Here is a 54,125-nt window from a genome sequence, read left to right on the forward strand (position 1 = left end):
TTCATTGCCGCCTGTATTGCCAACGCATTGATTGAAAACGGCGTACCCGTTTTGATGACGAACTTCTCAAAAATTCTGAACCAACTGTCCGCCATGTTCAACGAAGATCGCAACAAATACATCGATAGCATGAACAGCTACAGTCTGCTGATTATCGACGACCTCGGAGTTGAGCGCAATTCTGAATTTGCGCTGGAACAGTTATTCAACGTCATCGACAGCCGCTACCGCAGTAAGAAGCAGTTGATCGTCACAACTAATCTGACACTGGATGAGCTAAAACACCCAAAGAGCTTAGCGCACGCTCGAATCTATGACCGCATTTTGGAGCGCTGCGTGCCGCTCAAGGTGAACAATCAAAACATCAGAAAGCTCAACGCGGCGGATACTTTGAGCACGGCACGCAAACTGCTGACTGCTGAAAAGGAGGATTTATGAATAACAATTTTAACGATAAGGAATTGCTGCAGGCAAAGCATCGACTGGAAGAAGCGCAGGCGCGAAACCGCCAAAAGGAGCGAAAAGCACGGACACGGAGATTGATTCAGGTCGGCGCAATTCTGGAAAGTGTCTTACCCGAAATCAAGCACATGAATCCGGAAGAAATCAAGAATTTTCTGTTACAGCGTTTGTATTTTGGTAACAGGCAGCCGTGATTTATTTCCCGAAGGGCGCACTTACTCACCACCTGTAAAACAGGCGGTGGTACTGCCATCGCGGCAGCCGTGCGCTCTCCGAGGGATTACGGCTTATTGAAAGCCTATTTTGTGAAAGGATTCTAATTATGGCGATTTATCATTTAGAAGCAAAAGCCGTCAGCCGCGGCTCAGGCAGGAGCGCTGTTGCAGCCGCCGCATATATGAGTTGCTCCGAAATCCACAACGAATACGACGGCGTGACACATGACTTTACGCGAAAAAGAGGGCTTGTGTGGCAACAGATTTTTCTGCCGAAAAACGCGCCGCCCGAATGGACGGACAGAAGCGTTTTGTGGAACGCGGTTGAAGCTGCCGAGAAATCCAAAGACAGCCGACTCGCACGCGAATTAGTCGTTGCCCTGCCAATCGAGCTCGACAAAATGCAATGGATAAAACTTCTGATGGAGTATATCCGAAAAAATTTTGTTGCAGACGGAATGTGTGCCGACATCGCCATTCACGACACCGACGGTCACAATCCCCATGCGCACATTCTGCTGACGGTCAGACCTTTGGACGACAAAGGCAAGTGGCAGAACAAGACCGAAAAGGAATATCTCTGTGTCAAAAGCGGCGAAGAAAAAGGCTTCACTTCTTCGGAATTTGTGTCAGCAAAATCGAAAGGATGGGAGAAGCAATATCAATATTTTGTCGGCAAAAAGAAGGTGTACATGCCGCCGTCAGAAGCCGAAAAGCACGGCTATGAACGCGTCAATAAATATCCGAAAAGCACCAGATTCGGGCGACAGAATCCGATCGCCGCCCGTTGGAACAGCGACGAGCAGCTTGTCGTATGGCGCGAGCAGTGGGCGCAGATCACAAACAAACATCTTGATGAAGCAAATCACTCCGACGCGCACATCGACCACCGCAGCCACGCCGACAGAGGACTTGACGAACAGCCGACCATTCACGAGGGTTACGTTGCCCGAACCATTGAGCAAAAAGGTTTTGTCGCCGACCGCTGCGCAATCAACCGTCAAATAAAGGCAGATAACGCCCTTCTCCGCGAGTTAAAGGCTGCCATGAAGAAAATCTCGCAAACCGTCAAAAACACGCTCCCTGCCCTTGCAGAGGCGATGGAAACGCTGCGAGAAAAGATGATTGTCCTGCGTTATCATATTCAAATCGGCAACGCCGTCAGTCGGGAAGGCAAGCGCACTATTCAAGCTGAAAAAGCAACCTTAGCCAGATACACCGCCGTCGGCGAGCAAATCACAGCCAAGAAAAAAGAACGGAAGGAACTTCAAAACAAAAAGAAGTCCACTCCCGTCCTGCGGATAGCAATCCAGCGCGATTTATCCCGGCAAATCGCCGAGCTGACAGAAGAGCTCGAAGAACTGAAATCCGAAAAGCTGCGCCTGCTCAAAGAATTGAAATGCACCGATGATAACGGCGTTCTAAAGGTACAGAGCGAAATCACTAAAATCGAAACCGCCCTCGCCACTTTGGCCAAAGCCGAGAAGAAGAACATCTCCAAGCTCAACAAGGCAATTCAGCGATACAAGGATTTGAAAAAACAATCAGCAGCTTTTGATAAAGGCGAATTTGCCGCCGCGCGTTTAAGAATCCGTCCCGAAAAACAGCTATCCGCTGAGAACAAATTACAATCCGCCTATGGAAAGAATTTCAGTATCAGAAGCTTGTTCACCGCGATTCATGAAACTGATAGAACACTCAACGACTCGATTGATTTAGCCGCCGCGAAAGAATTTGAATATCGTCAGCACGAACAACCGCGTAGTAAAACTTCCGGTCTCACCAAGTAAAATATCACAGAGCAGACAGCAAAAAATTTAGAGCAACAAGCATTTCTGCCTGTTGCTCTTGAAATTATTGTGTTATTATCTCTCCGATCGGATAGGGAATCTCATACTCGGCAAGGAACATCTGTATTGCAGTCGCGTCGGAAATATCCAAAACGCCGTCGCGGTTTGCGTCTGCTGCTAACTCTTGAAGCTCATTAAAGTCTTCCAGTTCAGCAAGATTACGCTGAATAGAGGTTACATCGTTGATATTAACATAGCCGTCGGTGTCCACGTCTCCCAGCTTAAATTCGTCAAGGATCTTGAAAGGAATATTATTGTCCTTGGCGTATTGGTGAGCATATGAGCCGTACCATACGCCGAGGGTGAGGTTAGGGGAGTTATAAAAAGCAATAGTAGATATACTTGTCACGCTTTGGGGTATTACAATGTACTCCAGCATAGGGCAATTTGCGAATGCAAGTCTGTTAATGCTTTCCACCGAATCGTTCAGCGTAACCTTTGAAAGCGAAGCACAGGAATTAAAACACTGTTCCGGTATTGTTTTTGCGCTTGATTGAATATCTATCTCAGGCAAAAACTGACAGTTTTCAAATGCGCGTACACCAATTGTTGTGATAGACGGTGTGAGCGTTACCTTTGACGATAAACCGGAATTGTAAAATGCTTCAACGCTAATCAGCTCAAGGTGAATAGCATTGGAAAAATCAACCGCTGTCATATTTGAATCGTTCTTAAACGCTCTGCCCGAAATAGATGTTACATAACGATTTGCGAATGAATCAGGAACCACAAGCGTATCTGAGCTGTAGTCCCAGGCATAAAGCGAAACAGATGAATTATTAATGATTGTATAAGAATATCCGTTTACTTCATAAATCGTTTCTGCGTTGATTTGAAACACAGACATTATACACAGCATAGCCGCAATGGTGAACGGCAGAACTGTTTTTTTTATTTTATTCATATCAATCACCGTTTTTAGTAGTGCAGGCAGCACAAGATTGTACTGCCTGCGAAAGTTGTATAGGATTAGTCGCCGCCGCCTGCTGCGCCGCCGCCTGCACCGGTAGCCAAACCGCTTAGGCGAATTTGTTCGCCTCCGATGTCATCTCCATCGCCATCCATAATTCTTGAAAAACTTAATTTCACCAAATCAAATGAAGGCTCATCATAGGTTTTTTTCAATTTCACATTCCTCCTTTAGGAAGCCTTAGCTTGCCTGGAACCGTCGGTTATTGTAGCAATGTCGTAAATCGTAAAGTAAACCGGATTGCTGATAATTACTTCTGCTGAATCTCCCGTACCATACTTGATGAACGAATACGCTCTGTAACCAAAGTTTCTGCGGGTTGTTGCTTTAGTGTAAGTATCGTTACCGCGATTTGTTGTTGAGCTGACATTTGCAATACCGTAGTAATACTCAATGCCGTTTCTCGGGTCAAGCTTACTCTTATTGACAAACGAAACCATGTAGCTTCCTGCCGTTGCAGTTCCTGCAGTATCCTCAGTGGTAGCTTTTATTTTAGTTCTCGCTGCTTCTGTACCATCGCCATTTTTAGACTGATAGGTATCAACCCAATCGTCCTCAAGATCGGTGATATCTCCGACATCTAAGGTTTCGATAATTAAGCCGGTGTTAAAGTTGGAATTTATAATCGTATTAATCTGCTTGCCTTCATACTCAAAGCTGAGCATAAAGTCAGTAAAGATTCTGTCGCCGAACTTAGAGTTGCCCCAAAGACCGTTAGCGTCGCCGCCGCCGCCGTAGTTCCACTGGTCACGTGTCGTGCCGAGGAAGGTGATGGACGCGGTCTTATCAGACATTACCTCTTTCTGTTCCTGTGCAGACATTTCCTTCTCTTCTGAATAAACAGGCTTCAAAATGGTGTTCTGATAAATCGCCTGGTTCAGAGTTGAAGAATAGCTCTTCTGATAGCAGACTCCTGGATCGCCGTCAGCATTTTCGGTATAGTACTCCCAATACCTGAACGTGCGTTTCTGATCGGGATTGATCGCCTCGTTATACAGCACATCGGGAACCTTAAGGAGCTCAGGCTGTTTATCCTCTGTCATTTCCGACTGATTATGAACATCATTGAGCGAGAACCAATCAAGGAAGTCCATGTTGATAGTTTGGCGCACAGTAGTAACATCGTCATAATCCTTGTATACTTCTTTGTCGGTGTCATTTTCTTTTGTGACAGCAAAGGTATATTTGTTTGGTGTTGACGTGTCAAGAGTATACTCGAACGGCATCATAAAGCTTACATGAATGGTTGTATCAAGGTCTTGACCGGCCGTAAGATCTTCACAGCTGAATGTAAATGTCTCGGGATCATACGAAATCGTCTGACCTGTAAATGTCCAAGTCAAGTCTTCCATGAAGTTTGTTTCGTAGGGAGATTTCGCAGCGAGGAATTCAGCTGATTTATCAGCCTTGAATACGGGATTATCACCGGTTAAATCAAGATATGTCTTAACCTCTTCATTTGTGAACGAACCCGTCGACCTATAGGATTGATCGCCCCACAAGGTGTCGTTAGACATCTTGCCGTCCTTAATCAGCTTACGTGTGGTGAATTTATAAGTGAAATCGTACTTATATTTGTATTCCAGCTTAGAGTAGAACGGCATTACGCTGACCTTCTGACCCTTGGTCGTACTGTCAAACAGCTTAGAGATCGCGAAAGATATCGTAGCAGTCGGTGCTGTCGGTGTTGATTTATTAACCGTAACGGTTGCATCAAGGTCAAGACCGGTACCGCTTGAATCATTCAGCACGTTCATGGCTGAATAAATTTGCTCGTAGAATTCGCTGAAAACATATGGATCTGTAATACCAGTGGTTGTGAGCGTGATTTCAAGGGTGTAATTGGAATCATTCTTGATATACGTCGGATCGATTGTGATATCGTTAGCCGTTCCGCTTGCCGGATAAGACTCTACAGTATTACCGCCGTTCTTAACCTTAGCTGAAACAGTGCAAGTCGCTGTGCCGGCAGAATCAGGATGCAGGAAGTGCGTGATCTCAAGCTCACTCTTGGTGTTGCGAACGGTAGCGGTAGCATCGGTTGTACCCATTCTGAACTGCTTGCCGTTTAACACGCTGCCACATGTTTCAGCACCGGTAATGGTGATGTCATTAAAGGCATAGTCAGAGGAGCCGGAAATTTTCTCGCTGACCTCAACGATCGCGTTTTCGGGAACCTTCGGAATGATGACCGAATGACCGTGTCTGACTGTAATTTCACCGTTCTCATTCATCTGTTGGTTTTGTCCGTCAACAACGCAGTACAGCTTATACGGCTGGAAGTCATAATTACCGAACTTGAACTTGACGACAAAGGTAAAGGATTCATTGGGGTTACTGTCGTTAACGTTTTTGACCAGCGTCAGGTCATGCGTCTTCATCTGGTTGGTAAAGCGTGCCCTTACTCGTATATCGTCCATACCACCGGTACCGCTCGGCATAGTTACTCTAAACGTCTCTTTTCCGTCAATTTCTCCGACATAATCATGTCCAAGCGACTTTTCTTTACCGTTAGCATCAAGCTGGGCGATGTTTGTATACGAGAACGGATTTTCGAATGTTGTGCCGTCCGGCAATGTATCCCCATATTTGTAGTAATGGTACAAGCTGTCTTCGGGAATGCCTTCCGATACCGTAATCTTTTGCCCGCCGTCATACTGCTGAATGAAATTGGCTCCCTGGTCGTTATACAACTGATAGCTGAACGAATTACCGTTTCCTAAGGTCGGCGTATAATCAGATGAACCTATTGCGTATGTTATTCCCGTATTTCCGGTGTGAATTCCGTCAGAGCTTTGATTAATTGTAAACTGCTCGGTTTTAAGGGTTTCACCCGAAGGTACGGTAACGCCAAGATCTGTGCTGACGTAATCCGCCTGATAGGTGTGCTCAAACTGAGTGATGTCAGCGCCCTGGTCGTTTTTGTAAGCTGTGCTGCTGCTGTTTTTTGCGGTGTTGGCTGTCGTTGTCTCAAAGAAGCCGGAGTTAACGTAGTTGGTTCTGACCTTTTTGTCAACCGTAAGGAGGTTGGGAACGGGGTGGAACGAGAAGCCGAATTGCAGGTTGGAGCTAAACATACCGCGCTCCATGTAATAGATGGTCATCGTGTGGATCACATTGGGCTTGGTTTTGTCAAACCATGTTGTTCCTCCGTCTGTACCGAAAGATGTGGTATTCGGTGTTAATACTGCACCACCTGTACCATTTGCAATGCTTTCAGTTCTGTCGCCTGTTGCCTCCATATCGGCAAAGTCGATTTCACCCGTAGTAGCACTGTGGTCGCCGCCGAGGTCGAGAACGAGGTGACCGTCGATAAATACCCACAGGTCGTCGTCTCCGGAGAATTTAAACTTCTGGTGGTTATCTTCAACATTTGTGCCGCCGTTCGCAACGGTTTTGATAAGACCGCCTTCGTTGATAGTGAAGGGGATTTCGAGCTTCATGCCGAAGCCGAGGTCTTTCGCCAGTCCGCCTGAGTTAGACGCCTGAGCATAGTCAAACGGGAAAAATCCGAATTTATCATTGGCTGATTTAACGAACTTATTACCTGATGCGGCTTTCGCGTAATAATCGATTTCATATTTATTGGTGGTAGCATTTTTGGTGATAAATGCGTTATCGTTACCATCCGTGCTGTCATACTCATAATACTGATACTCGGTACCGTCATACGTTTTATTATGAATATGCATCGGGAAGGATTCGGAACGCAGAATCTCAGCAAGGGTTTCTCCCTGTGTGTTTTCACCGGAGAGGAAGTCCTCGTCAAAATACGCCATCACAGCGCCGTTATCGTTTTCCGCGCCTGCTTGATAATAATGGATATTGTCACCGGCAAGCGTTTTGCCCGTCAAACCGGTAACCGCAGTTACACCTGTTGATCCATCTGAAAGATAACCGGAGTTATTGGCTAAAGTTGTGGTGCTCCAATTTGTATAGCCCGAAATAATTTCACTTTCTTTGGTTTCGCCTGTTCCGACGGGGTTACATTTATCAATAGACAGGGTCCCACCGTCCTTTGAAACCAAATTCAGATTACCGATATACAAAGGATAGGTAACACCGAAATCGGTCGCGTGATCCGACAATGCTTTGTTAAATGTCTTATAAGGGTTCCACTTGAAATCATTACCATTACCTGTACTATAATCGGCTCGTACCGGACCGGTTGAATTGTAATCTTTAATGCCGCTGATCCAATTTTTCGTGCCATCCGAACCATCGAGCTCGTTATCTACATAATAGTCATAGAAGGTCGCTTTAATGGAGCTGTACACGCTGGAGGTAATGGTGGAGCCGTTATAAACCGCATGCTCATTATTACGCGCCTTGTAATTTTTCCATGTACCGTTGGTTGTGGGGCTGGCTTGATTGGAGCCGGCAGTGTACATGGGGTTTGTGTTCTCCCACGGAATGGTGATGTGGTAGTATGCCACACCGCCAACCGTGTCGCTGCTGTTGGTGTTGCCGCCCTTACCGACGAAGATGATGTAAGGCGTTCCCTCGGGAACCTGAACCGACCATGTATTGGTATTGTCGAGCTTGGTCATGGTTTGACCTGACCAGATACCGAGCGGCTCAAGTGTCTTTTCAGTCTGGTCGGGAGTACCGTACCACGCATACGCCGATACCATGGGGTACTTGGAATAGTAGTTATTGAAGTACACCGTTCTCGGCGGCGCCGTCTTCATGGTAATGCTCACTGTAGTATCGCCGGCGGGCATGGTCATGGTGCGCGCGTTTCCGCCGCCCGTGATTGTTGCCGTGCTGCTCGTATCGTAGGTTCCAGTAACGGTATCAATCGTGTAGGGCGTTTTATTGACGATCTCGGGTAAGACGTTAATGGAAACCGATTCGCCGACTAAGATATCCTCAATCGTTTCGCCCTCGTCGATGGTTACGCCGCCATACGAAACGGTAGCGGTTCCGTGGTCGACGTCGTTGAGGGTTACAGACTTGATTTCTGCATCTTTAATCGCCCAAACATCGCCGGTCGCAGGGTCAAAGATAATGTTTGCATCGTCAGTTGAAGAAAATGGCGAATCATCATTAAGAGCAAGAGCTTTAGTGCTCCAATTAGAAGTACTAGACCACTGATCCGAAGCAATAGTCTTAGCTTTATCACGACCGTAACCATTGATTGTTGCTTGTTTCTGAGAATAATTTGAGTCACTTTCCCTGTAAATCTGGAACCAGTTACTCTTTTTCTGCTTTTGGGTGCACATGTAAAGTCCACCCGCAATTTCTACCATCGTGTGATATTTTCCACCACCACTGTTAATGTATAGTTTATATCCCGGGTCGCGGAATTTACCGATGACATTGATCGCCGCGGAATCGACGGTGAGGGTTGTGGGAGTGGTGGTTCCGGACGCGTCGCCCGACCACATATTGAAGTATTTGCCGGTTACGGGAGTTGCTGTAAATTCGACTTCTTGATCTTCATAGACCAAATCGCCGCTGGCAATCGCGACGTCGCCTACTTTGGCAGTAACCGTACCCTTTGTCGCGTCGTTTGTGTCAAAGGTGACGGCATACTTATCCTTCTCAATAAACTCCACCGTAAAGCTCAGTCCGCCCTCGGGATAAGAAGCGGGCATAGTTCTTGTGCTTGTGCTATCTTTTGTTACGTCATCCGTGTAGTTGGTGCCGTTGAAGCCCTCGCTGGTTCTCTTTACCTTTGTGGTATCGGTATCGTCAGGCGTGTGGTTAAACGTCGCGGTGTTGGACGTTCCCGCTTCCACAAACATCTCCGAATGAACCGAAGCCGCACCTTCATCGGGGTTGTTGACGTAGTATTTTATGGGGTAATACACCTTAAACTTTGTATAGTCAACCTCAGTTGCCGTTTCGCTTTGATCATTGTACTTGCCAGTTCCATCCCATGTAACAACATATACTTTGCCCTTGACCATTCCGGTTTGCGCTTTAGATTGATAATTCCAAGAACTACTATCTCTAGAAATAAAACTAGTGGCTGTTGATCCTGTATAAGTATATTCTACAAGGTAATATGTATCGCCATTATACGTAATGGCATTCGCATCAGTCTTTGTGATATTTGTTCCGGTATCAGTAACGCCGCCATAAGCATATGACTGTTTTGAATTTGTTGCAGATTTAACAAGGATTTTTATTTTGTTTTCTTCTGCAATTGCAAATTTAGAAAACCTCGCGAAATAATCACCGGAAGGACCGGTAACGGAATAATCCTGAGAGGTGCTACGCAGCGTGCCTCCTTCTGCCGCGTCATACCAACCGACGAACTTATAGCCGGCAGCCGGTCTTGCGCAGAAGTTGACCGTGGTGGTCTCCAGAACAGGATCGCCGCTGTCAATGGTGTGCTTCATCTCGTCTGACTCAGAGTTATACTGCTCACCGACGGAAACATAGCCAGAATCCTCATCGCTATCGTCTGTTATGCCGTAAGTAATCTTATGGCTGGGTAACGGAGTGGCGGTCGCCGTAACGGTAACAGCCGCCGCAGGCATGGTGAAGCTGAGTGTTTGTGCACCATTGGTCGCATACGTTTCAGTCGCAACAGCGGCACCGCCTGCTGTCGGCGTTACCGTAATGGCTGTGATCTTATAAAGTGAACCGGGCGTCGCGGTGACGGTGACCGGCGTTCCGTATGCTACCGCAGTGTTGTCATCCTGATCGGTCGACAGGGTATAACCCGTACCGTCTGTCAGCGTTACCGCGTAGGTGTCCAACGCGAATACCGCGGTGACTGTCGCTGTGCCGTAAACAGTCGCGGTGGTACTCGCGGAAGTCTGGTTTGCATATTGCAGATTTTCGTTGCTGACCCAATTTACAAAGTGGTAGTTGGTGCTTGGAGTTGCCACAAGGTCAACAGTGGCAGTTCCGTCGGCGGGAAGATCCGTCACGGATGATTTTCCGTCAACCGTCACGGTACCGCCTGTCTGCGTTCCCCTGGTAACGGTGCAGGTGTTGGGCGTGACCCAAACCTTTTTCGAGCTTGTATCAAACCATATTCTGACGGTTTGACCCGCAAAGTTGCTTTCCAAGCCAAAGTAGTTACTTGACCAGCCTTCGGTTGCCTCAACGCCGTTTGCCTGGGAATTATGGCTCGAGGTCAGCTGCGTGCTTGAAGCCGGCTTGTAATGCTTATTACCGTTTGTGTTATAAATTCTGAAACGATCGTTGCCCGAGCTCGGAACCGTGTGAACCGCGTAATAATAGTGTGTTGCGGAATCTTCTGTCAGGGCAGTAAGGTCGGTTGAAGCGGTCGTCCATGACCAGCCGCCAAACTTATCGCCGTACAGATACCAAGCATCGGTACCTGTCGCTCCGGTACCCGTTACGGTGACTTTTGAACCGGATGAGTAAGAAACCGTAACCGTATCGGCGACTGACAGCGAGAAACGGTATGCCTGCTTGCTGTCAAAGCTCTGCGTTCCCTTACTGGACACGGAAAGTCCATCGAAATCCGCACCGGTCAGCCACACTGAACCCGAGCTAATATCCGTCCTCGATGTGCTGATCGCTATATAGTAGTTCTTGCCCTTAGATGCGGAAAAGCTCTGAGGAGAAGCTCCCAGACAGGTATAATTGCTACTGCTGCTGCCACCGTTATCAGACACCCAAATATAATACTTTGTCGCGCCGACTTCTTCGCCGTCAACCCTAGCCGCGTCTGTACCGATCAAGCCGACTGCTATACATGAAACGAGCATGCAAACCGACAGCAAAACCGACACAACCGAACGATAGTGACGTTTTATCTTCGTTTTCATTTGTTTTTACCTCCATTTCTTTTATATATAAGAAATTTTATATACTTATTTATATAAACAAATTCCTGAGAATTTGATAGATGGGAATCATGCCGTTCTGACCAACGGCATATTTGCTGTACTTTGCTGCTCCCGACGGGCTCTCTTGATCGCCGTCGGGCTTGCGCCGTAGTACTTGTTGCACGCCTTTGAGAAGAAGTTGTAATGACAGAAGCCGTTCTTCAACGCCGCTTCGCCCACGGGAATATCGTAGGTGAGGTAATCCTCCAACGCATGCTCGGCACGCACGAAGTTGAGATAATCCGTGAAGCGCTTGCCTGTCAGCTGCTTGAAATAATTTGTGATTTGATTCGGGCTGTAATGAAGCAGCTCCGCCAACTCCGAAATCATGATTTTGCGGCGGAAATTGACTTCGATGTAATTCTTCACCGCGATCGCGTCACTTTCAAGACTTCGCCGCTTGTCATACACAACGGGCGGCTTCTCTCTGCGGCACCGTGTCAGCAGCAGGCGCAGCATTCTTAAAAGTACGGAATACTTTTTCAATGCGCTGTACTCGTCAAAGGTGTTTTGCTCGATCGCCAGCAGCTTTTGCATGAGAAACTGCATTTCTCGCCGCTCCTGCGAGCCTTCCTCCAAAACATAATCAAAGCTTTCAAATGAATTGAAAAATGATTTGACAAATACATAGGAAAAATGCACAGTGAGCGTCCGCGCTTTTTTGCTCTCGAGCGAATGAACCGTATTGGAGCCGATTACAACAACGTCGCCTGTCGTGAATTCGTGCTCCTGATAGTCGATCGTGGCTTGCAGCTTACCGCTGTCAACATAAATCAGCTCAATTTCATTGTGACGGTGCGGCTCACCTGATTCTTCGTCGATCGGCCCGTCCCTCAACCTGATTCGGGCAGGGAGATTCTTGTCATATCTGATTGTTTGCTGTACAATACTCATTTATTTCACCTCCCGTTTTTGCTTTAATAATTGAAAAGGCGTAATGCCGTATACTCTTTTACACTTTGCGATAAATGTGCGTTTGCTGGGAAATCCGCCCGCCTTGGCAGCGTCCTCAATAGACATGTGTTGATTCTCCAGCGCATCCATAGCGTGCTTCAAGCGGACTTTCATCAGATAGTCCGTAAACAACACTCCGGTTGACTCCTTAAAAATTGCTCCAAAATGCACCGGATTGACTCCGAGCGACTTAGCCAAGGATTTCTCTATTATTTCCTCACGATAATTCCGCTCAATGTACTCTATTGCTAATTTGACATGACGCGATTGAATATTACTGTTTTCTTTCAAAGCGTTCGGATTTTCATGCCTGCACTGAACTAAAAGCACATGCATAATCTCCGTAATCAGGGAAAATTGCCGTAAAACCGGTAACTCATTCTCATTCACGGTTTTGGATAACTGCCAGAGATAATTATGTATTTCCTCCTCCGCGCCGCTGCCGGCGACAACCTCAAATATCGAATGATATAATCCGCTGTCGAATTGCTGCGCAAATTCATAAGAAATATCGAGAATCAGGCATTTTGCACTTTCGGCAGTCATGCTGTGATTTTCTGCTGAGTTAATCAGCAAAAAGCTGTCCGAAGCAAGTGAGCGGAACGCACCATTAACATTGATACTCAAATTCCCCTCCAACACATAAATCAATTCTATTTCCTTGTGCCAGTGTATGGGGATATTGATATTACCTTGCTTTTCTTCAATCCGAGCGGGAAGATTGTCTTTATACCGAATTAACTCGAATTCACTGTCCAAAACATCTTCCTCTCCCATTCAAAAAGCGCAAATTCTTCACAGAGTATACTCCTATTCGATAAATAGTATACCATAAGTTCAGTTATTATTCAATATTTTTTGCAAAAGTTTTTATTGATAATTTAGAACAATAAACCGGAATCGCTAATGATTATTCTGCCGGAGAACTATTTCAAGAAATTTATTCTGAACTGAAAGTGTATTATAATATCTATCGCCGTCAAATACATTGTCAAGTACACAGGAGGAATCTATGTCAAGAAAAGGCGAAAACATATATAAAAGAAAGGACGGACGCTGGGAAGGGCGTTACAAAAAGGGTGTTGCGGAAAACGGGCGGACGTGTTACGGTTCGTGCTACGGCAAGACTTATCGGGAGGTTAAAGAGAAGCTTGAAAAATGCAAGCGGCAAATACCGAAGGGCTCGAGTAATAAGCTGTTTGGTACATACTGCGATGAATGGCTTGTTGTCAATCAAAACAATGTTAAGGAATCAACATTTGTAAAATACTCAACCGCGATCAAAAACCATATCAAGCCGTTTTTCGGCGGATATCAGCCTGAAATGATTACAACAGAGCTGACGGCAGAGTTTGTTAATCATTTAATAGAAGTCAAAATCTTATCTACGAAAACAGTTAAGGATTTGACGGTGCTGCTGAAATCAATCTTGAAATATGTTGCGAGTAGCAGAAAAATAGATTTGATTGAGATTGCCACGCCTAAATACACAGCAAAGCAAATCCGGGTTTTGTCGAAAGAGGAACAGCAGCGATTTATTGGATATCTGTCGGCAGATTTGGATTCTCCGAAATTTGGTGTGCTATTCGCATTGATGACAGGTCTGCGTCTTGGCGAGGTCTGCGCATTGAGAGTTAAGGATATTTCCTTGAAAGAAAAAACCGTGACGGTTCGGGAAACGATGCAGAGAATAAAGAATCTGGATAACGATGGCAGAAAAACAAAAATCGTGTTCACCAAACCGAAGAGCAGCACCTCTGCGCGTGTGGTGCCTTTGACCAATATGGCATACGAATTGTGCAAGGAAAGACTAAGAAAATATGCAATGAATGCGTTTTTGCTGACAGGCAGTGAAACCAAAACCATCGAGCCGCGCGTAATGCAGTACCACATAAAAAAATACAGTGCAGCGTGCGGCATTGAGGACATGCACTTTCATGTGTTAAGACATACATTTGCGACGAGATGTGTAGAGGTAGGATTTGAAATCAAATCGCTAAGCGAGGTTTTAGGGCACTCCACACCGAGAATTACACTGGAACGGTATGTTCACTCGTCGCTCGAATTCAAAAGACAAAATATGACAAAGCTGGAAGCTATCGGATTATAGCTTTCAGTTTTTTTACGCCGTCAAAAAAGTGGTCACATTTTCTTGAAAAGCCGCATAAACACTGAGGAAACAAGCGATATCTCATAAAGGAGTATACTCTGCGACAGTAATTTGTACAGTGACTGCGTTTGCAGTTGCTTTTTTTATTTTGTTATTGCTATCCGAAGAACAACTCCGCGCTCCTTCTGCTCAAAAAGTTGAATCAAAAATAAAAAAGGAATGACTTCGCTTTGTGGAAATCATTCCGTTTTTCAATAATATATAACAAATCGCTGTGAACTGTTCATCTCACAGTGATTTGTTTTCCTATTCAATTCATAATCTTATATCATACCAAAATGCTCCAGCGCAGCGCGGATAGCATTTTCCTTATCTTTCGGGCATTGCGAGCTATGCGGATTCTCTTTGTGAGAGTGATTATAATTCTCACGTTCTATGATTCCACACTTGCGTTTTACCTGTGAGATATAGAGAGTTGAAACCTTGAAGCCGTATTCTTTCAGCACATAATCCTTGATTTCCTGATAGGTTGCCTTTGACTCAGCGGAAGTGATGTCCAGCTCATCCAAAGAAAGATCGACCTCTATTTTATCATCGGGCATTTTTCTGGACAAAAGAACAACCGTCTCAACATGAGCTGTTCTCGGGAACATATCGCAGGGCGTTACCTCTCTTGTAACATAGCCGCGCTCTGCAAAATACTTCAAATCGCGCGCGAGAGTCGCGGGGTCGCAGGAAACATAAACCACACGGTCGGGGTTCATTTTGGCGACTGTTCCGACAAGCTCCTCGCCGCAGCCCTTCCTCGGCGGATCGAGAATAACAACGTCGGGCGATACTCCCTCCTGTCTGAGCTGTTCAGCCGCTGCAGGCGCGTCGGCACAGATAAACCTCGCGTTCTTTACTCCGTTGCGTTCGGCGTTTTTCTCCGCGTCGCACACGGCGTCGGGAATGATTTCAACGCCTGTCAGGGTTTTGCAGCCGTCAGCCATAGTCAATCCTATCGTGCCGGTGCCGCAGTAGAGGTCGAGAAGATTTTCTCTTCCGCTGAGGTTCGCGTATTCCAAAGCCTTGGTGTAAAGCTTCTCAGCCTGAGATCGGTTGACCTGCCAGAACGAGAACGGAGAAATGCAAAACCGCTTGCCGCAGAGCTCGTCCTCAATAACGCCCTCTCCATAGGCAACCCGGTTTTTGCTGCCGAGGATCACGTTGGTTTTTTCTCTGTTAGAATTAAAAACAACGGTTTTCAGGTTTGGAAGCGCTTCGCGGAGATTTTTGATAAGTATATCCTCATTTTTCAGTCCGTTGCCGTTGACGACATAGCAGACCATCAGCTCGCCTGTTATTTCGGCACAGCGGAGATAGAGATGCCGCAGTCTGCCCTTGCCTGTACTCTCGTCGTACACGGAAACGCCGTACCTGTCTATGAACTCACGTGTGATCCTTATCACCTCGCCGAACTGTTCAGGCTGGAGTGCGCAGTCGGCACAGTCGACGATTCTGTGGCTGTGAAAAGAGTAAAAGCCGATTTGAACCTTGCCGTTTCTGTCCCTGCCGACGGGAAGCTGCGCCTTGTTGCGGTAGCGGTCTGTCCTTTCACAGGCTATTATCGGCTTTATTTCAGTATTTATTCCGCCTATGCGCTCAACAGCGTCACGCACCTTCTGCTCCTTGATACGGCATTCCTCGCTGTAGCTGACATGACGCCATACGCAGCCGCCGCATTTTGAAAAATTCGGGCAGTCGGGCTCGATTCTCGCGGGTGATGGAGTGAGTATTTCCTCGAGCTTACCGAAGGCGTAAGTCTTTTTTACCTTCAATATTTTCACGCTCAGCTCGTCGCCTGTCGCGGACATCGGCACGAACACCGCCATGCCGTCGGAAGTATGTCCGACTCCGCTTCCCTCGGCGGTCGTTGAGGTTATTTTGAGCTGTACCAAATCGTTCTTTTTCAACATAGGCGGTTTTCCTTTATCAATAGTATACTATATTCTAACATCGCGCGGCGGTTTTGGCAACCGATTTGATGAAATTTGCATTTGGGACTTTATTTTTCGCGTTTTTCGCCTTATAATAAGAGTAGCTAATATAGATATGGGAGTGTTTGGTATGAATTATGATGAGCTTTTGAATCATATAAAAAGAATCCATTTTATCGGAATCGGCGGCAGCGGTATGTGTCCGCTCGCTGAAATTCTCAGGAGCGAGGGCTTTGAGCTTTCCGGCTCCGACATGAACGAGGGCGAAACCCTTGACCGCATTAAGAGCTACGGTATTCCCGTTTACATGGGTCACGCCGAGGAGAATATCAAGGGCGCGGAGCTTGTTGTTTACTCCGCCGCTGTCAAGGAAACAAATCCCGAGAGAAAGGCGGCTGCAGAACAGGGGATCCCCTGTATCGAGCGCAGCGTTATGCTCGGCGTTGTGACAAGGCGCTACAAGAGAAGCATCGCGGTCTCCGGCACTCACGGAAAGACAACGACCACAGCCATGCTCTCGCAGATTCTTATCGGCAGCGGCTTTGACCCCTCCGCTATTATCGGCGGCAAGCTGCCCTTTATCGGCGGCAACAGCTACGTCGGTCAGAGCGATATCATCGTCTGCGAGGCGTGCGAGTACGTGGACACCTTCCTCGAGCTTAATCCCTTTATCTCGATTATTCTTAACATCGACGCTGACCACCTCGATTACTTCAAGAATCTCGACAACATCAAAAAATCATTCAAAAAGTTTGCGGAGCTCACGACGGGTCTGCTCGTTATCAACGGAGACGACGAGAACACCCTCGACGCCGTCAAGGACGTCAAGCTCGACAAAATCACCTTCGGATTCGGCGAGAACTGCGACTACCGCGCTGTAAACCTCAGCGCTGACAAGGGCGTTCACGAGCAGTACGATCTGCTGTACAAGGGCGAGAAGCTCACAAGCATAAAGCTTATCGTCCCCGGCAAGCACAACGTCTACAACTCACTCGCTGCCGCGGCGACGGCTCACTACCTCGGCGCTACTGCGAACGAGATTTCCGAGAACCTGCACAAGTTCGGCGGAGTTCACCGCCGCTTTGAAATTCTCGGCACTCCCGACGGCATCACCGTTGCCGACGACTTCGCACATCACCCCACAGAGCTGACGGCGACACTGAACGCCGCTATGAACATGGGCTTCAACAAGGTATGGGCGGTGTTCCAGCCGCACACCTTCTCGCGCACGGCTATGCTCCTCGACGACTTTGCCGAGGCTCTAAAAATTCCCGACGCTGCGATCATCTCAGAGATTCTGCCCGTCAGAGAGACAAATACCTACAACATCTACTCGCGCGATCTGGGCGCGAAGGTTCCGGGCTCCGTATGCCTCGACACCTTCGAGGAAATCACGGATTACGTCTGCAAGAACGCGCGTGAAGGCGACCTTATCCTCACAATGGGCGGCGGCAACGTATATATGTGCGCGAATATGATTTACAAGAAGCTGCAGTTTATGGCTGAGAACAAGTAATAAAATTCAAATGTAAAACCGCACCACTGATTTCTCGGTGGTGCGGTTCTGTTTAAGGAGAATTATCATAAAAATGTCGTAAGCATTCATTATAGGTGTCCGGCTTCATTACCAGCCGAAGATGCGGTTCCACAGGTCGTCGGTCGAACGGTTCTGTGTAGAGTCGTCGGAATTCCGGCTGCCGCTGTTGTCATTGAGCTTTGCCGAGGGCTTATACTCGGCGAGCGTCAGAGAAATATTCTGAGTCTGACCGTTGCGTTTAACCGTGAGCGTGACCGTATCTCCTACCTTGTTGTCCTCAAGCGCCTTGCTGATGTCAGCCGAGGAAGAAACAGTCGTGCCGTTGACCGCGGTGATAAGGTCGCCGCGCTTGAAGCCCGCGGTTTCAGCGTTGGAGCCTGTGCCGACAGAGAGAACATAGCAGCCGAGCTCGTTAACACCGTAATAGAAGGCGGTGTCGTTGGAATTGATATCTACAAACTCCATGCCCATATCGATTTTGCCGGTCACGTAGCCGTAGTTCTGCAAATCCTTGATGATATCCAGCACGTTGTTTACGGGAATCGCGAAGGCAATACCTTCAACCTCGGTAGCGCTGTCCTTGGCGTTTACAATACCTACAAGCTCGCCGTTGGCGTTGAAAAGACCGCCGCCCGAGTTTCCGGGGCTGATCTGCGCGTTTGTCTGGAGCAGTGTCATGTTCTTGTCCTCAATCGTAACCTCACGGGCAAGAGCGGAGATAATACCGTCGGTCACGGTGCCGCCGAGGGTGCCGAGAGGATTGCCGATAGCGACAACATAGTCGCCTACCGCGAGTGAGGAGCTGTCGCCGAAGGTTGCGGGTGAAAGTCCCTCGGCATCTATCTTAAGAAGCGCGATATCATTGTCCGCGTCGCTGCCGATGAGCGTAGCGTCGTATTTGGTGCCGTCACGGAGCGAAACGCTGATGGTGTTCGCGTTTTCGATTACATGGTGGTTGGTGACGATGTAGCCGTCGGCGGAGATAATTACGCCGGAGCCTGCGCCCTTAGTTACATACTGACGCGCGAAGCTGCCCGTCACCGTGCCCTCTGTCGCGATCTCAACCACGCTGTCGGCTGTCTTTTTGACGATGTCCGAGGTTGTGGTGTTCGAAACAGACGATGTATTTGTAACGCCGCCCGAGCTGACCTGATTGATAGTCACATTGCCCGAGGTCGTCGTGTTCATGTTTTTGGCGAGATATCCGCCGCCGAAGCCGAGAGCCGCCGAAGCGATCACCGTCAGTGAGAGCATTCCCGCGATGAATCCGCGTGATACCGGCTTCTTTTCTTTCTTTTTCTTCTGCTTGGTCTGAACAGCCGCGTGCTGCTGAGGCTGCTGTGCACTGTAGTGAGGATTTGAATATCCGCTGTAAGCAGTCTGCTGATATCCGGGATTGTACTGCGTCTGTGCCTGATGCTGCGGCTGCTGATAGCCGTAGCCCTGACGCGAGGAGTAGGCGTTCTCGTAATTATTGGGATTATGAGGCGCAGAGCTGTTGTTGCCGTTTATATATGAATGACGGTACTCATTTTCTGTGGCGTTCCACTCATAGGAGCTTTCGGGAGACGTTTTTGCTTCCTCTGAGCTGCTGCTGATTTCCTCGTATTCCTGAGCTTCATAACGCTCGGTTTCAATGGTCTCAGCACTCTCAGTTACGTCCGCGCTTTCCTTAGCCGTTAAGCTTTCGTCGGAATCGTTTTCGGGAACCGGAGTGGTGTTCATTTCATTAAAATCATCATAATAGTCTTTCATTGGTTTATCCTCCAAACTATCTGAGCAGCTTTCGCTGTCGTTATCTTTATCGTGACTATATAATAAAACCCGAAAGTGAAAACTGCATGAAATCAGCTTGAAAAAATACTGTGTTTTTTCAAATAAACTCTTTCACTTTTTTTCATTATGTTGTATGATAAAAATGACTACAGAAACGGAGATTGAGCATGGAACCTATCGCGCATATTTTCAACGACTTCCCTACCAAATTCGGACTGCCGCGACAGAGCGGAATGTCGGAAAACCTGATTTCGCGGATAATAATGGAAAAGAAATACCAAAATCCCGACGCCTTCCGCGGCATCGGGGAATTTGAGTACCTGTGGCTTATCTGGCTGTTCGAGCCCATGGGCAGCCGCGACTGGTCGCCTACCGTCCGTCCGCCAAAGCTCGGCGGCAACAAACGCATGGGAGTTTTCGCGACGCGTTCTCCGAACCGCCCGAACCCGATTGGTCTGACAAGAGTAAAGCTGGTTTCCTTCGAGCAGACTTCCGCTGACGGCCCGGTGCTGACGGTTTCCGGAGCCGATCTGATGAGCGGCACGGCAATACTCGACATAAAACCCTACCTGCCGTTTGCAGACAGCGTGCCCACAGCGGCAACGGGCGACTACGGTCCCGACAAACAGCAGCCGCTGAATGTTGTGATACCCGAAGAAGTCGCCGTGCTGTTCACTCAAAATCAGCTCGCCGCTCTAAAAGAAGCTCTTTCCTATGACCCGCGCCCGGGTTATCAGAACGACGAGAACAGAGAATACGGCTTTGCTTACGGCGGATATGATATTCGTTTTAAAGTCAGCTGCGGCACCGCGACCGTCACGGAAGCGGTTAACAAAGGTAATTAATATTCCTAAAAAGAAATAAGCATACGCTTTATTATCGGCGTATGCTTTGTTTTTTATCGATAAAACTACAATCCGGGTCGGGTATGTCGTACCGTCCCGACTTTGCGTAGGCTATGCATTTTGCGCCGCCCGCGCACAGCTTTGAATACGCGCATTCTTCGCACTCCTTCGGAATACCGGCGCTCCTGAGCTTTATCAGCTCCGGGTCGTTCCCGTAAATATCAAGAAGCGAACGCTCGCGCACATTTCCCGATACAATCGGCAGACGGCGGCAAGCCATGACCGAACCGTCGGCAAGAACAGTCAGCAGGCGGTCTCCCGCGGTACAGCGGTAAATGTCCTTCTGCTTGCACGGAATGAACTGTAAAGCACGCGCGCAGGAAACCATACCCTTTGAGTTTAGTCTTGCGGCACGGCGGCTGAGCTTGACGAAATCTTTGGCCGTCAGGGATAAATGTGAAGTATCTTCACTTTTAGGAATGACGACTCGGTCGTACCACAGCTTGTTGACCCCGATATCGCGGCAGAAACGTGCAAGGCGCGGAAGCTCGCCCAGGTTTTCGCGCTGCGCGGTGATGGATACCGTCGTAAATATTCCGGCGTTTCTCAGGGCTTGTATACCGCTGACAGCCCTGCAGAAGTTCCCTTCTCCGCGGATCCTGTCGTGAGCCTTCTCCGTACCGTCAAGACTGACCTGAACATAGTACACTCCGCACGCCTTAAGCATTCGAGCCTCGCGCTTTCCGATCATGGTGCCGTTTGTAAGGACGGCGGTTTTTATCTTCATCTTCGCTGCTTCCTCAAGGAGCCAAAACAGAGAAGGGTGAGTCAAAGGCTCTCCGCCCGTGATATTCAGATAGCCCTTGAAGCTGTATTTTTTGAGCAGTTCTTCGTACTGACGGAGAATTTTTCCGAGCGCTTCCCCGGACTCAAAGGCGGTGTAATCGTCCTGATAGCAGTGCGTACAGCGCAGGTTGCAGCGGTGAGTAATGTGCCATTGCAGGGTAAAGCTTCCGCCGTATGCTTCGATATCCGCCATGTCCCCTCCTCCTTGCCTAAAAAAATCCGCCGTCAGAAAACCGGCGGCGGATAAAATGATATTGTTATGCCGGAATAAACGGCAGCTCGTACTCGTCGGTCGGAAGCTCGGGCAAATCCTCGCTCTTTGATTCCTTGGAGGACGACTGTGACTCACGCTTTTCTGACGCGCTGCTCTTATCGGATCCGCCGGACTTGGACGAATCGCTGTTGCCGCCGCCCTGATTTCCGCCGCCATTGTTGTCATCGTTGTCATCAGAATCAGCCTGTTCGTTTCCGCCGCCGTTCTCCTTCTTCTCGGAGGATGCGCTGCTTTCCTTCTTCTCTGAGTCGGAGCCGCTGCTATCGCTTTTGGAAGCCTCTGACTTTTCCGATTCCTTGGAAGCGGACTTAGTAGTTGTCTGAGTTGCGGACTGAGTCGTCTCAGCGGAGGAGCTGTCCTTGCTCTCCTCTCCGCAGGCTGTGAGCATAAAAGCGCCCGCGGCGAGCATGACTATGAGCATTGCCATTTTCTTTTTCATATCATATCACCTGTCCAATCAAGTATATTATTGTTTCGGTTTTTATGCTATTATAACCGACTGATTTCAGCATGTCAAGACTGCGGGAGCATTTAGTATATATTCCGCCGCAAAAAAGCAGAATAATAAGTTGAATAAACCGCGGTTGTGTGATATAATTTATTCAGACGATTTATTATTTTACTATTCAAAAAAAGGAGCTGATTTTAATGAAAATTGCAATGTCAAACGACCACGCAGGCACCTCGATGAAGTATGAAATCAAGGCTTATCTCGAAGCTCAGGGTCATACTGTCGTCGATTTCGGAGCCTACGACGAGCAGTCCTGTGATTTGTCGGATTTCGTCCTTCCCGCCGCTGTCGCCGTGGCAAAGGGTGAATGCGACAGAGGTATTTTTGTGGACGGAGTCGGCTACGGAAGCGCGATGATCGCAAACAAGGTGAACGGAATTTACGCCTGTGTTTGTCAGGATCCATTCTGCGCTTCTCTCGCGCGTCAGCACAATGACGCGAACGTGCTCTGTCTCGGCGCAAAGATCATCGGCGGTATGATCGCCATGGAAATCGTTAAAACCTTTATGGCGACAGAGCCGCTGACAGCTGAAAAATACGTCCGCCGCGTCAAAAAGGTTCAGAAAATCAACGACGAGCACTGTGTGCCCGTAAAGTAAATCAAACACAAGCAAAGCCCTCCGAGCCGTTTGGACTCAGAGGGCATTTTCTTTTGCTGAAATTATCCCTTCACGCAGGAATTGACCCACGCGATAAAGTTTGAGGTCGGGTCGTCTGTGCGTTCAGCCTCGGTGTGGCTCTGTTCCCAGACGGTCTCGAAGTCTACGCTCTTTACGCCGTCGTAATGATTGAGAGCGAGAGCGAGGTTGACCTCAGTCGTGAGCGAGGTCGTGGGCTGCTCGATTCCCGAGCGGATTCGCCAGTATTTTGCGACGTCAGCCTTTTTGTAACCCTCGCGTGTATCCATGAGGAAATACAGCGGAGAGTACATATCGACGCGCTGCTCAACCGTGTTGCCGAACGAATCGGTCTTTTCGAGGTCGGCGTTATACGCAGCGGCGTACTCGCTGTTCATATCCGTGAGGATATCGGCGAGAATGCGGTCAAAGTGCGAGCCCTTGCCGTCTCCGTAGCCGAAAAGCGTGTTGTTTCCGGGCGGGTTATCGAAGCCGACATAATACGGAAAGGCGTTTTTGCGCGCCTTGACGAAATCCGCAACGCTCGTTATCGAGGCTGTGTGGGTGCTCTTGTCATAGGAAGCCCACTTGGAGTCCGTGTTGAGCGAATCGATATACTCCTGAGCCTTTGTATCGGTGTATTTATTGTCGGAGAGGAAGTTGGTGAGCGACTTCTCGATCACACTCTTGATGTAATCGTAATAGGAGCCTGCCTGATAAATGCCTTCCTTTGATTCCTCTAAGCTGAGAGTCTTTCCGTTCTCGTCGACAAAGCCCGCCTTGTTGAGATAATCCGCAAACGCCTTTGAAAGACGGTCGGTGACCTCCTGCTCCTCTGCTGTTCTGTCCGTACGTGAGCAGCCGAGCATCCATTCGTATTCCGCGTCGGCGGTATCAAGGCTTGTTATCGGACACCAGCTCATTGAGCCCGCGACAGCGTCGGATACGCCCTGTATCGCTCCGATCGCCTTCAGATACGGTTCGTAGAGTTCGCTGTTTCCGCAGGCGCCGAGAATCACCGACTGAGCTCCGCCGCCGCTCATTCCGTATACGAAGATATTCTCCGAATCACCGGGAAGAACGTCGTCGCAGTAGCGGACATAGCGGATCGCCGCCTTGAGGTCGGTGACGCCCGTGGGAGCGCCTTCCTCGACTCCGCGGCAGCCCGCGTGTACAAAGACAAAGCCCTTAGAGGTGTATTCAGATATCATCTCAATCAAGCCCTGATTCTGCCCGAGAAACTCGTCGGTCATCGCCGTCGCTGCGTAGTAGCCCTCTGTTTCGATCGGCATAACTATCGGGGCGTCTGAGGCAGAATAGCCGTTGAGCTTCTTTTCGTTCAGCTCGCAGGTGTAGGTGCCGTCTCCGTTGTCGGAGCCGTCCATGAACGCCGCAGGGACAAACACAGCGAGCTTCTCGTATTTTTCATCGGCGGGTTTTTCGCAGTAGTCTATCTCCGCCTGATAGTACATATTTGTATTTTCATTGAGCTTCCACTTGCCCATATCGAGCTTGGAAAGCTCTGTTACGACGGGCTTTGTTTCAGGCGGCTGTGTTGTCTGATTGGCGGAACTCCCGCTCGGATTGCCGCAGCCTGCCGCCGTTACGCCCGCGATACATACGGTCAGCAACAGCGCTGACAGTTTTTTTATCATGTTATTCTCTCCTTTATTCTGCGGGCGACAGTATCGCCTTTATCGGATAATTATCAACCGCGAAGCTGTCCTTGCCCTTGAGTTTCAGCTCGGGCAGGGCTTTATCCTGTTCCAGCAGATCAGAGCATTGGCTGTACGCCCTGTCGATCAGGTCGTCCTTCATTCCGGACATATCGCTCCATTTGCCGTCTGTATACAGATAGCTCTCGCCCTTGTTGATAACGCCGTGAACCGTCATTCCCTCGTAAAACTCCGTGGAATACGGGAAAAACTCGGTATAGGTCATGCTGCCATCGTCCGATGAATGCTTCACCGTCAGCACAACGGAATACTTATCGCCTTTTTTCAGGGCGTATTCCTCTTTGAGGTCGATGCTGTAAAAGCCCTCGCGGGTATGGCGGTGAATGCCCTTTTCGAGCAGAGTGCCCGAGGACGGATCATCGTCCCCGACGCCCTTGTAAATCTCGTAGGCTACCTCTGTCTTGGGCAGACCCACGGCGTAGGCGATCCGGTAAAGATTCTCGTCCTCCTCGGCGTCAAAAACGTTTGCCATCTTTGTTTCGCTGTCGTAATCGGTGCTGCCGTACCAGTTTGTCATCATCAGATCATACTGGTCGAAATTCGGGTTCTCGTGCTTCGATTTGCCCTCGAACACATAGCTCAGAGGATCCATCAGGCTGTGATCGTAATATGAAATGTACACATAGCCGTCGTCGGGGTCATTTCCGTCGTAGTCAGTAAGACCCCAGCTGTTTTTGATAATCAGCGCTCCGTTTTCCGGCGGAGTGCCGTCCTCACCGTTTTTGCCGTTCGCGTTAATAAACGTGAAATTCTCCTTGGGATAGTCGTCGTCATAACCGACTACCGTAACCGCGTGGTCGGGCTGATCGTCGCCGGTGTAATAAGCCGCGCGGTTAGCTGAATTGAACCCCGGGTGAGATGAACAGAGGGCTATCGAAACGCCGTGACCCTGTGAAAGCTCCGACTTTATCGCGTTGATTCCGTCGGCGTTGAACTCGTACTTTCCGTCACTGCTAACTGACGCGGGATTCGGCAGCCTTTTGCTGCTCCTGATAAGTCCTGCTTCGGGAGCGTTGCGGTACTCGGCGTTCAGCGGAAGAGTCCATTCTCCCTCCCACGAATCGTCGTAGGCGTAGGGGTGCTCTCCCTTGACGGTCACGCTCTCGTCAACGGGACCGAATCCCGCTCCGAAAAAGTTGGAATTATGGATAAAGGGGCCGCCGATAAGATACGAGGAAAGCTTCAGCTTCTTATCCGGCTCGGTGAGGTCAAAGCCCTCTCCGGCCTGAGAAGCGCGAACCTTGCCCTTGACAACGTCATCCTGAGTTATTCCGTGGAAAAGGTACCACGATATGTACTTCTCGGAGAAATTGACCTTGTCGTTGACCTCTCCCGCAGGTACGCCCATATCGTTTTCGAAAAGATATGATATCTCCGCCGCGCCCGCAAGACTGAACGACCAGCAGTCGCCGTACCACTGGTTTTTTACGGGAGTGACGTAGTTCTTGCCTTCAAAATTTCTCAGATCTACCTTTGACGGGAGCTTTGAAGCGTCAATCACCTCAAAGTCCTCCTCTGCGGTCAGCGTTTCGTTTCCGGCGGAACAAGCCGTAAATGAACAGAGCGTCAGCGCCGACAGAATAATTGCCAAAACCTTCTTCATTTAAGAACCCTCTCAATCAGTTTTTCTTTACGCTTAAATTATACACAAAGATAACGGTTGATGCAAGCAACTCTTTCATCAATGAAATCAACTCCTGTTTGATAATTCAAGCGGCAGTTGAGTTTTGCAGAATCACCCTACCGTGACCGTGCACACCTGTCTGAGATTTCCGCAGGTTATTGTCAGCGTTGTCGTGCCGGCGGCTTTTCCGCGCACGGTCAGCGCCATGGTCTTAGTGTCGATATGAACCACCTCAATGACCTCCGGGTCCTCGATTTCGTAGTTTACAAGGCTGAGCTCCTGAATATTTCGCGCGTCTACCTCGAGAACAAACTCTCCGCCGACATTCACGTTCGCTGAGTGGGTTGAGATACTAAGCTCAGGCGGTCCGCTCGGTTCCTCCTGCTTGCCCGTGAGGAACACGACGATATCTCCGCCGCGCTCGAGGAACGAACCCGGCTTTGGACCCTGCGCATACACCTTTCCCTCGGAGAACGGATGGTCGCGGTCAACGAAAACAATCATATTCAGCTCCGCGTCCTGAGCGAGCTTATCCGCGTCCTCTTTTCCAAGTCCTGTCAAATCAGGCACACGCGCTACTCCGCTGACGGCATTGGCGGTAATTATCGCCTGAATACCCTCGGGAACCTCATCGCCTGCCTTGACATTCTGACGCAGGATTTCCTTGTCGGGCTTATTGGGGTCGGTATCGTAGGCGAGATCAAAGGCTATGCCCGCCTTTCTGAGCTGTTCAACAGCGGATTCGGAGTCAATTCCGACAACGTCGGGCATAATTGCAGGCTGCCTGCCCTTGCTGACTGTGACAATGACGGTATCGCCGCTCTTGATTTCGGAGTCCTCGGGCGGGTCGTGAGAAACGACGAGCCCGTATGCTATGGAGTCGCTGTATTCCTCGTTATACTCGGCGACTGCGCCGTAATAGCTCAATATAAATTCAACGACTTCCTTTTTCATCAGGGTGAGGTCGGGCAATATCACGCTGCTGCTCTTTGCGGATACGACCACCTTGACCGATTCGCCGGGCTCAAGCTCCTCGCCCTCGGCGGGAGTTTGTTCAATCACCGTGCCGTCGGGCAGGCTGTCGTCGTAAACCCTGTTAACGACCTCAACGGGCGTTTGGTCTTGTTGTGCCTGTTCAACGGCGTCTTCATATGACCTGCCGCTGTAATCGCTGACAGGCGTCGGCTCGTCGGAATAATAACCGCCGCTGCCGCCTTCGTCATTGCCGCCCAAAACGGGATTATCCGCGCTTGCGGGGTCGGCTCCCTTGGAAACTGTCAGCTCGAGCGTGCTGCCCGACATTACCTTTGTAAACGGTTCGACGCTCTGTGAAACGACGCAGCCCTCAGCGACGCTTGCGCTGTATTCGTCTGAGGTTGTGTAGTCTATTCCGAGCTCGCCGAGGATTTTTACGCAGCTCTCGAGCCGCATTCCGAGGAAATTCGGCATTGAAAACTCATCGCTGTGTGCGCTGACAGAGACCCCGACGGACGTGTTTACGCCGACCATCGCGCCTTCTTCGACGCTCTGTGTGAGAACCAAACCCTCGTCTATGCTGTCATCTATCGTCTTTGAATTTACCTCAAGCAGCAGTCCTGCCTGCTGCAGCTCCTCCTCTGCTTTTTCGAGAGTTTTGTTTATTATCCCGGGCACCACGGTCCGGTCGCTGAGCGGCAAGTCCTTCTTGCTGCCCGCGAAAAACATCGGTACTACAAGAATCGCCGTCGCGATTATGACCGCTGCCGCTGCAGGTAACGCAATCTTCGCCCACAGCGGAAAGCCCTTGCCTTCTTTTGACTTGACAGCAACTTCCCTGTCGCTTGTCAGCTCCTTGATGAAGGTATCCATATCCGAGGTGCGGATATCAACAGCGGGCGCCGAGGCGTTTATCAGCGCGTTTTCCTTGGATTTTGATAGCTTCAGACTGACCGCGGAGGGTCTTTTGAAAATATCCCTGTGCTTCTGCTCATAGGCTTGCTTACGCAGATACGGGTCGGGCAGCCTGACTCCCAGAAGCTCGTAGAATATCATAGCCGCCGAATATATATCGTTTTCGGGAGCCAGACGGATGGAATCTTTCGCTTCAATGCGCTCGCACGGATAGTAGCAGTCGTTTTGCCCGCGCTCGATGTCCTCGGGATTGTCCGTTATATGGAAAAAGCAGTTGCCGATAAAATCACGCATGACGAACTGTCCGTTATCAGCGACGACAAAATTATCGGGCGAAAATCCGCCTGCTATAAAGCCGTTATCGTGGAGCTTGTCGAGAGCGTAAAGCACCGGGAGCATCAGCCGCTCGGCTTCCGGCTCATTTAGCGGAGCGCGCTCGTTAATGAATTCCCTGAGCGGCTGTCCCTCCTGAAAGGCGGTTATTACATACGCCGTGCAGTTCTTTTCAAAGCTCTCGTATACAGGACAGACCGCCTCGGGCAGCCTTGTTTCCGCAAGCTGACGGGCACGCCGCAGCAGTACGGACAGATAACGGAAAAACGGCTCCTGACGCACAATCGTGAGCGATGTCTTTCCGACCTCCCGGGCGGCGTATCTTGTAGGCAAAAACTCGTTTATCACGACCTTTTTCTCTGTCAGCGCGTCCCAGCCTATGTAACGAACCATCCAGCTGTCAAGCGACTGAGGCATTCCCACAATATACCTGTCCGCAAGAATCGAGCCCGGCTCCATGCAGCGGGAATCCGAAGGCAGAGTTCCCTCGGAAAAGCCGCAGTGCGGACAGATGTCATACTCATCCTCATACTGCGCCATGCAGTTCATGCAGTATTTCATAATGACCCCTCCTTTTCCGCCTATCGCGGCGATTCGTCGGGTGAATAGTATCTCTGATTAAAGAAATCCGTAAGGTCGAGCGTGTCGGATTCAATATGCTGCATACACGCGGCGTAGGTTATGCCGCCGTCAAGCTCCCATACGACCTTTTCGTTCTCCTCTGTCACAGGCTGACCGTAACGCTGACGAGCCTGTTCGATCACGTCGGGATTAAAGGCGGCGGACTTATCGTACTGAATTACCACCAGCTTGTTATCCCTGAATATCAAATCGACGGATTCAATATACGTTCCGTTGTTGTGACCCTCGTAGTTTACGGGGCTGTCAATCGGAATACAAAGTATCTTGTAGGTATCGTCAGGGAAGTCCGGGTAGTTCGCGCTCCAGTAAAGACTGCCCGGCATGAAACAGTGGGCAACGTCTGTGAGCTCCATTCCGAACAGGCTCGTATCAACGGTCAGAAATCCGCCGTCGATCGAAATGTAGCTTCCCATATCCGGATACTCTATCTCCGAAAGGTCGACAGAAAACGGTTCGGTGCCGTCCGGGCTCTGTGTTTCGGAAGATGACTCAGTCCCTGCGGCAGTGTTCTCCGTAAACGCCTGAACATACGGCACCGGAGATTTTTTGGTGCTGTTCATGTAAATCAAAAACGCGGTGACAGCCGCTCCGATAACCACCGCGGAAGCGGCAGCTATTCCGATGATCAGCGGAAGCCGGCTCTTCTTTTTTGCGGGAGCAGCGGTCTGCGGTTCGGCTTCCTCCCGCAAAACCTCCTCGCGGCTGTCGGAAAATCTCGGAACATACTCCGAGAGTCGGTTGTCTCCGTTATCGCCGGAGGGTTTGTCATTTACTGTAATATTATCATCAACAGGCTGCTCTGCCACGTTGATATTTTCATAATTTTCCGTGCGCTCATACGGCTCCTCAATGTCGATTCCGGGAACCGCGTCGATCGCCTCTAGCAATTCGTCGATGTTCTGGTAACGCTCGTCGGGCTTTATCGCGAGACCGCGGCGAAGCACCTCCTCAAAGGCGGGCTCCGTATCGATTCCCAGCTCCGAGGGCATTTTAAGCTCGTCGTCAAATACCCTGTCGGGCGCGTCGGGCGGAACGCTGCCCGTTATGCACCTGTACATCACCGCGCAGACGGCGTATACGTCCGTCCACGCTCCCTGTACTCCGTGGCGGCGGTACTGCTCGAGCGGGGCGTAGCCGTGCTTGAGCATGACGGAAAGACTGCGCTCGTCGGCATACTCGCGCGCGGCTCCGAAGTCAAGCAGCTTGACCTGCTCACCGACAAGCATAATATTGTCGGGGCTGATATCGCGGTGGATAAGCCCTTTCTCATGGATTTTACGGAGCGAACGGAACACGGGCATCAGCAGACAGACCGTGTTGTTCGGAGATATTCTGCCGACCTGCTTAAGATAACTCTTGAGCGTTACGCCGTCGAGGTACTCCATGACTATGTATACGGTATTGTTTTCCTCAAAGAAATCGCGCACTGCGACGACGCCCGGCTCGTTCGTAAACTTCGCGAGCGTCCGCGCTTCATGCAGGAAGCTTTCGCGGCTCTTTGAAAACAGCTCCTTCGCCGTTTCCGCGCTGATACTTAGCACCTCGTTGGACACCGTGTTATTGCGGTTGACCATGCCGTTCGGAAAAAACTCCTTTACTGCGACGCGCACCTGCAGAAGGGTATCCAGACCGATATATGTGATTCCGAAGCCGCCTTCTCCGAGGACGCCTCCGACGAGGTAGCGCTGGTGAAGAAGCGCTCCCACAGGGAGAACATGAGGCGGCGATACATACTCCTCTGCCCTTCGTCCGCATGACGGACAAACAGAGACTCCGTCTGAGATTTCGCTCATACAAAACGGACAGTAGTTCATCTTATCCACTCCCACGGCTTACCAGGAAAATGCGTCGCCGCACAGCGGCACAAACACAAGCTCCGTTTCGCCGATTCTGATGATATTGTACGGTTCGAGCTGCGTGTAGGTCAGCACGATCTCGCGGTTTACGTAGATGAAGGTTTTTCCGCCCGCGCTCTGCAAAAAGAACTTGCGGTTGAGCGGGTCGTAGACAATCGTACCCTGAGCTCCTCTTGAGATGGCGCGGTCGTTGTGCAGATCAATATTGACCGGATGCTCCGCGTCAGCCCTTCCGATCGTCGTTTTGCCCGAGGTCAGGGTGAAAATCCTGCCCTTTGAGGAGGTATTCGTCACCGCGAGCCAGCCGAGCACATAGTCGTCCTCAAGCTCCTCAAACACTACCCGCGTCTTGTTGTCATCGTCGCATGAAACGGGATCAGCCGCGTTCTCGACAACGTCCTGATAATAAATCTTTCTGACCTGAGGCTCCTCAACGGGCTTCTCTTCCTCAACAGGCTTTGGCTCCTCAACAGGCTTTGGCTCCTCGACGGGCTTTGGCTCCTCGACGGGCTTTGGCTCCTCGACGGGCTTTGGCTCCTCGACGGGAACCGGTTCTTCAACATGCGGCGGTTCTTCTGACGCCTCTGTCACGGGACGTGGCGAGCCGCACTGAGGGCAGAATTTACCGCTGTTTATCGCTCCGCACGAGCAGCGCCATTCCGCGTTAGGTTCTTCCGCAGGTTTCGGCGGTTCAACGGGCTTCGGAGCTTCAATGGGCTTAGGAGCTTCTATCGGCTTCGGCTCCTCGGGTACAGGCTCCATAACGGGCTTTGGCTTTGGAGCGGGTTCGTTTTTCGCGGCGGCGCAATGAGGGCACGCCGAGTATTTGTCGCCGTCATAATAATGGAGATTCGGACAGCGTTTGAGTTTCATAAGTATTCCTCCGATACAAAATTGTTTTACATAATTAGTATAACACGGAAGGATTATACCGTCAATTTATTCTGACCGCGACGGCGGTAAAGTTATCCATGTTTTTTCCTGCGCTGTTTTTTACGGCGAGCTGTGCCATGGCATTGAGCCAGCCCTTCGCGCTCTTTTGTTCGCTGAGCAGGCGGAGCATTTCGCCCTCTGTCAGCGGCTCCCAGAAGCCGTCCGAGCAGAGCAGGAAGGCGTCTCCCGGACGCACGTCAAAATCCGTCCGCTCAAATTTCAGCTCCTCGCGGTCGTCGCCGAGGGCTCGAAGCAGCTTGTTGCGGTCGGGGTGCGAACGTATCTCGTCGGCGGTGATCTCTCCTGTCATCACGAGCATCTGCGGCACGCTGTGGTCGCGGGTCTGAAACACGACATCGCCGTCCCTGAATCGGTACAGCCGCGAATCGCCGACATGCAGGCAATAGCCCGATTTTCCGTCGACAACAAGGATAACGGCTGTGGTTTTCATTTTTTCGGCGGCGTTAAGGCGCTCCTGCTCCTCACGCAGCGCCGCCTGAGCGCGCGGAAGGACGGTACCGGCAAAATCCTCAGCGCGGGCGCGGAATTCATTCAAGACAAAACGGGCAACAAAGCGGGAAGCTCTGTCGCCCATACCGTGACCGCCCAGTCCGTCGCAAAGGACAAAGCAGTATGCGTCCTTGCTGACGGCGCAGTCGGCGTAATCCTCGTTAATCTGTCTGCCGCCCTGATTTGAAAATATACTGTACGCGGTTTTCATAGTCTGCACCGCCGTCCTTATTCAGCATCGGGATTAGGGTTGCTTTCGCCGAGCTGATGATCCACTTCGCCGAGCACCTGACGGATATCGGTCAGCACGTTGACCATGTTCGCCAATATATCCGCTATACCCGTGATGTTTGTCCTGACTACGCGAGCGTCATTGATGAACGCGTCCGCTCCTCTGCCCACCCAGTTTGCGCTGAGACGGTCGACGATTTTGTTGTAGTCAGTCACGATTTTGTCATACCTGCGGATAAAGCTGTCCTTCTGCTCGATGCACCTGTCAATAACGCGGGTGTCGACGCAGTGGTACTCGCTCTCTTGTCCCGACGGAGCCGAGCCTGAGCCTGCGTCGTCCTTATCCTTTGCGGTCGCGGCGGGATCTGCCACCTCGGACTTGACTGATGAGGAGGAGTCGTGACCCGTAGCTTTGGCAAAGTCCTGCGAGGTCTCGTCCGCTCTGCCCGGACTGCCTTTCACAGGAGCCGTCGTGCCGTTGTTTTTGTCGATGAACTCTTTGCCTATTTCTTTTTTTACCGCGTCTTTGATCATTTTCCGTTCTTCATCCGTCAGCTTGTGGAAAGAACCGGTTTTCTGTCTGTTTTCTAAATAGTCTTTGATCCTTACCCATTCATTTCTACCGCCTGTTGCTGCATTTTCAGACGAAGATGAACCGGTCGCGCCGTCGAGATAATTTTTTACGTCGTTCAATATCTCGTCGCTGCTCTTGCCTGCCGCCTCTCCGTTTTCAATGATATTGGCGACAGCGTCCGCAGTATTCTCAGTTTTGAACAAATCGCCGATTCTCTTTTCCGACGCACGGCCTTTAATTAGTTTAGGTCTTTTAAGCCTGTCCCATGACTGGCTCTTTTGTGTAAATCCCGTTTTGGGAGTATAATGCCTGCGATGATAAGCCAATCCGATCCCTCCTTACACCTTGATGATCTTGATTTTTCTCAATTCGTCGGATTCTATATCGAAATAATATCCGTCGCCCAGTTCACAGCGGGCGTACTCGTTTTTCAGCTCCTTTGGATCCATCTCGCCGAACACGGAACGGCTTCCTCTGTCAGCGACGAACTCCGCTATATTGTCAAGCAAAAACGCCGCCGCGATGCTGTTGTTGAGCGAGGATTCGGTGTCGCGGTCGTTGTTGGCGATTTTGCGCACGTCAGAGAAGATGAACCAGTAGTTCTTCTCCTCCGCTGCGGCAATCATCTTCGGAAAGACGTTTTTCAGCAGCTGGGCTCCCGTCGCCTGAAACAGCATTTTGCTCTGCATTACAAACACGGTTCCGGCGTGCGGACGCTCGACGAAGTTCTTGTTGATCATTCCTCTTTCCAGCTTTGCGGCGTAACCGTTTTCGTCGAGAAAATTCTTCAGCTCCTCCATTGACGTGAGGTAAACTCCTCTGCCGGGCGCTTCCTTGTAAATATCAGAAAGCTGCTGCCTGCCGTCGTCAAAAAACACGAAGGTGTACGCGGGATAAGAAGTGCGGATATCTCTCACCAGCAGGCGGAGAAGGTTGGTTTTTCCGAATTTCTTTTTGCCGTAAATGGCTATTGAGTGAACGTCGCGCATATTGATCGCGACGGGCTTGTGGTCGTAGTAATCAAGTCCCGCGACAGGCCAGCGAGGGTCGATGTCCTCGTCAACGGTATTTGACACGAAGCGGGAGTAGTTTTCAAGCGTCAGATCGCCGTCAAAGGCGGTGAGCCTGTCGGTTTTCACCTCGACGTCCGCGAGAGCGTCCCTGAGCATGGGCAAATCTCTCTCCTCGTTGCGGAAGGGCAGGAAAATCTGCGTTTCTCTGGGCTTTCCGCCGGTTATCGTCACGCACCTGCCGGGGCAGCTCATTGGCTCGCCGACGCGCATTCCGAAAATGTCCATGTACTTGTCCGCCGTACCCTCAAGCGCGAAGCGGCGGTCAAAGCTGCCGAGCATTCTGCTGACTCCGCCCGAAAAATCGTTGGCGGTAAAGACAAGGGTCAGTCCCTTCGAAAGTCCCTCACGGCACAGCTTGAGCAGCATCTCGTGATATGAAGCGAACTGGTCGTCGGACAAAAAGGCGTTGAGGTTGTCGATCACGAGCATGATATGCGCCGGGCGTTCGCCGCCGTCCCTCTCATACACGTCGAGAAAACGGCGCGAGGCAAGCAGCTTTTTGTTCTGCTCGAGCTTGTCGTCGATAGAACGGAACACCCTGCGGATATTCTCCGCGTTGGAATTGTCGAAGCACGCCGACACAAGCGGCAAATCGCGGTAGCTGCCGAGGTTTCCGCCGAAATCGAGGATATATATATCGCGCTCGCGGTCAGGGTCGAGATTCTCGTGCAGCCTTACGAGCATGGTCTTGAGAAAGGTGGTTTTTCCGCTCTGATGACCGCCGAAAACGATGACGTTGTTCGCGGCGGGGTCGATGTACAGCAGCGGCTGGGTCTGATTGTCGAGGTCGTCATAGATGCCCATTGCTATCCGGCTCATTCGCGCACCTCCTTCATCAGCTCAAAAATACCGTCCTTTTCCTCGTAGAGCGCTCCGCTCTCGTAAACGACGCGGTTTGGAAGCGGTTTTTCAAAAATAATATGCACCTTAGGATATTTTTCCTTGTTTTTATCGTAATAGGTTCTGACGCTGCCGACGATCGCGTTGAGCTGACTCTCGAGCTTGCCCTGAGCCTCGAGCTCCTTCTTGCGCTTCTTGGCGGCGAGGTTGTCCTTTTCGGAGCGGTAGAACTTGGTGTAAACTCCGTTTTTGGAAGCCTCGGTGATTTCCATGGGCATCTCGAAGTTCTCCTCGGCAACGGCTCCGGCGTAGCCGGACTGGAAATACTCAAACTTCTGACCTGTGCCGACGAGCAGATAAGCGCGTCCGTAGCCCGGCATTGTGGGGCTTGCGGCGAGGTCGTTTCCGATCATTTCCTTGGAAGCCTGACGCGTCGCGACCTTAAGGCAGAGACGCGACTTTGAATTGACGCGGATATCGTCGGTGATAGCGCCCTCGATGTTCTGTGAGATAAGAATGATGTGGAAGCCTAAGCTTCGTCCGACTCTGGCGATCGTGGTGATTTCGCCGATAAAATCCACGTCGTCGTTCTCGCCAGAAAAGCGCTTGAGCTCCGTGAACTCGTCGACTACGAGAATCAGATGCGCAAGGCAGTTGTCACGCGCCTGATCGCGGATAGCCTGCTCCTCGGCTTCGGACAGCAGCTTCGCGCCTTCGCCGCGCAGGGTGTTGTTGATTTGCTTGATATGGGAATCGATATCGCGGCAGGCGCTGATATACTGGTTGATGTTGTCGACGCGCATGGAGTTGAACAGCATTTTTCTCCGTTTTATCTCTGAACGGAGAGCGTCGAGGAAGCGCTTGAGCATATACTCCGCGCCTGTTCCGTTTTCATCGCCGTCGACGTCGGTTACGGAGCCGACTACGTGAGGCAGGGTGCCTATACGCTTGATAAAGCCGCCGCCCTTCATATCGACGAGCATCATATTGACCTCGTCGGGGCGGAACATCAGCGCAAGCCCGAGAAGATATGTGATGATCGTCTCGGACTTACCCGAGCCGGTAGTGCCCGCTACAAGCATGTGCGGACCGTCGAATTTTTCGTGCAGATCAAGGTAAGTGAGTCCGTTCTCGGTTCTGCCTATGGGCACGGACAGGGTTTCCTTGACGTTGATTCTTCCCTCGGCGTCCCAGAACTGCGCAATGTCGAGGTTGTTCTTTGAAAGGCCGTACAGCTCAAAAAGGCTGACCGCCGAGGGCACCTTTCCGTTCTGCGAAATGCGCGAATAGCAGAGCGAGGAAAGGATTTTTGATGTATTGTAAATTCTGGCGTTCCAGTCAGGTGAAACGTTGAAGTTGAATGCGGTTTTAAGCAGTGAGTTTTCGTGCGGAATAAGCTCTGCGGTATGCTCGTCCGTAAAGCTGATAACATGGTCGCAGTACGCGGGCAGATGCTCCTTGTACTGCTTCGGGAAGATGAAGGTCAGACCCAGCTTGTTCTCGTAGGGCTTGCCCGGCTCGGGCTGCTCGGGAAGATACTGGGCAAAGGCGTGTTCCTTGACATCGTACTCGTGATATACGATCATCACAATATGCGGGAATTTCACGCCTTGATTTGCCGACGCGGCTCTCTCGCCCATTACGCTGAGCATCGAGCTGAAAACCATACCGGCGTTTTGTCCGTCAAAGACAAACTGCGCGCGGTCGGGAAAGAGCTCGCGGAAATGCGGCATGAACTTGTAGCTGCCGATAGCCGCTTCGATTTCGCTGCGGTCATCGGTAGGCTTGAATAAAATGATAAACTGCAGATCGTCGGGCGAATGATAAAAGCACAGATCGAAAATCATGCGCTGAATAAGCCGCTCCGAAAAGAATGCGTTAGGCGCGACAATACCCAGAGCTCCGCAGTTTCTGAGCGAAAACAGCATAGGCGCGCGCTTCATGTACTTGTACTTGTCAGCGATATAGCCGGGAAGATTGGTGAGATAAAACGTCTCGTCGTTCTGGTTGTCGTAGTCCTTGTCCTCTGACAGATAGAGCTTGACCTTGTCAAACTTGATCTTGAAGCCCTCGGACGAAAAGATCACGCTGCGGCTGCTGCCCTTGATCTCAAAGGTGTTTTCAATGCTGTCTGAGGTGCCGAGACGGACTGTGAGATAATCCGCGTCACGCTGGCTGCGGCTGTAGATGCTGCCTATAACGCCGTATACGCTCGACGACGGCTTGTTCTCGTCAAAAAGCTCGTTTACGTCGGGGTAGAGCTTATCAAGCTCCGCGGAGTCCTTTTCCTGTCTTTTGAGGATCGATGCTATCGTCTTGTCGATATACGCCTCGTAGTCGGTGCGCCATTTTTTGAGGTCTTTTTTATACTTGTTGCCCTGACGGATATAGTTTACGACCGACAGCACAACGGTGACAAGGCTCATTGAGGCGCTGAGCAGTACCGCTCCGAGAGAACCCGCACCGCTCGTCATTATTCTTGTAAGTATGGTGATGCCTATCATAATCACCGTCGGAAGCAGCAGGAAGAAAACACTCTGCTCCTGCTTCTGAGGCGGAGAGGTCGGCGGAATGATCTCAACCGGGGTGCGGTCGAACTGTGTCAGCTGGCGCGTACTGATATTGTAATTCGGAAACGCGATACCCTCGTTTTTATTTTCAGCCGGATTGAACGCCGGAATCACCACGGAGGTGTTTATCTCATAGGAACGGTAGCGCTCCGTGGGGTCAAAAACAAGGCGCGTCGAGGAAATAAAGCCTATCGACACGAGTGTTTCAGACATATCAGCGTCTGTGATAACGGCGCGGTCGCTGAGCTTTTTGCGCTTTGCGATTGCGTCGTTGTACGAGGTCATTGTCATTTTGCGGTACAGACCGTCCGCGCCGCATTCCGAGCACTGTTCAAAAATCTCTCTGCAGCGCGTATAAAAGGGGTCGTTTCCCTTTTTTGCCAAGCCGTATCTGATTCCGTCCATCAACTGATTAAGGGTGAGGTCACGCAGCACGATAAGCTCAAAAACCAGATTTTCATTTTTATTTTTCGGGTCAATAAACTGAACGCCTATCAGCAGCTTATTGCTTTCCATAAACTCATCCTTTCGCAGCATCCGGCGCCTGCGGCAAAAAAGCCGCACAGCGCCGTATTATTTCTTATTGCTCTGATTTTATCGCTTCCGTTATCTGGGCGTAGTACGCCGAAAAATCCTGAGGAGCCGGTATCTCGGGATATTCGATTTCCGCCGCTGCTTGTTCGGGCAAAACGGTGATTCCGTCAAACGAAACGCTCGCGTCGGGTACGTCGATATCCAGCGCAGCCTTCGGCGCGGACAGCTCCGGTACAAGCTTCACGTCAGAAATTACGGGTACGCTGACAGAGGGCAATTCCTCATTCAGCTCCGGCAGACCGGGCAGCTCGGGCTTTTGAGCTTCCACGGCGGTTATTCTGACAGACTCCTGCTCAACCGCCTGTATTGCAGGCAGAGCTACCTGCTCTGTTCCGGGCACCTTAACGTCCGCCGAGGTCTGAATCTGCGGAGCAATGAAGTCAACCGCAGCTTTTTCTTCCGGTAACTCAACCGAAACGGCGGTCTCGCTCTGCGGCGCGGTAAAGAGAGCGGAGTTGACCTCGGGCACCGTTGGCGCGTCGACGGAAACCGATAATTTTGTCACTTCGGGCGCGTTTTCCGCGAGCTTCACCACAGGTACGTCAAAGGAAGCCGCCTCAAACGCCGCAGCGTCGACCGAAGCCTCTGAACTATTCTGCTCAAAAGCGATTGCAGCGGACGGAATATCGCCGTCAAAGACGACGTTTGTATCCACGCGCAGCGAACTGCTGTCAATAGCTACAGCCGTGTCCGCTTCGCCGTAATCTATGCCCTCGACCGCGATCTCGGGAATATTGCATTCCACTCCCGCTTTTGGGACCTCCATACTGAGATACTCTGACTCCGCGCTGCCCTTCATGGACTTTACCTCGTTTTTGAAGTTGAGCAGCACCTCTGTCATCTCGTACTCAAATAGCTCCCGCGCGCGGTCAATGCCCGATATTTCCTGCTGTGCGCCGTTATTCCCGGAAATAATCTCTTGTTTCTGTTCCATAACTCAATTAATCGCTACGAGAGCGAGGTCGGAATGTTATCCGCTATCTGCTGATCCGCCTGCTCCATCTGGTCTGCGTTAGCCTTGAGCAGCTCGGCGAGAGCTGTGACGATACCGGGAACGGTGGTGCCCATATACTCGTTGACGGGACCTGTGATAAACGCGGTCATCTTGTCCTTGCTCGCGCCTTCCCAACCGGTGACGGCGTCGGCGAAGTCAGCCTGAAACTTATCTGAAGCAGCCTTGTAACGCGCCGAAATGTCGGCGATCTGGTTAACTGCGGTTCTCATTGCGTCATACTTAAAAACTATATCTGCCATGGTGAATACACTCCTTTTCTCACTTCATTACGCGCCCTGACCGGGATCCTGGTTAAGCTTGCCGAGATTGGGGTCAACGGTGTCGAGCAGCTGCTCCTTGATCGTGTTCAGCATATTGTTGATGCCTGCGGTGAGTGAACCCGAGGGCTCGGTGAGGTTTGCTCCCAGAGCGGGAGTAGCCTTGTTTACAAAGAACTCGCGGTAGCCGTTGGCGGCGTCGCCCTGAAAACCGTCGCTCGTCAGGTTGTTGATGATCGACTGCAGCTCGGAATAAAGCTCTGTAGCGGTATTCACGTAGGTTGATACGCTGCCCTGCGCGTTGGTGATCATCGCGCTTGAAAGTATGGATGCCATAGTAATATTTCTCCTCTCAATTAATTACTTAATTTGGTTACGATTTCACGGTACTCGTCAAAAACGGGCGAGTAGATATTTTTCGCCTGAACAAGGTTGTCGGCAATATGCTCGATAACGATAACCTGCTCGGTAATAGGCTTGAGCAAGCCCTCGGCGCAGGAGTTGTAAAACTTTCTGCCCGCCGGGGTGTCAAAGCCGGTTTTCAAATCATTGAGCATGGTCTCGATGTCCTTGTGCAGGGCGTTGACCTCCTGAGTCAGCTCACGGAAGCTGTTAGCGGCAACTGTAAGCTCCTCCTCGTCAATGATAATGTGTCTTTCGCTCATTGAAGCACCTCCGTCAGTTCGCTTCCTGCCGGCTTCTGCACTCCGCGATGTAATTCATCAGCGACTGTCTGTCGTCATCGGTCATAAGCTCGGCAAGCTCCTCAGCCTTGGTGTACTTGCCGATTTCGGCGTACATGCGGGTGCGGAACAACAGAGCAAAGGCGGAGTTCTCGTTCGCCTTGATCATCTCGGCGCGGAAGAATGCAAGCTCCTCGTCGTACTTCCTCTTTGCTTCATCGGGAGTGACGCCTTTTCCCTGCTCAGCGAGCTTTCGCATGGCGTACGCCTCGGAATATCTGCCGAAATAGGAGTAGTAGGTGTTGTTGGGAATGAGCTTGACGATGCGCGCGTACTCAAGGGTCTTTTCAAAATCCTCCTTGAACGCGTAGCAGGTCAGCAATGTATAATTGACTCTCGCGCGGAAATCAGCCGCGTCGGCAGCCGCCTGTTCGTCGTCCTCCTTCTTCAGAGCCTCCATGTCGATGCCCTTGAATTCCGGAAGCTGGTAGCCGTCTACCTCGCCGAACACGCCCTCCGGGTATTCACGGACGGGTCTGCCGTTCTCGTCATAGGAAACCGTAGCCATTGAAGCGATGTCCTCGCTGATTTCACCCGCGGAGATCTTCGCGTCCATCTCAGCCATGTCCTTTTCGAGCATTGCGTCGATCTCAGCCGGGTCAACGGTCAGATCGACCGGCCCGCCGTTTGCTTCCGGGGCTTCCCCGGCTTCGGGCTCAGCAGTAAGAATACTCATCAGCTCGATAGCTTCGTCAACCTTGCCCATCGAAATGCACAGCTCTCCCAGACCGAGCACGAGCTCGTTTTTGCTGTCCTGAGTGCCGTAGGGACTGACGATAAGCTCGTTCATCAGGTCGTACGCCTTTTGATTGAAATCGCCGTTTTTGTCATACTCCGTGCCCGCCACGCTGATGTAGAGATTCGAGCGGCTGACGTCCAGAGCGTACTTCTCGTCCTCGTTCTTTACGGCGAACTTCTCCGCGTCGTCAAGGACAGACAGCGCCTTTTCGTACTTGCCCGTCGCGGTGAGCAAATTGAAATAAACAAGATAGCTGCGGATATCCGACGGCGCGAGATTTAGCCACTTGACCGCGTATTTTACCGCGTTGTCGTAATCCTCGAGCTGGATATAGAGGTTGACCCTCTCCGAAATAACGTCGGTATCCAGAGCCGCCTGACCGGTCTTGTCGGCGTCCTCGTACTTCTGGTAATTGATAAGCGCCGCCCTGTAGTCGCGCTTGATGCTGCACATAAGCGCGAGCTGGTAGTAGATGCGCGCCTTTACGTCGTCGGAGCACTTCATCATCTCCGCCTTCGTGTAATTGTCTATAGCCTTGGGAATGTCGCCCGAGAAGAAGTACGCGTTGGCGAGGTTAAAAACATTGTCGCCGTTCTCGGGGTCTGCCTCGACAGCACGGTTAAAATATCCGAACGCCTCGTCGAACCTGTTAAGTGAAACAAGAGAGGTACCCGCCTTTGAGAGCGCGTACTCGTCAGCCGGAGCCTCGGCAAGCGCCTTGTCATACCACGCGACGGCGTTCTCAAACCTGCCGTTTGCAAACGCTAAGTCGGCGTTGGCGATATACTCCTTGTAAGCTTCAATATCCAATTCAAACCACCTCTTTATGATTTTACATTTTTATTTAAACACCCTTCGGTGCTGATGACTTATTTTTTTACGGTCGGGACATAGAAGGTGTCCAGAATTATGTCCGTGGGGTCGTTGTTCACTGCTCCTCTTCCGATAACCGAACCTGTCGACGGAAGCGTCGAATCCTTCAAGCCGCTGAGCAGAAACTTCAGCTCCGGGCTGAGGATATTCTCCTGAGTAACCGTGAAATACAGCTTATCTCCGCGGATAAAACCTTTTGATACGTTTATTTCGGTCAGGAAACCGCCGGTTCCCGTCTGAAAATGCTCTCCGAACGGGAGAATAAACTTGTCTATCCTCGTGATCCTCTGATGTATGCCGAGATTTTTCAGAATCTCTGAGTCCGGCATTGGGTATGAAACGTTAAATTTTACCGGGTCGGGCTTAACGCTTAGCGCCTTTCCCAGTGACATATCCAATGCGCCGCTGATGACGGATTTCGCGTATATCCTCGCGAAAAGCTCCGCGTCAAATTCGGTTCCGTCACGGTACGCGTTGATCGCCGAACCTCCGACGCTTGTTGTGAAGCCGCTCGTGAACATCAGCGCTCCCGATTCAGCCGCAAAGCCCCAGCCCCACAGACCTCCGCCGACAACGCCGAGACCGCCGCCGATAAGCGCGTTCTTGACTACATCCGAGCCAGAGCCGCCTTGTACCGCCGTGGCTCCCGCGCTGAACACAGCGCCTGTTGTACCGAATATCGTCGCACCCTTTGCCATCTGCGGAAGCGCGGTCTTCAAGCCGATTTTCAGGATTTTTCCGCGGGTGGCGTACAGCAGCAGAGCTATCGCCGCAACCGCGCCCGTCAGTACACCTGCCTTGGCGAGGATACTGTCGGTATTCTCCCACCAGTGTCCGAAGTCACGGAACACTCCGTCGGTCTTTTCCCTGACGTATTCCATCGCCTTTTCGTCCCCATCGGGACGCGTCTCGCCGTACATCACGTAGTCATAAGGAACGTAGGATTTGTCGTAAGCCTCTGCGAACTTATCCCAAAGCGAGGCGTCTTTCTCCTTAGCCTTCGCCTTGGCTTCCTCCTCTTTTCTCCTGATGCTCTCCTCGACTCCGCGGCGGATATCAGCGTCCTCTATCATGTCGAGCAGCTTTCCGCGCTCTGCCTGAGGATAAGCCGATATCTCCTCCGTCAGGTTTATTACCCTCTCCGCGCGTATGCGCTTTATGTCAGCCCTCAGAAGTGCTGCGCGCATATCCGCGTTGTCTACGTTTTTTATAAAGCGCTGAATATTAATGCCCGGCATTTTTACCATAAGCTCCGCGAGTTCCTCAACCTGAGCCATTCGGCTCTGCAGCTGCTCCGCAGATTCAGCCGTATTGCCCAGTCCTCCGCTCATGTTGTGCATTGAACGCATGGCTTTATTGAAGGATTCTTTTATTCCCTCCTTCGCGCCGAGAAGATTTTCCCAGATTTTTCCAAGCTCCTCAACCGCGTTTTTATCTATTTCAATGTGGTTAACCTCTCCCAAACAGCTTCACCTCTCTTACAGACGGATGTTTGACATCCAGCTGCCTACAGTTGCTCCTGCAGCGGCGCTCAGTGAAGCCGGGGCGCATGAAGCCGCCTGTCCTATCATGCCGAGACTGCCCTGCAGACCGCCGAGCTTTGAAAAATCCGGCATAATAACAGTGACAACGCTTTGCGACTGCGAGGTGACCGAATCAATGGCAAGACCCAGGTTGCCCTGAATGCCGCCTAACGCTCCCTCGATCTTTCCGAGAGCGGGCAGGGTCGTGCTGACCGCGCTGCCGATCGCGCCGGTAATATCGCCGACCACTCCGCCGACTGCTCCGCTTACAGCGCTGCCGATGCTTCCGGCTATGCCGTCAAGCGAGGGCATTTGTATACTCGGGATAGAGCCGCTGATCTGACCCGCGATGTCGCCGGCTATGCCGCCGATCGTTCCCGCGACTCCCTTGAACTGACCGCTGATGTCACCTATGACTCCGCCCAGCTGTCCGGATATATCGCCTATTGCTCCGCTTATCTGTCCGGATATATCGCCTATCGCTCCGCTTATCTGTCCGGATATATCGCCTATCGCTCCGCTGACTGTGTCTACAGCGCTGCCGATCGCCTGACCGAAGTCACTGCCCTTTATACTGTCGATAACGCTGTTCACAGTGCCGCCGGTGATGTTATTGAGGTCGTTTGTAAGTATGTCGCCAACCGCGCCCGAAGCCTGTCCGAGCAGGTTTCCGACCATGCCCTTGCCGAGGGATTTTGCCAGATCGGACGGATGAGCCAAATCGCCCCACGAAAGTCCGCCAACGGTGTCCTTTGCGGCGTTCGTAACCATATTCGTAATCGTCGGCATCTTTTCCTGACACCAATCGTAGCCCTTTTGTATCGCGTGTCCGAGCTGACTGTCCTGCAGACCGCCGAAAGCTTCGCCGAGCATTTCCTTGCCCTGATCAAACAGAGCGTCACCCGCCGTGGAAAGAGCCGAGGTGCCTGCGGAAACGAGAATGCCCTTGCCCTCGCTGTTCCAGAAGCCGTCGAGCGAGCCGTCATGGTCAATCAGATATGACGTGCCCTTTGCGATCATCTTGCCGCACATTTCTACGCCTATTTTAGTTAATTGTCCGAGAACCTGAGAGCCTGTCGCCGAGGTGACGGCTCCTGCCGCGGCTCCGGCTACGCCTCCTACGGCTCCCGTTACAGCTCCGACAAGCACCGCGTCGCCTACCGAATCGAATATCTCTCCGGCGGATTTTCCCTGAACCATTCCCGCCACCACCGTTGTGGCGGCGCCTACCCCGGCGGCGATCGCCGCTCCTTTTGCCGCAAGCAGGAACAGAGGCGCTGCCGCTCCTCCCGTAAAGACGGACAGCGCAGCAAGTCCCGCGATTATTATCACGCCGACAACTATCTTGACTATCGCCTTCCAGTGCTTGACGACAAAGTCCTTGACGCTCGTCCATATCTTCTTCGCCACGCCGACGACCCAGTCGACCGCCTTTTTGAAGAAGTCCTTGACCGCCTTGCCCGCTTTTTTGCACCATTCCTTGAACCGCTGCCAAGCGCTCTTTTTCTTGGGCGGAGGCGGCGGTACAGCCCACGGATTGGCTTCGTAGAACTTCGCGTTCAGCTCGCCTATCGTCTGAGCCGCGCGTTGGTCAGCCATCCTGACGGTGTGCAGGAATTCTCCGAGGCTCTGCACAGCGATATCGATTTTCTCAGACTTTTGCGCCTCAATCTTGTTGACGCGCTCGTCAATCTGTTCAACAACAGGCTCCAGATTGCCCGCGCCGCCGTCCATATTGTAAATATTCGATTTGACAGCCTTGAACGCGGCGGCAACCTGCTGCTGCCTGTCCTTTGCTTTATCGATGCATAACTCCTTGAAATACTCGTTGAAATTTCCGGGAGATCCCATAGAAAACAAGGAGCTTTGTGCCTTTATCTCTATTCTCATACTGCTTCACCCTGCTCAATCAAAACACACGGCTTATATCCTTTTTTTGAAGTAGTTCATATCAAAAGCGCAGGCGTTCATCGCTCTTGACAAATCGTGTTGAATCTGCGCCAGGGAATTCATCTGACCCTGCAGCTGCTGCACCTCAAGCTCGAGCGCGTTAAGCTTTGCGTTGACGTCGCGAATCGCCTGTTCAAGCCTCGCCTTTTCCTTCTTCAAGCCGTTGAGCGCCTCAAGCGAATAGCTGTTCTCGCTGACAAACGGGGTTTTCAGAACCCTTCCGAGCGGCGGACAGTTTACTCCGCTGCATTTGATGCTTTGAGCAAGCAGAGTCTCGACGGTCTCGGCAACCTGATTTGCCTCGCCTATCTTTTCATTTACGCTTCCTCCGTCGTCCAGAAGACGGATAACTTCGGCGATCTGATCAACCCTTTTCTCAAAATTGAGCTTATCGGACCGCATGGATTCTGCTTTCGCACCCGCAGCCTTGTAGTCGGCATAGCAGGCATCCAGCTTTCTGTTATTGGAGACATACTCCTCGGCGGAACGGTTGTAACGGGATTTCGCCGCGTCATACGCGTCCTGTGCCTCTGTCGGTGTGCAGTTGTTCCAGCTCATACAAATCCTCCCTGCCCATTATAACAAATGAAGGCTTGTGAAAATAATAACAATTTCATCAAAAAAGTGCATAATCACGTTAGTATTATACCACAATCTACATAATTTGTCCATAATGTTACAATCGTTTTTGTGAACATTTTCACTTTTGGATTCACAAAAATAGATTGCTGTTTTTGTATGTTTTTACTATTAATATGGATAAATTTTACATTTTTGACTTGGCAAAGCTGTAATATCGTCCAAAAAGAAAAACACGGCTGCCAAGGCGACAGCCGTACTTTTCAAAAAGGAGAGAATTTATGAAAAATTAAAAGGAGTTATCTGAATTAAGTGTTTTGCTTTTGTTTGACTGCAGTATATAACTCAATCCTTAAAAAAAGCTGAATAAATTTTAATTATAAATAATTTTCAGAAAAATATTGACAAGTGATATTCCGCACGGTAATATAAGTATGAAAAGTATGATTTATACAACTTTTCAGAAAGGACGGTTCAGAGCGGCGAAAAGAAGGGCAAAAATGAAAAAGCAATGTGGAAGATAAAGAAGTTCAACTTCAGATAAGGCGTAAAATAGGAGCTGTCCGAATCGGACAGCTCCTGAGTTTTATCTGTTTATGACCGCGAACAGTACAGAAAAGTAATGGCATACGCTGCCCGCGACCGTGAAGATGTGCCAGATAGAGTGAAAATACCTGACCTTTTTTATAGCGTAGAAAATCACGCCGACCGTGTAGAACACTCCGCCGCCTACAAGCAGCCACAGGCTCCACGCGTTCATCACCTGCAGAAGCGGGTGAATAGCGAAGATGATCACCCAGCCCATTGCGATGTAGCAGACTACGGACGGCTTGCGGAATTTTTCGAGGTCAATGGAATTGAGCACGATCCCGATCACCGCCGCACCCCAGACGACGCCGAACAAAACCCAGCCTATCGCGCCGCGAAGGATAGAAATCGTTATCGGCGTGTATGTGCCCGCGATAAGGAAAAATATCGTGTTGTGATCCATGATCCTGAAAAATCTCTTTGCCGCGGGGTTTGTGATAGAGTGGTACAGTGTGCTCATGCAATAGAGAATTATCAGGCTCGCGCCGAATATCGCGCTGCCGACCACCGACCAGGCGTCGCTGTATATCGCGGCGAAAACGACGAGTACGACCGTACCCGCTATCGAGAGCAGACCGCCTACGCCGTGAGTAACGGAGCTGAAAATCTCCTCGCCGAGCGTGTATCTTTTCGGAGTCTTTGAAGCCATTGAATTCCTCCCGGATATTTGTTTCTGTGTTACAGTATTATATCAGAAAACAGCCGGCATGTAAATAATCAAAAAATCATATTGCTATTTTGCATAAATATATTGCAATGCATATAAAGATTTGGTAAAATAGAGAAAAAGATGCTTATTGCGTTAAAAAACAGATTATTGAGAGGTGTTCAACAATGATTGGTATTATTTGCGCGTTAAAAATTGAAGTGGACGGACTTAAGGCACTTATGGAAAACCCCGAGGTTACCCCAAAGGCGGGGCTTGAGTTCATAAGCGGCAAGATTTTCGGCAAGGACGTAACGCTTCTCGAATGCGGCAGAGGCAAGGTCAATGCGGCGGTAGGCACACAGATTATGATCGACCTCTTCAAGCCCGAGGTTATTATCAACTCGGGTATCGCCGGCAGTCTTACAAAAAATCTGATCATCGGAGATATCGTTATCTCGAGCGACTGCGTTGAGCATGACATCAACTGCACCGCGCTTGAGGAACCAAAAGGACAGATCTGGTTGCCGAACGAAAAGAGGATCGATATTCCCGCTGACAAGGCTACCTGTGAAAAGCTTGCGGAGTGCTGCCGCAGCATCGGCGTCAAGGTCAACATAGGCAGAGTCGCGTCCGGCGACCTATTCGTCGTCTACAGGCGCCAGCGTGAGACGATCGCCTTTGAGTTTGAAGCTCTCTGCTGTGAGATGGAAGGCGGAGCCGTCGGCCATGTTTGCTATATGAACAAGGTGCCGTTCGCGATCATCCGCTCAATCAGCGACGACTTTAAATTCAACAAGCCCGAGAACTACGAGGAATTCAGTCAGCTCGCGGCAGACAGAACCGTCAGGGTTTTGAAAAAGTTCATTCAGATAGACTGATATCAATAAAAAAACAGCGTACAAACGGTTATCATCCGCGTGTACGCTGTTGTTTTTTTGTTTTATCTGCAGGGAATAAACGGAAGCTCATATGAGCGCGTCGTGGGCTGCTGGGTCGTTACCTGTTCCTCGACCGTCTCGCCGATTTTATTCTCGTTTGAGAAGCCAGCAATGTACATCTGAACCGCCGTCGCGTCGGTAATCGAAAGAACGTCGCCGTCGATATTGCTGCGCTTTGTAATTTTTCCGTTGGCGTCCGGCTCAAGCTCCGCCAACACCTTCTGGATCATAGTAACGTCGTCGATCGTAACGCTTCCGTTACCGTCGGCGTCACCCCTGATATACGAGCTGCTTCCTGCAAAAGCCGCGGCTGAAAACAGAAGCATCGCCGATACAAGAAATGCGGATATAACGATAAAATACTTTTTCACTACAAATCACCCTTCCGTCAGAGCTGAAAACTTTTTTTGATTATAACACAAACCGCTTACTTAAGTCAATAGCTCTGAGGGCGATATTTACGCACAAATTGAGTGACGCAGCTGCTCAAAGCTCACGCCGTACTTCTCGGCGATATCGCGCGCGTAGCTCACACCGTCGGGCGGAGCGATCTCAACCTTGTATGAACGCTGTCCCTCGTGAATGCCGGTTATCAGCGACGCGACCTTCATATCGCCCGGAGCGGAGTTCATCTCGTCGAGACCCGTCGCGAGCTCGTGCATATGGGTGTTGAAAATCGTCCTCGCGCCGAGACACCTGAGAGCGCGTACAACGTCCTTCGCGATGTAAAGACCCTCGGTAAATGAAGTCGTCGAGAGCGACTCGTTGAACAGCAGCACGCTCCTGTCGGTAGCGGCGGCAAAGATCTCGCTGATCCTCTTTGATTCCTCGCCGAGTCTGCCGAGGTTGACGGTCTTGTTCTCGTCAGCCGGAAAGTGCGTGAGGATATTGTCGCAGGGAGAAAGACTGAGCGATTCCGCGGGAACGTAAATTCCGTGCTGTGCGAGCAGGAAAAGAATGCCTATCACCTGGGTAAAGGTGGTTTTGCCGCCTCTGTTGGGTCCTGTCATGATATAAATACCGTGCTCGCCGCCGAACTCAAAATCGTTCAGTACGATGTCGAGCTTCTGACCCTTGAATTTAATGATCGCGAGCTTGAGGTTGTAAATCCCTTTGGAGGAAAGCGAGCGCTTATCGCTGTCGAGAATTACGGGGCGGGTCATGGGAAGTCCGGTACTCATTATTTTTTCGCAAAAATCAGCCCATCTGATATAGAAAAGCAGCTCGGGAATGAATCTTGTCAGGCTGTAGCCGTTGATGTTCACATAGCGCGAGAGTGTGCCGCTGAGGTGCTTGACGGTCGAGCCGAGCATATTTGTCATGGTGGAGCAAAGGTTCTTCATCAGCGGGTCGTCCTCAGCCGTACCGCCGCCGGAGTGTATCTTTGTCAGGCTGTCAACCGCTCTGCCGTCCATCATCGCGCCTATCTGGGGCAGGAATTTTATGAACCTGTCGAGCACGCCCGTGTGATTGAAGCGCTTGTGGTTCACGGACATGATGCCGACCTCTACGGGACGGAGCATGCTGTCGAGATTGACGCCGAGGGTGATGCTCTGAATCTCCGAGGTCTCGGTGAGCAGAGCCTTGATGTCAGCGCTGAGGTACTCAAAACCGCTGCCGTTGTAGATCTCCGACACATATTCCTTGAGGCGGAGCATACCCTCCGATTTTACCGGGGTATCGGCGAGCGCATTGTAGATATCGGCAATGCAGCCGATGTAAATCTCGAGCTCGCGCAGGCGGTTGATCAGCTGCCAGAGAGGAGCGACTGTCTCGTCCATAAAGGTTGAGCCGAGTGTTTTCATATAATTGAGCTGGTCGAGGGCGTTCGCCAGTCTTGTGCGCAGATTCGGAAAACGCATGATATCCTCAAAGACGTCGCAGCGGTAGCTGATGACCTCGGGGTCGCTCTCGAGCTCGAGCATCATGCGTCTGATAATATGTCTTTCGTCCTTGTTTGCAGTGAGAAAATTGAGAAGAAAATCGATCGAGAGGTCGTTGCAGGCTTCCTCGGTGAGAGTTTTGGTGTTGGGTTCCTTTCCGGCGGGGTACATTAAACTGAGCTGTTCCATATGCTTGTTCTCCTTTTCGTAATCGTGTTGTTTTCTGTCCGGTACAACTACATTTTAAGGCATGAACAGGAGTTTTTCAATCAACTGTTCGGTATAATAATCAAGCGTATCAAGATGAGTTAAACATACTGTTTAGAAAAAAGCAAGCCCCGAAGGACTTGCTTTGATTATCATATTCAATTCATTGACAGGAAGTCGTGCAGGAAGCATTCGAATTCCTTTTCCCACGCCGCCTCGCAGTGCTTCTGCTCCGGCTTGATGACGGTTTTGAGCTTGTCAGAGGGATAGCAGGTCGAGAGCAGCTTTGAGGTCATGTCCGTAACCATGCAGATAACCTCCTCCAATCCGGGGTCTCCGCCGCTGTAGAGGTATAGATACGGAGCCGGCTCCGTGACTTTGCCGCGCACCCAGCTCTCGAAATCCGCTCCGTCATAGAGCATAAAGCACGGTGAGAACACGCCGCCCGCCGAGAATATCTCCGGATGGCTCATGACTGTGAAGAACGTTTGCAGACCGCCCGACGAGCTGCCGCAGAACGCTGTGTTTTCACGTCCTTTTTTGACGGGAAACCGACTTTCGATCTCAGGCATAACGGTGTTTACTACGAAATCGTCAAAGGACTCGCCCTGCGGAATAAACATTTTACGCGCTTCCTCGGGCATTTCTGGCGGAAACACGAACCGTCCGATCGTCGCGGGAGTTAGCTCGTTTGTGCGCTGAATAGGCGCGCCGTCGTTGAATATGCCTACGATGATCGCTGCCTTGCCGCTGCTCTTTCGTTCAGCCGCCACAGCCTCGCGCGTGTGCCAGCTGCCGAAGCTCGAAAGCTCGTCCTCAAAAAGATTCTGACCGTCGGTCATATAAATCACGGGCAGCGTCTCGTTTTCATCATGCTCGGGAACGTAAACGCGGACGGTTCTCTCCTGCCCCTCGGGATAGGTAAAGCTGAGTTTTATAAGCTCCTCGTTTTTCATGTTGATTCCTCCTGTTATTGTCGTTGTTTTGCCTGTGGTTATATTATAAAACACACCGTAATAATAATCAATAAACTCGTCCCCGTCAAACTCAACGCAAGCTGTAATTTATCAATCGAGAGTTTATATCAGCTTGCTTTTGCGGTCAAAGCTGCCCAGAAACGGGCGCAGATTCTTCTTGGCTATTTCGTCGGCAAAGCAAAGCAGCGGCACCGCAAAGCTCTCCTTGCGGAAGGAATAGGTGTTGATCTCACCCTCGGCGGTCGCTACGACGGTCTGGACGGCGAGATTGTTCTCACAGATTTTTTTCATGTATTGGTCGGCTTCCCTGACGGGAATACCGGTGCTTTTGCTGATAAGGGAGGTCGCGATAGGCATATTGGGCAGCGAGTAGATATAAAACAAGATCCGCAGCAGCTTCTCGTCGGCAAACAGGGCGAATACCCTGCGCAGGCTCTCGAAATCCGAGAGGTGGCTGCCGATGCCCGTGCCGTTCTCCTGCATCAGGAAAAAGTGCTTGAATTCGGGTGAGATACGCATTACCGACATACCGCAGTCCTGAATGATCTTCGCGAAGTAATCGTTTGCTTTGCTGTCCGCGCCTACGGAGTCGTCCATCAGCTTGCTCATAAAGTCGTCGACGATAGACTTGTCCCTCATCAGTCCGATTTCAATCGCCCAGCAGATATTTAAGGCGTAGCTGTAGGCGTCCTCCTGCGACATGCCGCAGAGCCGCCGTGCCAGAGCCAATGAATAGCTCTGCTCCTCGCGCCCGAAAAGAGCGTCTGTGCTGACGCCCAGAATATCCGAGATCCTCGGCAGCAGCTCCGCGTCGGGAGTACCGCCTCTCTCCCACCTTGATACCGCCTGCGTTGTAACTCCGATAAGCTCGCCGAGCTGCTCCTGCGTAATACCCTTTTCAATCCGGATTTTTTTGATTTGTTCACCGATAACACTCATTGTATCAGCCCTCCTTTGAACGCTTTATGTCTGCAAATCAACATAATCAGGTATATGATACAGTCTGGTTTAAGCGGAAACCCTCCTGCGCCATCAGTATATAGGTTAAGCTAACCGCTGTCATAAACGCAGCAGGAAATGCTGTCAGCAATGAACCGAAGCGATATTTGCCCTTTTTCAGCAGGTACGCAGTCGCAACCCAAAGCGCAATCATCGCAAGCGTCTGGTTGCTCCATGAGAAATAACGCCAGATCGTCTGGAATCCGTTATCATTGACGATAGCGAACCATGTCAGCAGACCGCCGGCGACGAGCAGCGGTATGGTTATCAGCAGACGGTTTTTGATCTTCTTCTGATTCAGCTTGAAGGTCTCGGCGAGAATCAATCTCGCACTTCTGAAAGCGGTGTCGCCGGAGGTGATCGGGCAAACGATGACGCCCGCAACGGCTAAAACGCCGCCAAACACGCCAAGTACGCCTGTCGAAATCTCATAGACCACATTCGACGCGCCGTTCGCGAGAGCCTCATTGAGCAGCTGCGTCGTGCCGTAGAAGGACACGCCTGCCGCCGCCCATACCAGAGCAATAATGGATTCGGAGATCATTGCGCCGTAAAAGATCTTTCTGCCTTCCTTTTCGGATTTAATGCACTTAGCGATCATCGGCGATTGCGTCGCGTGAAAGCCCGACACCGCGCCGCAGGCGACTGTGATGAACATATACGGCCAGATCGGTGTGCCATTAGGGTGCAGGTTTTGAAGCGAGATTTCCGGAATGGTGTATTTACCGCCCGAAAAAATAATACCGCCTATGACCGCAGCCGCCATCACGATCAGAAGCACACCGAAAATCGGATAGAGTTTTCCGATCAGCTTGTCGATTGGCAGCAGCGTCGCCAAAAGATAGTACACAAGAATAACAACAGCCCAAAAGGTGCCGTTCATCCAATCGGGTGTGAGCTTGTCAAGCAGACCCGCCGGGCTGGTGACAAATACCGTTCCGCACAAAACGAGCAATACGACTGAAAATACGCGCATAACCCATTTCGCTGCCTTGCCGAGATAGGTTCCCGACAATTCCGCGATCGACGCGCCCTCATGGCGGGAGCTGATCATGCCACTCATATAGTCGTGTACCGCGCCGCCCAAAATTGAGCCGAACACGATCCACAGGAACACAACCGGCCCGAAGACCGCGCCCATCAACGCACCGAAGATCGGTCCGGTGCCTGCTATATTGAGAAGCTGTACCAGAAAAGCCTTCCATGTTTTCATCGGCACACAGTCAACGCCGTCGTTTATCGCGATGGCAGGCGTCGGTCTGTCATCCGGCGAAAATATCTTCTCCGTTACCTTACCATAAACGAAAAAGCCGATGATCAAAACGGCAAAGGAAATCAACAATGAAATCATTATAACCCCTCATTTTAACATTTGTTTTTATTCATTATAACACATATCCGTCTGCTGTTTCAATATAAAAGCCCTCAATAAATTACACTAAGGACTTATTTTGAGCCTTGTTTTTTTGGGACATAAAAAAATGCACAAAGATACCACTATCCTTGTGCGATACATTCCGAGCATAGGCTCCTTATTAAATTGTCATTCGGACACACTTCTCCTGTCCGAACCATTCTGTTCTAAACATCTCAGCGAGAGGAACATTACCCGACAAACCTTCAATCAAAGCTCTATTTTAGAACAACCGCTTCCAAACCGCAACGGCGTTTGAATTGCTCAGCTTGTGTTCAATGTCGATTCCGACAGGGCAAATATTGTGACAGGACAGCGATTTGCCGCAGCCGCTGTATATATGCTTTCCGTATTCATTCACTAAATCGTATTTTTTACCTTTCGAGAGCTGCGAAAGAATTCTTGATGCAGGAACAAACGCCGCCGCACCGAAAAAGCTCTCACCTGCCGTAAAATTCGGGCATACCTCAAGGCAGCAACCGCACTGAATACAACGCGATGCGTCGTAGGCAAGGTCAATGTTTTTTTCGCTTTGACTTGCTTCTGACTCGAGCCAGTTGTGTATCGCAATCAGGTTTTCCCTCATAACGCTGCGGTCAACGATTAAGTCGCGGACTACGGG

41 protein-coding genes are annotated in these 54,125 nt (G+C 50.6%); 8 read left to right on the top strand and 33 right to left on the bottom strand.

Translation table 11 applies throughout. From position 1 onward, the window contains the following. From KQI64_RS06760 to mobQ, 3 genes are all read left to right on the top strand, one after another. On the top strand, positions 1-438 hold a 438-nt coding region (locus tag KQI64_RS06760), incomplete at its 5' end, for an ATP-binding protein (RefSeq protein ID WP_216523948.1). Then, positions 435-656, top strand: a complete 222-nt coding sequence (locus tag KQI64_RS06765; protein WP_216523949.1) for a DUF3847 domain-containing protein — start codon at positions 435-437, stop codon at positions 654-656. The genes KQI64_RS06760 and KQI64_RS06765, both read left to right, overlap by 4 nt. Positions 657-784: 128 nt before the next feature. Then, positions 785-2,467: a MobQ family relaxase gene (gene mobQ / locus KQI64_RS06770; RefSeq protein ID WP_216523950.1), complete on the top strand. Its 1,683-nt coding sequence runs from the start codon at positions 785-787 to the stop codon at positions 2,465-2,467. A 64-nt stretch (positions 2,468-2,531) separates the two neighbouring features. On the opposite strand, the gene KQI64_RS06775 is transcribed toward mobQ, so the two are convergent. From KQI64_RS06775 to KQI64_RS06795, 5 genes are all read right to left on the bottom strand, one after another. Next, positions 2,532-3,431, bottom strand: a complete 900-nt coding sequence (locus KQI64_RS06775) for a leucine-rich repeat protein (protein ID WP_216523951.1) — start codon at positions 3,429-3,431, stop codon at positions 2,532-2,534. Positions 3,432-3,496: 65 nt separating this feature from the next. After that, on the bottom strand, positions 3,497-3,652 hold the full coding sequence (locus KQI64_RS06780) for a hypothetical protein (protein WP_216523952.1): 156 nt from the start codon (positions 3,650-3,652) through the stop codon (positions 3,497-3,499). Between the two features lie 15 nt (positions 3,653-3,667). After that, positions 3,668-11,254 carry an InlB B-repeat-containing protein gene (locus tag KQI64_RS06785; RefSeq protein ID WP_216523953.1) on the bottom strand — a complete coding sequence of 2,529 codons (7,587 nt, stop codon included), beginning with the start codon at positions 11,252-11,254 and terminating at the stop codon, positions 3,668-3,670. Positions 11,255-11,341: 87 nt separating this feature from the next. Further along, positions 11,342-12,208, bottom strand: coding sequence for a helix-turn-helix domain-containing protein (locus tag KQI64_RS06790; protein ID WP_216523954.1), 867 nt, complete (start codon positions 12,206-12,208; stop codon positions 11,342-11,344). Beyond that, positions 12,209-13,045, bottom strand: coding sequence for an AraC family transcriptional regulator (locus tag KQI64_RS06795; protein ID WP_216523955.1), 837 nt, complete (start codon positions 13,043-13,045; stop codon positions 12,209-12,211). It abuts the gene before it with no gap. 235 nt (positions 13,046-13,280) lie between these two features. Between KQI64_RS06795 and KQI64_RS06800 the strand changes: the two genes are divergently transcribed. Then, the gene (locus tag KQI64_RS06800) at positions 13,281-14,378 is read left to right on the top strand and encodes a tyrosine-type recombinase/integrase (protein WP_216523956.1); all 1,098 of its coding nucleotides are present in this window, start codon (positions 13,281-13,283) and stop codon (positions 14,376-14,378) included. Between the two features lie 323 nt (positions 14,379-14,701). Here KQI64_RS06800 and rlmD read toward each other — a convergent pair whose 3' ends face one another. Then, on the bottom strand, positions 14,702-16,336 hold the full coding sequence (rlmD, locus tag KQI64_RS06805) for a 23S rRNA (uracil(1939)-C(5))-methyltransferase RlmD (protein WP_216523957.1): 1,635 nt from the start codon (positions 16,334-16,336) through the stop codon (positions 14,702-14,704). Between the two features lie 151 nt (positions 16,337-16,487). Between rlmD and murC the strand changes: the two genes are divergently transcribed. Further along, complete coding sequence (gene murC / locus KQI64_RS06810; protein ID WP_216523958.1) at positions 16,488-17,873, top strand: UDP-N-acetylmuramate--L-alanine ligase; 1,386 nt, start codon at positions 16,488-16,490, stop codon at positions 17,871-17,873. 108 nt (positions 17,874-17,981) lie between these two features. Here the strand turns inward: murC and KQI64_RS06815 are convergent, their stop codons facing one another. Continuing rightward, entirely contained in the window at positions 17,982-19,649 is a 1,668-nt protein-coding gene (locus tag KQI64_RS06815; protein WP_253289220.1) for a S1C family serine protease, read from the bottom strand. Positions 19,650-19,837: 188 nt separating this feature from the next. Between KQI64_RS06815 and tsaA the strand changes: the two genes are divergently transcribed. Beyond that, a complete protein-coding gene (gene tsaA / locus KQI64_RS06820; protein ID WP_216523959.1) occupies positions 19,838-20,515 on the top strand; it encodes a tRNA (N6-threonylcarbamoyladenosine(37)-N6)-methyltransferase TrmO in 678 nt (225 codons plus the stop codon). A 31-nt stretch (positions 20,516-20,546) separates the two neighbouring features. On the opposite strand, the gene KQI64_RS06825 is transcribed toward tsaA, so the two are convergent. After that, positions 20,547-21,554, bottom strand: a complete 1,008-nt coding sequence (locus KQI64_RS06825; RefSeq protein WP_216523960.1) for a radical SAM/SPASM domain-containing protein — start codon at positions 21,552-21,554, stop codon at positions 20,547-20,549. Between the two features lie 64 nt (positions 21,555-21,618). Further along, positions 21,619-22,074: a hypothetical protein gene (locus KQI64_RS06830; RefSeq protein ID WP_216523961.1), complete on the bottom strand. Its 456-nt coding sequence runs from the start codon at positions 22,072-22,074 to the stop codon at positions 21,619-21,621. Positions 22,075-22,283: 209 nt separating this feature from the next. Here KQI64_RS06830 and KQI64_RS06835 point away from each other — a divergent pair, with 209 nt between their 5' ends. Further along, on the top strand, positions 22,284-22,745 hold the full coding sequence (locus KQI64_RS06835; protein ID WP_216523962.1) for an RpiB/LacA/LacB family sugar-phosphate isomerase: 462 nt from the start codon (positions 22,284-22,286) through the stop codon (positions 22,743-22,745). A gap of 62 nt (positions 22,746-22,807) precedes the next feature. Here KQI64_RS06835 and KQI64_RS06840 read toward each other — a convergent pair whose 3' ends face one another. The 18 genes from KQI64_RS06840 to trhA all read right to left on the bottom strand — a co-directional run bounded on the left by KQI64_RS06840 (position 22,808) and on the right by trhA (position 47,085). After that, the gene (locus tag KQI64_RS06840) at positions 22,808-24,418 is read right to left on the bottom strand and encodes a tannase (protein WP_216523963.1); all 1,611 of its coding nucleotides are present in this window, start codon (positions 24,416-24,418) and stop codon (positions 22,808-22,810) included. A 13-nt stretch (positions 24,419-24,431) separates the two neighbouring features. After that, the gene (locus KQI64_RS06845) at positions 24,432-26,102 is read right to left on the bottom strand and encodes a lectin like domain-containing protein (RefSeq protein ID WP_216523964.1); all 1,671 of its coding nucleotides are present in this window, start codon (positions 26,100-26,102) and stop codon (positions 24,432-24,434) included. Between the two features lie 132 nt (positions 26,103-26,234). After that, positions 26,235-28,907 carry a PASTA domain-containing protein gene (locus KQI64_RS06850; RefSeq protein ID WP_216523965.1) on the bottom strand — a complete coding sequence of 891 codons (2,673 nt, stop codon included), beginning with the start codon at positions 28,905-28,907 and terminating at the stop codon, positions 26,235-26,237. A 20-nt stretch (positions 28,908-28,927) separates the two neighbouring features. Then, positions 28,928-30,781 (bottom strand): serine/threonine protein kinase, encoded by a 1,854-nt coding sequence (locus KQI64_RS06855; RefSeq protein WP_216523966.1) that lies wholly within the window; start codon positions 30,779-30,781, stop codon positions 28,928-28,930. Positions 30,782-30,820: 39 nt separating this feature from the next. Next, a complete protein-coding gene (locus KQI64_RS06860; RefSeq protein WP_216523967.1) occupies positions 30,821-31,717 on the bottom strand; it encodes an FHA domain-containing protein in 897 nt (298 codons plus the stop codon). 61 nt (positions 31,718-31,778) lie between these two features. Next, positions 31,779-32,498, bottom strand: coding sequence for a PP2C family protein-serine/threonine phosphatase (locus tag KQI64_RS06865; protein ID WP_216523968.1), 720 nt, complete (start codon positions 32,496-32,498; stop codon positions 31,779-31,781). A gap of 17 nt (positions 32,499-32,515) precedes the next feature. After that, the gene (locus KQI64_RS06870; RefSeq protein WP_216523969.1) at positions 32,516-33,418 is read right to left on the bottom strand and encodes a WXG100 family type VII secretion target; all 903 of its coding nucleotides are present in this window, start codon (positions 33,416-33,418) and stop codon (positions 32,516-32,518) included. A 12-nt stretch (positions 33,419-33,430) separates the two neighbouring features. After that, on the bottom strand, positions 33,431-34,984 hold the full coding sequence (locus tag KQI64_RS06875) for an FtsK/SpoIIIE domain-containing protein (protein ID WP_216523970.1): 1,554 nt from the start codon (positions 34,982-34,984) through the stop codon (positions 33,431-33,433). Next, positions 34,981-38,091, bottom strand: a complete 3,111-nt coding sequence (locus KQI64_RS06880; protein WP_216523971.1) for an FtsK/SpoIIIE domain-containing protein — start codon at positions 38,089-38,091, stop codon at positions 34,981-34,983. Before KQI64_RS06880 ends, KQI64_RS06875 begins: the two co-directional genes overlap by 4 nt. Positions 38,092-38,155: 64 nt before the next feature. Continuing rightward, positions 38,156-39,103 carry a hypothetical protein gene (locus tag KQI64_RS06885; RefSeq protein WP_216523972.1) on the bottom strand — a complete coding sequence of 316 codons (948 nt, stop codon included), beginning with the start codon at positions 39,101-39,103 and terminating at the stop codon, positions 38,156-38,158. Positions 39,104-39,117: 14 nt separating this feature from the next. Continuing rightward, entirely contained in the window at positions 39,118-39,423 is a 306-nt protein-coding gene (locus KQI64_RS06890) for a WXG100 family type VII secretion target (RefSeq protein ID WP_216523973.1), read from the bottom strand. Positions 39,424-39,450: 27 nt separating this feature from the next. Beyond that, a complete protein-coding gene (locus tag KQI64_RS06895; protein WP_216523974.1) occupies positions 39,451-39,777 on the bottom strand; it encodes a hypothetical protein in 327 nt (108 codons plus the stop codon). 20 nt (positions 39,778-39,797) lie between these two features. Continuing rightward, a complete protein-coding gene (locus KQI64_RS06900) occupies positions 39,798-40,106 on the bottom strand; it encodes a hypothetical protein (RefSeq protein WP_216523975.1) in 309 nt (102 codons plus the stop codon). Positions 40,107-40,119: 13 nt separating this feature from the next. Continuing rightward, on the bottom strand, positions 40,120-41,733 hold the full coding sequence (locus KQI64_RS06905; protein ID WP_216523976.1) for a tetratricopeptide repeat protein: 1,614 nt from the start codon (positions 41,731-41,733) through the stop codon (positions 40,120-40,122). A 59-nt stretch (positions 41,734-41,792) separates the two neighbouring features. Further along, positions 41,793-43,259, bottom strand: a complete 1,467-nt coding sequence (locus tag KQI64_RS06910) for a hypothetical protein (protein WP_216523977.1) — start codon at positions 43,257-43,259, stop codon at positions 41,793-41,795. Between the two features lie 15 nt (positions 43,260-43,274). After that, on the bottom strand, positions 43,275-45,170 hold the full coding sequence (locus KQI64_RS06915) for a hypothetical protein (protein ID WP_216523978.1): 1,896 nt from the start codon (positions 45,168-45,170) through the stop codon (positions 43,275-43,277). A gap of 72 nt (positions 45,171-45,242) precedes the next feature. Then, on the bottom strand, positions 45,243-45,827 hold the full coding sequence (locus tag KQI64_RS06920) for a hypothetical protein (protein WP_216523979.1): 585 nt from the start codon (positions 45,825-45,827) through the stop codon (positions 45,243-45,245). Positions 45,828-46,434: 607 nt separating this feature from the next. Next, positions 46,435-47,085, bottom strand: a complete 651-nt coding sequence (trhA, locus tag KQI64_RS06925; RefSeq protein WP_216523980.1) for a PAQR family membrane homeostasis protein TrhA — start codon at positions 47,083-47,085, stop codon at positions 46,435-46,437. Between the two features lie 185 nt (positions 47,086-47,270). Here trhA and KQI64_RS06930 point away from each other — a divergent pair, with 185 nt between their 5' ends. Next, positions 47,271-47,963, top strand: coding sequence for a 5'-methylthioadenosine/adenosylhomocysteine nucleosidase (locus tag KQI64_RS06930; protein ID WP_216523981.1), 693 nt, complete (start codon positions 47,271-47,273; stop codon positions 47,961-47,963). Between the two features lie 62 nt (positions 47,964-48,025). On the opposite strand, the gene KQI64_RS06935 is transcribed toward KQI64_RS06930, so the two are convergent. The 6 genes from KQI64_RS06935 to KQI64_RS06960 form a co-directional block, all read right to left on the bottom strand. Then, positions 48,026-48,394, bottom strand: coding sequence for a dockerin type I repeat-containing protein (locus KQI64_RS06935; RefSeq protein ID WP_216523982.1), 369 nt, complete (start codon positions 48,392-48,394; stop codon positions 48,026-48,028). A gap of 87 nt (positions 48,395-48,481) precedes the next feature. Next, on the bottom strand, positions 48,482-50,095 hold the full coding sequence (locus KQI64_RS06940; RefSeq protein WP_216523983.1) for a MutS-related protein: 1,614 nt from the start codon (positions 50,093-50,095) through the stop codon (positions 48,482-48,484). A 176-nt stretch (positions 50,096-50,271) separates the two neighbouring features. Next, on the bottom strand, positions 50,272-51,069 hold the full coding sequence (locus KQI64_RS06945; RefSeq protein ID WP_216523984.1) for an alpha/beta hydrolase: 798 nt from the start codon (positions 51,067-51,069) through the stop codon (positions 50,272-50,274). 123 nt (positions 51,070-51,192) lie between these two features. Continuing rightward, positions 51,193-52,029, bottom strand: coding sequence for a helix-turn-helix domain-containing protein (locus KQI64_RS06950; protein WP_216523985.1), 837 nt, complete (start codon positions 52,027-52,029; stop codon positions 51,193-51,195). 46 nt (positions 52,030-52,075) lie between these two features. Further along, complete coding sequence (locus KQI64_RS06955; RefSeq protein WP_216523986.1) at positions 52,076-53,440, bottom strand: carbon starvation CstA family protein; 1,365 nt, start codon at positions 53,438-53,440, stop codon at positions 52,076-52,078. A 286-nt stretch (positions 53,441-53,726) separates the two neighbouring features. Next, a partial coding sequence (locus KQI64_RS06960) for a 4Fe-4S dicluster domain-containing protein (protein ID WP_216523987.1) occupies positions 53,727-54,125 on the bottom strand: 399 nt, incomplete at its 5' end.

This window comes from Lachnoclostridium sp. MSJ-17 (genome assembly GCF_018918205.1).
In the GTDB taxonomy this organism is placed as follows: Bacteria; Bacillota; Clostridia; order Oscillospirales; family Acutalibacteraceae; genus Ruminococcoides.

Coding starts and splice junctions, on each gene's coding strand:
- mobQ (WP_216523950.1), top strand. CDS start 785: ATGGCGATTTATCATTTAGAAGCAAAAGCCGTCAGCCGCGGCTCAGGC.
- KQI64_RS06775 (WP_216523951.1), bottom strand. CDS start 3,431: ATGAATAAAATAAAAAAAACAGTTCTGCCGTTCACCATTGCGGCTATG.
- KQI64_RS06875 (WP_216523970.1), bottom strand. CDS start 34,984: ATGAGCCGGATAGCAATGGGCATCTATGACGACCTCGACAATCAGACC.
- KQI64_RS06785 (WP_216523953.1), bottom strand. CDS start 11,254: ATGAAAACGAAGATAAAACGTCACTATCGTTCGGTTGTGTCGGTTTTG.
- KQI64_RS06890 (WP_216523973.1), bottom strand. CDS start 39,423: ATGGCAGATATAGTTTTTAAGTATGACGCAATGAGAACCGCAGTTAAC.
- KQI64_RS06860 (WP_216523967.1), bottom strand. CDS start 31,717: ATGAAACTCAAACGCTGTCCGAATCTCCATTATTATGACGGCGACAAA.
- KQI64_RS06945 (WP_216523984.1), bottom strand. CDS start 51,069: ATGAAAAACGAGGAGCTTATAAAACTCAGCTTTACCTATCCCGAGGGG.
- KQI64_RS06940 (WP_216523983.1), bottom strand. CDS start 50,095: ATGGAACAGCTCAGTTTAATGTACCCCGCCGGAAAGGAACCCAACACC.
- KQI64_RS06850 (WP_216523965.1), bottom strand. CDS start 28,907: ATGAAATACTGCATGAACTGCATGGCGCAGTATGAGGATGAGTATGAC.
- KQI64_RS06800 (WP_216523956.1), top strand. CDS start 13,281: ATGTCAAGAAAAGGCGAAAACATATATAAAAGAAAGGACGGACGCTGG.
- KQI64_RS06920 (WP_216523979.1), bottom strand. CDS start 45,827: ATGAGCTGGAACAACTGCACACCGACAGAGGCACAGGACGCGTATGAC.
- KQI64_RS06815 (WP_253289220.1), bottom strand. CDS start 19,649: ATGAAAGACTATTATGATGATTTTAATGAAATGAACACCACTCCGGTT.
- tsaA (WP_216523959.1), top strand. CDS start 19,838: ATGGAACCTATCGCGCATATTTTCAACGACTTCCCTACCAAATTCGGA.
- rlmD (WP_216523957.1), bottom strand. CDS start 16,336: ATGTTGAAAAAGAACGATTTGGTACAGCTCAAAATAACCTCAACGACC.
- KQI64_RS06825 (WP_216523960.1), bottom strand. CDS start 21,554: ATGGCGGATATCGAAGCATACGGCGGAAGCTTTACCCTGCAATGGCAC.
- KQI64_RS06795 (WP_216523955.1), bottom strand. CDS start 13,045: ATGGGAGAGGAAGATGTTTTGGACAGTGAATTCGAGTTAATTCGGTAT.
- KQI64_RS06845 (WP_216523964.1), bottom strand. CDS start 26,102: ATGAAGAAGGTTTTGGCAATTATTCTGTCGGCGCTGACGCTCTGTTCA.
- murC (WP_216523958.1), top strand. CDS start 16,488: ATGAATTATGATGAGCTTTTGAATCATATAAAAAGAATCCATTTTATC.
- KQI64_RS06915 (WP_216523978.1), bottom strand. CDS start 45,170: ATGGGATCTCCCGGAAATTTCAACGAGTATTTCAAGGAGTTATGCATC.
- KQI64_RS06855 (WP_216523966.1), bottom strand. CDS start 30,781: ATGAGCGAAATCTCAGACGGAGTCTCTGTTTGTCCGTCATGCGGACGA.
- KQI64_RS06900 (WP_216523975.1), bottom strand. CDS start 40,106: ATGAGCGAAAGACACATTATCATTGACGAGGAGGAGCTTACAGTTGCC.
- KQI64_RS06865 (WP_216523968.1), bottom strand. CDS start 32,498: ATGAAAACCGCGTACAGTATATTTTCAAATCAGGGCGGCAGACAGATT.
- KQI64_RS06840 (WP_216523963.1), bottom strand. CDS start 24,418: ATGATAAAAAAACTGTCAGCGCTGTTGCTGACCGTATGTATCGCGGGC.
- KQI64_RS06835 (WP_216523962.1), top strand. CDS start 22,284: ATGAAAATTGCAATGTCAAACGACCACGCAGGCACCTCGATGAAGTAT.
- KQI64_RS06955 (WP_216523986.1), bottom strand. CDS start 53,440: ATGATTTCATTGTTGATTTCCTTTGCCGTTTTGATCATCGGCTTTTTC.
- KQI64_RS06880 (WP_216523971.1), bottom strand. CDS start 38,091: ATGGAAAGCAATAAGCTGCTGATAGGCGTTCAGTTTATTGACCCGAAA.
- trhA (WP_216523980.1), bottom strand. CDS start 47,085: ATGGCTTCAAAGACTCCGAAAAGATACACGCTCGGCGAGGAGATTTTC.
- KQI64_RS06790 (WP_216523954.1), bottom strand. CDS start 12,208: ATGAGTATTGTACAGCAAACAATCAGATATGACAAGAATCTCCCTGCC.
- KQI64_RS06765 (WP_216523949.1), top strand. CDS start 435: ATGAATAACAATTTTAACGATAAGGAATTGCTGCAGGCAAAGCATCGA.
- KQI64_RS06885 (WP_216523972.1), bottom strand. CDS start 39,103: ATGGAACAGAAACAAGAGATTATTTCCGGGAATAACGGCGCACAGCAG.
- KQI64_RS06830 (WP_216523961.1), bottom strand. CDS start 22,074: ATGAAAAAGAAAATGGCAATGCTCATAGTCATGCTCGCCGCGGGCGCT.
- KQI64_RS06895 (WP_216523974.1), bottom strand. CDS start 39,777: ATGGCATCCATACTTTCAAGCGCGATGATCACCAACGCGCAGGGCAGC.
- KQI64_RS06930 (WP_216523981.1), top strand. CDS start 47,271: ATGATTGGTATTATTTGCGCGTTAAAAATTGAAGTGGACGGACTTAAG.
- KQI64_RS06950 (WP_216523985.1), bottom strand. CDS start 52,029: ATGAGTGTTATCGGTGAACAAATCAAAAAAATCCGGATTGAAAAGGGT.